Origin of the sequence: Nonomuraea sp. NPDC049486 (assembly GCF_040676925.1) — a bacterium.
Classification (GTDB): domain Bacteria; phylum Actinomycetota; class Actinomycetes; order Streptosporangiales; family Streptosporangiaceae; genus Nonomuraea; species Nonomuraea ferruginea.
The window spans coordinates 1-55184 of record NZ_JBFAPV010000025.1 but is presented as its reverse complement, the minus strand read 5'-3'; the positions used below and the strand labels follow the sequence as shown (position 1 = coordinate 55184).

The following is a 55184-nucleotide window of genomic DNA, read 5'->3' as shown; positions in this document are numbered from 1 at the left end:
GTACGGCCAGGGCGCCGGTTTGGATGTTCGGCGGGAAACCACGCATGATGCAGTCGTGCCGACTCTCAGCGACCTCGTCGTCCGCCACACCGCGCTCGACGGGGCGGACCTCGACTGGCTGCACTCGCTGGTCTCCGACTGGCAGCTGCTGGCGGACCTGTCGTTCGCCGACCTCATCCTGTGGGCGCCGCTGCTGGGGGAGGACGGCTGGATCGCGATCGCCCAGATGCGGCCCACCACCGGCCCCACCGTCTACCACGACGACGTCGTCGGCAGCGTCGTGGCCAGGGGCGAGCGCCCGCTGATCGACACCGCCTGGAGCGAGCGGCGCATCTGTCGCGAGGGCGACCCCGACTGGTCGACGGGCGTCCCGGTGCGGGAGGAGACCATCCCGGTGCGACGGGCCGTCCCCGGCGGCGACGCCCGGTTCCTGGCCGTCATCCAGCGCTCCACCAACCTGTCGTCCGCCCGCACCCCGTCGCGGCTGGAGCTGACCTACCTGCAGAGCGCCTCCGACCTGGCGCAGATGGTGGCGGAGGGCCGCTTCCCGTTCTCCGGCGAGGAGCCCATCCTGGTGCGCTCGCCGCGCGTCGGCGACGGCCTGCTGCGGCTCGACCGGGCCGGCCGGGTCACGTACGCGTCCCCGAACGCGCTGTCGGCCTACCGGCGGCTCGGCCTGCACGCCGACCTGGTGGGCGTCGAGCTGGGCCGGGTCACCGCCACCCTGTGCTACTCCGACGAGCCGATCAACGAAGACCTGATGATCGTGGCCAGCGGGCGGGCCGCCAAGGAGACCGAGGTCGAGTCCGGCGGCACGATCGTGCAACTGCGCGCGATCCCGCTGATCGTCGGCGGCGGCCGCATCGGCGCGCTGGTGCTCATCCGCGACGTGACCGAGCTGCGGCGGCGCGAGCGCGAGCTGATGACCAAGGACGCCACCATCCGCGAGATCCACCACCGGGTCAAGAACAACCTGCAGACCGTCGCCGCCCTGCTCAGGCTGCAGGCCAGGCGGCTGCAGGTGCCGGAGGGCCGGGAGGCGCTTGAGGAGGCGGTGCGGCGGGTCGGGTCGATCGCGATCGTGCACGAGACCCTCTCGCACGCGCCGGAGGAGTTCGTCGACTTCGACGAGATCGCCGACCGCGTGATCGCGATGGCGGGGGAGGTGTCGGCGCCGGAGGCCGGGGTCACGCCGCGCCGGCTGGGGGCGTTCGGCGTGCTGCCCTCGCTCATCGCCACCCCGCTGGCCATGGCCCTGACCGAGCTGATGCAGAACGCGCTCCAGCACGGCCGGCCCGAGCGGCTGCAGGTGGTGGTGGAGTCGGGCCCCGAGCGGCTGCGCGTCGTCGTCTGGGACGACGGCAGGGGCCTGCCCGAGGGGTTCGACCTCGACAGCTCGACCAGCCTCGGGCTGCAGATCGTCCGCACGCTCGTCGAGGGGGAGCTGTCGGGCAAGCTCTCGGTGAGACCGCGCGAAGGCGGCGGCACGGAAGCGACGCTCTCCATCCCGCTGCCCGCCGGAGACCGTCAGAAAGCCTGAACGCCGCGTCCCCTGGCTATCGGGGACGCGGCGCGGTCCTGGCGGACACGGTGTCGTGCCAGGCTGGTCGGCTCGTCGCGGTTTTCAGGCGGGTTCCTGCCTTCTGCGTCGATGTCGGTCAGGCGGTCGCGCGGGCGCGGGCCCGAGCGGTGCGTCGCTTGAGCGCGCGACGCTCGTCCTCACTGAGGCCGCCCCACACACCGGCGTCCTGACCGGACTCCAGCGCCCACTTGAGGCAGGCTTCCACGGCCGAACAGGAACGGCAGACCTCTTTGGCTTCCTCGATCTGCATGAGTGCCGGTCCGGTGTTCCCGATCGGGAAGAACAGCTCGGGGTCCACGTCACGGCAGGCGGCTCGGTGTCGCCAGTCCATGCGTCCACTCCTTAGTAGATGGAGCCTGCGGTCGGCTCCAGTGCGGCTACTACTTTGTGAAGAGTTTCACTAAGGCGTGCGAACAATTCCCCGGCACCTTGTGGTGGAGCCGGGGCTGCCCGCATACGGCGGAGGACCAGGGGTTTTGGCTAAAGGTCCTACGTTCCGACGTCACTATGAGCTTTTCAGCCACGGAGAGTGCACGCAAGAGGGCAACACCCAAGTTTTCCCCGTAATGGCTGTCGTATGCGTCACACCATGACCGAATGTAACCAGCTAGACCAGAACTTGTAACGCGTTCGGTGTAGCACGGAAGGTCACGGCCTCACGTTCCCCCAAATAGTCTCCGTCCAGTTGAAAGGCCACGGGACGGTCCGCGGTGAGCGTGAACTCGGCCTCGTCGTGCAGCTGCACGAGGTGTTTGCCCGACGGAAGGCTGTCACGTTGCGTGAGGATGTGGCGGATCACCGGCAGCAGGGCCATGACGCCCATCCGGCGCAGCCCGAGCAGGTCGAGCCCGGTCTCGAAGCCCGCCCAAGGGGTGGGCTGGACGGGCCTGCTGCCGAGGTACGTCCACGGCGAGGTGTTGGAGACGATCGCCATGAACACGCCCCTGGCCCTGGGGATGCCGGGGCCGGTCAGCGTCATCGCCGGACGCCGCTTGTCGGTGGCGAGGTAGTGGCGCAGCGCGGTGTTCACGTAGCGGGCGGGCGTGGCCTTGCGGCCGGTGCCGCGCAGGCCCTCCACGGCCCTGATGACCTCGGCGTCGTAGCCCAGGCCCGAGCAGAAGGTGAAATAGCGGCTCTCGCCCTCCCACAGCGCCTGCCCCAGCCCCACGGTGCGCCGGCGGCCCTCGCGCAGCGCCTCCAGCACCGCGCCGGTGGCCTCCACCGGGTTGTTGGGCAGCCCGAGGGCGCGGGCGAACACGTTGGCGCTGCCGCCGGGGATGACGGCGAGCGCGGGGCGGCTCATGCTCGGGTCGTCGCCGAGCGGCTCGGGGGCGCCGTTGACCGGGTTGAGCAGGCCGTTCACGGTCTCGTTGATGGTGCCGTCGCCGCCCAGCACGACCACCATGTCGTAGCCCTTGGCGCGGGCGGTGGCGGCCAGCGTGGCCGCGTGGCCGCGGTAGGCCGTCTCCTCGACGGCCAGCTCGACGGCCGCGCCGAGCGCGCGGAGCAGCACGTTGCGCGTGCGGGCGTTGGTGGTGGTGGCCTTGGGGTTGACCAGGAGCATCGCGCGCATGAGGCCAGGGTAGCCGCTGATGGATGTCCGGCTTGTCGTGAACATCCTTTTTTAAGGTGGTCGCGCAGGGAAAGTAAGGCGGCCGGGGCGGATAGGGTTCGGGTGTGGGGAAGCGTCCGTGGAGTTTGGTGATGGCAGCCGTGATCGTCGCCCTTGAGGGGCTGGTCGCGCTGGGCCTGGGAGTTTACGCCGCGGTCGGGACCGTGCTCGGCGGGGCGTCCGACCTGACGGCCGCGCTGGCCGAGGCCGCGTTCGGGGTGCTGATCGGCGCCGGGCTGCTCTGGGTGGCATGGGGCGGGCTGCTGGCCGGCCAGCGCTGGGGGAGGGCCCCCGGCGTGGTGGCCCAGATCTTCCTGTTGCCGGTCGCCGTGACGCTCATCCAGTCAGACCAGCCCGCGCTCGGGATCCCGCTGATCGCGGTCGCCCTCGCCGGGCTGGGCATGTTGCTGGCGCCTCCCACCACTCACGCGTTCTTCGGCGACGACGCCTAGTCGTCGGCCGTCAGGCCCTCGCGGAGCTGGGCGAGGGTGCGGGCGAGCAGCCGCGACACGTGCATCTGCGAGATGCCGAGCTCGGTGGCGATCTGCGACTGGGTCATGTTGCCGAAGAACCGCAGCAGCAGGATGCGCTTCTCGCGCGGCGGCAGCCGTTCGAGCAGCGGTTTGAGCGACTCACGGTATTCGACGCCTTCGAGCGACTCGTCCACGATGCCGAGCGAGTCGGACACCGCGGGGGCGTCGTCGTCGCCGGAGTCGGGCGCGTCGAGGGAGACCGTCGAGTAGGCGTTGGCCGACTCGAGGCCCTCCAGCACCTCCTCCTCGGTCATCTTCAGGAAGGCGGCCAGCTCCGCGACGGTGGGGGCGCGCCCCTCGCGCTGCGACAGCTCGCTGATGGCCTTCGTGAGCGAGAGCTTCAGCTCCTGCAGGCGGCGCGGCACCCGGACCGCCCAGCCCTTGTCGCGGAAGTGACGCTTGATCTCGCCGACGATGGTGGGCGTCGCGTACGTGGAGAACTCGACGCCGCGGTTGAGGTCGAAGCGGTCGATGGACTTGATCAGCCCGATGGTGGCGACCTGGGTGAGGTCGTCGAGCCACTCGCCTCGGTTGCGGAAGCGGCGGGCCAGGTATTCGACCAGGGGAAGGTGGAGCTCGACCAACTCGTCCCTGATGCGTTGCCGGCGCGGCTCGTCGGGGCCCAGCTCGGACAGCTCGGCGAACAGCATGCGAGCACGGACCCGGTCGGGCACGGCGTGGTCGCTGGCGGCCATGGCTCCAGTCCTTTCCGTCACGCCGGCCTCGCCGCGCCTCGGCGCTTACGCAGGATGATCGCCATGCGATCGGCCGCGTCGGTCACCGCGTCGACGTCGTCGGCGAGGGCCGTCAGCACCATCCAGGCGAAGTCATCGCGTTTCGGTGCGGAGCTCCCGACGGTCGCCACCTCGACGCGGACCTGCATCTCCTGCCCGGTGAGCTCGAACTCGGCGGTCAGGTCGGTGCCCGGCACCGCCTCGTTGAGCAGCATGGCGCACGCCTCGTCGACCGCGATCCGCAGATCCTCGATCTCGTCCAGCGTGAAATCCAGCCGGGCGGCCAGGCCGGCTGTGGCCGTACGCAACACAGACAGGTAGGCGCTGTCGGCGGGGAGCCTGATGCTCACCACGTCGCGGATGGCGGCCTCACCTGTCGCGCGCGTCTCGGTGTCCTCGGTCACGTTCCTCCTCGCGTATACGACGCTGACTGCAACTTACCGCCAGAAGGAGCTGCTTGGCGGATTCAGACTCGCCCTCAACGGAAAAGGCTCTGTGCGGCCTGAAGGCCGCACAGAGCCTTTAGGCCGGTTTAGGCGGCCTTGGTCTCCCAGAAGATCTTGGAGATCTCGTCGATCTTGCCGAGGAGCTCCTCGCCCTTGGCGACGTCGACGGTGCCCTTGGCCCCGGCGGCGCCGGCCAGCTTGGTGGCGTCCCAGAAGAGCTGGTGGAGCTGGGGGTACTGCTCCAGGTGCGGCGGCTTGAAGTAGTCGGTCCAGAGCACCCAGAGGTGGTGCTTGACCAGCTCCGCGCGCTCCTCCTTGATGGTGATGGCACGGGCGCGGAAGACCGGGTCCTCGTTCGCCGCGTACTTTTCCATGATCGCCTTCACCGACTCCGCCTCGATCCGGGCCTGTGCCGGGTCATAGACGCCGCAGGGCAGGTCGCAGTGCGCGGAAGCGACATGCTTGGGTCGTAGCAGTCGTGCGAGCATCAGAAAGTCCTTCCTAGATGCCGAATGAGCTTGGTCCTCGTACCGACCTTACTCGTCTCCGAACCCCCGGGGAGAAAGGGGTGGCGGCCCATGAGAGTGCGTGTCGAGGGCGACTCGATGCGGCCCGCGCTGCTGCCGGGAGACTGGCTGCTGGTGTGCCGCCGGGTGCCGCCCCGGCCGGGCGACATCGTGGTGGCCCGGCTGCCCGGCGAGCCGGAGCGGCTGATCGTCAAGCGGGCCGCCTGGCACGGCGCCGACGGCTGGTGGCTGGAGAGCGACAACCAGCGCGCGAGCGGCCGCCGCGACAGCTGGGACTTCGGCGCGGTCCCCGAGCTCGTGGGCCGCGTCGTGCTGCGCTACTGGCCGCCGCGGCGGCGCGCCCGGTAGGCCGCGACGTTGGCCCTGCTGGCGCAGCGGGGCGAGCAGTAGCGGCGCGACCGGTTGGACGAGGTGTCGAGGAAGGCGCGGTCGCAGCGCGTCTCCAGGCAGCGGCCGAGCCGGTCGGCGCCCAGCTCCGCCACCACCGAGGCGAGCCCCATCACGGCGGCGGCGCCGGTGTGGCCGGCCAGGTGCAGGTGCCAGCCCCGGCCGTCGTGGTCGGTGAGCTGAGGCCGTACGGGGTAGCGCACGAGCAGGTCGTTGAGCAGGGCCACCAGCCGCTCCTCGGCGCCCGCGGCGTCGAACACCGCGGCCAGCTCGGCCCGCAGCTCCCGCAGGCCGGGCGGCGGTTCCGGGTCGTTGACGAGACGGACCGCCCACTCGGCGTAAGAGGTCAAGTCCATGCGGGAGTATTACACGAAAAGTGCTGGACGCCCGGTCGCGCGGGCGTCCAGTGGTCACTCCTCGGGGTGCAGCACGCGTTCCAGGAAGGTGCGGGTCCGCTCGTGCTGCGGATCGCCGATCACCTGGGCGGGCGGGCCGTCCTCGACGATGACGCCGCCGTCCATGAACACCACCCGGTCGGCCACCTGGCGGGCGAACCCCATCTCATGGGTGACCACGAGCATGGTCATGCCCTCCTCGGCCAGCTTGCGCATGACCGCGAGCACGTCGCCGACCAGCTCGGGGTCGAGCGCGGAGGTGGGCTCGTCGAACAGCATGAGGCCGGGGTCCATGGCCAGCGCCCTGGCGATGGCCACCCGCTGCTGCTGTCCGCCGGAGAGCTGGATGGGGAAGGAGTCGCACTTCTCGCCGACGCCGACCTTCTCCAGGTTCTCCCTGGCGATCTTCTCGGCGTCCCGCTTGCCGCGCTTCAGCACCCGCTGCTGGGCGATCATCACGTTCTGCAGCGCCGTCATGTGCGGGAACAGGTTGAACTGCTGGAACACCATGCCGATGCGGCGTCGTACCGCGTCGATGTCGGCGTCGGGGTCGTTCACCTCGACGCCGTCGACGAAGACCTTGCCCCGGGTGGGCTCCTCCAGCAGGTTGACGCAGCGCAGCAGCGTCGACTTGCCGGAGCCCGACGGCCCGATGACGCAGACGACCTGGCCGGGCTCGACGGTCATGTCGATGCCGCGCAGCACCTGGTTCTGGCCGAAGTGCTTGTGCAGGTCCCTGATCTCGATCGCGTGCGTCATCGGCTCGTCCCCTTGCGCTTCTCCAGACGTCCCGCCAGGTAGCCCAGCGGCACCGTGACGATCAGGTACGTCAGACCGGCGACCAGGATGGGCGTGGCGTTGGCGTGGGTGGACGCCATGTCGTTGCCGAACTTGGTCAGATCGACGTACTGGCCCGAAACGCCCAGGAAGAGCACCAGCGAGGAGTCCTTGAGCAGGGCCACGAACTGGTTGGTGGTCGGCGGGATGACGATCCGGATGGCCTGCGGGACCACCACGGTGAACTGGGCCCTGGTCGCCGACATGCCCAGCGACCTGGCGGCCTCCGTCTGCCCCCGGGGCACCGCCTGCAGGCCCGCCCGGAAGATCTCCGCCTGGTAGGCGGTGCCGACCAGGCCGAGGCCGAGAATGGCCTGGCCGTAGGTGCCGAAGGGCACCGCGAAACCTGGCAGCGCCAGCGGCAGGAAGACGATCATCAGGAAGACCAGCAGGGCGGGCACGCCCCGGAAGATCTCGATGTAGAGCGTCGCCAGCCACCGGTACGGGCCCACCGTGGACAGCCGCATCAGCGCCACGATCAGGCCGAACACGAAGGAGAACAGAAACCCGCCGACCGCGTACACCATCGTGTTGAGCAGCGCGACCGTGAACAGGTCGGGCAGCATCAGCTCGGCGATGTCCAGCCGCGCGAAGTTCTGGGCCAGGCTGGCCCAGTCGGCGTAAAGGGCGAGGGCGACCAAGGCGGCGACCAGGATGGCGTACTGGACGCCGCGGAAGATGCGCTGCCTCTTGCGAGGGCTGAGCCGGCGCCGGGCCGGCTCAGCCGCCTTCGGCTGGTCCGCCATGGATCAGCCCAGCTCGCCGGGCTTCTTGTCGAACCACTTCACGAAGATCTCTTCGTACCTGCCGTCCGACTTCGCCGCCGCGAGCTCCTCGTTGACGGTCTTGACCAGCACCGGGTCGGCGTCCTTCTTCATGCCGAGCCCGTACTGCTCGCCGGTGTCGAGGCTGGCGATCAGCTCGAACTTCTCCGCGATCTCCGGCTTCTTCAGCCAGGTGAGCACCACGGGGAGGTCCTGGACGATCACGTCGGCCTGGCCGGCCTGCAGAGCGAGGAGCTCCTTGGGGGAGTCGGCGTACTCGGTCGGGTCGAACCCGTTCTTCTTGACGTAGTCGAGGCCGGTGGTGCTGGCCTGGGCGCCCAGCTTGAGACCCTTGGCCTTGACGTCCTCCAGGGACGTGGCGCCGGTGCCCTTCTTGGCCAGGAGGGCCTGGGTGGCGTCGAAGTACGGGTCGGAGAACGTGATGTTCGCCTTGCGCTCCTCGGTGATGGTCATGCCGGCGGCGGCCAGGTCGCACTTGTTGGTGGCCATGGCGGCGCCGCTCTTGATCACCGCGAAGTCGATGTCGACGATCTCCTGCTCGACGCCGAGCTTCTTGGCGACGAGGTCCACGATGTCGACGTCGAAGCCGACGATCTTGTCACCTTCCTTGAACTGGAACGGCTCGTAGGGGACGTTGGTGCAGACCGTCAGCTTGCCGGGCTGCACCAGCTTGGCGCCGCCCGCCGCGTCACCGGCGTCCGCGGAGGCGCTGGCGGAGGTCGTACCGGAACCTCCCGAGTCGCTGCCGCACGCGGACAGGGTCAGGGTGGCGGTCAACGCAAGGGCGCCGGCGGCCATGCCTCGGCGCTTCATGGACCAGAGGGCCACGGGGAGGCCTCCTCGAAGTGGTATGCGGAGAAAGGTTGAGCTTTGTGCAGTTTAGAGCGGGTTTAGCTGCAGTCAGTCATCGGGCTTTTAACGATGCGTCAACGAAGCGGCGTCAGGGGGGCTACCTGATCCCGTCTCAGCATGTGTCACTATGGAGCGACGGGTGACCCCCGTACCCCTCCGAGGCATCGACGAGGGGATCCTGGCGAACCGAGGCCAGGCATCTCCGCCCGTCTGCCCAAGGTCTCTTCCGTCACAACCACTACTGGGGTCGCTGTGTCCATCACATCCGCTCACGAATCCGATCCGGCCTTCGCCCTGCACCGCGGGGGGAAGCTTGAGGTCCGCTCGACCGTTCCGGTGCGCAACGCCGACGATCTGGCGCTCGCCTACACGCCCGGCGTCGCACGCGTCTGCAGCGCCATCGCCGAGACGCCCGCACTGGCCGACACCTATACCTGGATCTCCAACGTGGTCGCCGTCGTCAGCGACGGCACCGCCGTGCTCGGCCTGGGCGACATCGGACCCGTGGCCGCCATGCCGGTCATGGAGGGCAAGGCGCTGCTGTTCAAGGAGTTCGGCGGCGTCGACGCGGTGCCCATCTGCCTCGCCTGCACCGGCGTCGACGAGCTGGTGGAGACCGTGGTGCGGCTGGCGCCCTCGTTCGGGGGCATCAACCTCGAGGACATCAGCGCGCCGCGCTGCTTCGAGGTCGAGAGGCAGCTCCGCGAGCGGCTCGACATCCCCGTCTTCCACGACGACCAGCACGGCACGGCGATCGTGGTGCTGGCCGCGCTGCGCAACGCCGCCCGCCTGACCGGCCGCTCGCTGGGCGACCTGCGGGCCGTGGTGGCCGGGGCCGGGGCGTCCGGCGTCGCGGTCAGCCGCATCCTGCTGGAGGCCGGCATCGGCGACATCGCCGTCGCCGACTCCAAGGGCATGATCTACTCCGGCCGCGAAGGGCTCAACCCGGTCAAGGAGGCCCTGGCCCGCGACACCAACCGCGCCAAGCACACCGGATCCACCGAGGACGCGCTGGCAGGGGCGGACGTGTTCGTCGGCCTGTCCGGCTCGACCGTCGCCGAGCGGGCGGTCGCCGCCATGGCCGACGGCGCCATCGTGTTCGCGCTGTCCAACCCGACGCCCGAGGTCGAGCCCGCCGTCGCCGCCCGCCACGCGGCGGTCGTGGCCACCGGCCGCTCCGACTTCCCCAACCAGATCAACAACGTGCTGGCCTTCCCCGGCGTCTTCCGCGGCGCCCTCGACGTGCGGGCCACCACGATCACCGAGAACATGAAGGTGGCCGCCGCCGACGCGCTCGCGGGCGTGGTGGGCGACGACCTCAGCGCCGACTACGTCATCCCGAGCCCGTTCGACGAGCGGGTCGCCCCCGCGGTCACGGCCGCCGTCGCCGCGCAGGCCAGGGCCGACGGAGTCGCCCGCGCCTGATCGTCTTCTCTCCAGGCAGGAGCCCGCCGGGTCGGCAGCGAGTGAAGGATTCCTCAAACATCCTTTACCCAGCGTGCTATAACAAGAGCCCTCTGTAAGGATGCGGGCGCCGGCTCCTGCCTGGAGGAGAGCGATGAAACGCGAGCCCAATCGACTGCTGCGGCAGCTCATCGTGGAGGCGGGCTTTTCCCACAAGGGTCTGGCCAGGCGCCTCAACGATCTGGGAGCCACGCGTGGCACCCCCGGCCTGAAGTACGACCACAGCTCCGTCCTCCGATGGATCGGTGGCCAGCGGCCGCGGGACCCGGTGCCCGGGCTCCTGACCGAGATCTTCGCACAGCGGCTGGGCAGGCCCGTCACGGCTGATGACCTGGGCATGCCCGCCGCCGCTACGCCCCTCGATCTCGGGCAGGAGTTCACGCACACGTGGCAGGAGGGGGTCGCGACCGTGACGGCGCTGTGGCGGGCCGATGTGGAGAGACGGAGGTTCCTGCTCGATTCGACGTTCGCGATCGGGGCGGGCTCCGTAGGGGCGGTGCGGTGGCTCACCTCCCCGCCGGAAGGGCGGCCCAGCGCGGCGGGCGCCCGCAGGGTGGGCAGTGCGGACATCGCCGCCATCCACGAGGTCACCCGTTCGTTCGGGGAGCTCGACAACCGGTTCGGCAGCGGGCGCGTGCGCTCGTCTGTCGTGAGATATCTGGACACCGCCGTGACGCCGCTCCTCAAGGACGGCTCGTACGGCGACAAGACCGGCCGCGAGCTGGCCGCGGCCGCCGCCGAGCTCACCAGGCTGGCCGGCTGGATGGCCTACGACCTGGAGCAGCACGGCCTCGCCCAGCGCTACCTCATCCAGGCGCTGCGCCTGGCCAGGGGCTCCGACGACCACGCCCTGGGCGGCGAGATCCTGGCGGGCATGGCACACCAGGCGATCTACATGGGCCAGCACGCGCACGCGCTCGACCTGGCCCGGGCCGCGCAGCTCTCGGCCCGCCGCGCCGGGGTGGCCACCCTGCTGGCCTCCAGCCACGTGCTGGAGGCGCACGCGCACGCCGGGCTGGGCGACGCCCGCGCCTGCGGCGGGGCGCTGCACGAGGCCGAGCGCGCGTTCGACGTCCGCAAGCCGGCCGGCGAGCCGCCCTGGCTGGGCTACTTCGACGAGGCCTACCTGTCGGCCAAGATCGCTCACTGCTTCCGCGACCTGGGGGAGGGCGAGCGCACCGTACGACAGGCGCGGCGCTCGCTCGACATGGACGGCCGCTTCGTGCGCGGCCGCATGTTCAACCTGTCGCTGCTGGCCGCCGGGCTGCTGCAGTGCGGCGAACTGGAGGAAGCCTGCTCGGTGGCGCTCGGCGCCATGACGCTGGGGAACGAGCTGCAGTCGGCCCGCTCCCGCACGTACATGGCCGACCTGCGCAGGCGGCTGGAGCCGTACAAGAACGAGGCCCCGGTCAGGGCGCTGAGGGAGCGGACGCGGGAACTCGCGGGGGTCTGAAGACGAAAGAGCCCGCCGGACGCACCGGCGGGCTCTTCATGTTCTGACGACTACTGCAGGAGCTCGCCGTTCGGGCCGACGATCGACTTCGTCTGGGCGTAGTTCGCCTTGTTGTAGACGTCCGCCGTCTCGCCGTCGAAGTAGGCCGAGCTGATGTGGTCGACCCGGTCATTGCCGTCGTTGTCGTAGAACACGCTGGTCACGCCGTTGACGTAGCCGGTGCGCTTCGAGTTGTTCCACTTGATGAGCCACGGGCCGCCGTCGGCGCCCGGGGTCATCGAGCACTTGAGCACCTGGTGGGTCTCCACCTTGAACATGTTCGCCTGGATGGTCTTGGTGCCCGTCTTGCCGTAGCAGTACTTCGGCGTCACGCCGGTGAACGGCTTGTCGCCGTCGGGGTGCGGGGCGGCGGGGTAGCCGAAGACCATCGTCTGCTGGTTCATCGGCTGGTTCCAGGCGAAGCCCTGGCCGCCGACGACGTCACCGAGGCGGCCGGTGTCCTTGGCCACGCCGATGACGAACCGGCCCTCGAAGTACTTGCGGGACGTGCCGGGCTTCACCCAGCGCTGCACGTGGTAGCGCGTGATGGTGTAGTTGCCGACCTTGTCCTTGCCCTTGGTGCCGGGACCCTTGTAGGCCTTCCACTGGGCGTAGGTGACCGCCTCGGTCACCGGCTCGCCGTACTTGGCGCCCTGCGCGCGGCCGACCTTGGCCTTGTTGTACGTCTCCGGGCTGACCTCGACCTTCTCCAGGACAGCGTCCGGGTGGTCGGGACCGACCAGGTCGGGGTTCGTGTCCTTGCCCTCGGACCAGCACTCGCCGAGGTTGAGCTGGCACTTGCCGAACTCCTCGCGGGTGATCTCGCGCGGCTTGACCCACTTGTCGCCGGCCCAGGCCTTGTACTCCTTGGGCGTGACTTCCTTCTCGCCGGCCAGCGCGAAGCCGTTGTGGACGGCCACGAACGCGTAGTCGCCGTCGTAGTCGTCGTAGGTGTCGAGGTCGTAGGTCGTGAAGGCGTAGGCGCCCACGTAGACGCCGAACTTGGCGGTGCCCTGGTAGTAGCCGGGGACGAAGACCCACTTGGCGAAGACGTCCTCGCCGCTCTCGTACACGCAATGGCCGGCGGTGGCTACGAGGTTGCGGTGGCGCGACTGGATCGAGGTGGCCGAGCACCAGCGGTGCTTGCCGGCCTTGTCGACGAAGAAGACCTTGCCGATGGTCTTCGGCAGGTTGACGTTCTTGGTCTTGCCGCCCGAGCCGGTCGTCGCAGGAGCCGTGGCGCCCGGCTTGCCGTCGTCGGGAGTGGTTCCGCCCTTACGAACGATCTTGTCGACCTTCTTGGCGTCCCAGTGGTACTGGGTGGCCTTCTTGAGGGCCGCGCCGTTGGCGTCGAGCCAGAAGAAGGCGGCGCCGTAGGCGTCCTTCGCTTGGGGTGTCAGAGGGTCCTTGACCCAGTGGGGGGCGGCTTGGGCCGGTATGGCCAGAGCGGTGACGCTCAGGCTGGCGGCTGCGAGGGGGATGAGCAGGCGCTTCACGGGATGGCTCCACACGTATATCTACAAGGGGTGTAAAGACCCTATCGACACTCCTGTCCCTCTGGTCACAAACGAACAGGGATCTTGTCAGAAATGTCATCAGAAATGGCCGAAGGGCCTGGCGCGAGCCAGGCCCTTCGGGTGAAGCAGAAGGAACCGAGGTTTGGACCCCCGACTCCGGGAGATCAACCCGACTTACTTGGGCATCGGGGTGATCTGGCCCGACCAGACGTTCTTCGCGGCGTTGTAGACCGCAGCGGTCTCACCGTCGAAGTACGGGCTGGAGATGTGGTCCCAGCGGTCGTTGCCATCGGCGTCGTACAGCAGGCTGGTGACACCGTTGACGTAGCCGAGACGCTTGGCGTTGCTGTACTTGAAGAGCCACGGGCCACCGTCGTAGCCGCCGGTGACGGCGCACTTCAGCGACACGTGCTCCTCGACCTTGTACTTCGCGGCCTGAGTCGTCTTGGCACCGGTCTTGCCGTAGCACCACTTCGGCGTCTTGCCGGTGTAGGGCTTGCTGCCGTCGGGGTGCTTGCCGTACGGGTACCCGAAGGTACGGACGTACTTGCCGGTCGGCTGGTTCCACGCGAAGCCCTGGCCGCCGACAACGTCGCCGAGGCGACCAGCGTCCTTGACCTCGTGCACGATGATGTAGTAGTCAGTGCGGAGGAACTTGAACTCGGTGCCCGGCTTGTACCACTGCTGCACGTAGTACCGCGTGATGGTGTAGTTGCCAGCGCGGTCGACGTTCTTCTCGCCGGGGCCGCTGTAGGCGTAGTACTCCCGCTTGGTGACCGACACGGTCTCGGGCTCGCCGTACTTGGCGCCGTTGGCCTTGCCGACCGGAGCACGCCACCAGTCGCGCTTGCTGACTTCCTTCTTCTCGACAACCGCACCGGGGTAGTCGGGGCCGACCTTCTGGGCCCTGCTGCCCGGGTCCACCGAGTAGTACTCGGTGGTCTTCGGGTCGAGGCGACCCTTCTTGTACTCGTCGAAGGAGACCTGGGTCTGCTTGACGTCCTTGTCGCCCTTGTACGCCTCGAACTCGGCCTTGGTGACCTGCTTCGGCTTGTTCAGCGTGCCGCCGATGCCGTTGTAAACGGTGACGAACGCGTAGTCGCGGTCGAAGTCCTCGTAGACGTCGAAGTCGTAGTGGGTGAAGGCCTGCTTGCCCACGTAGACACCGTACGGCGTCTTGCCCTCGTAGTAACCGGGGACGAAGACCCAGCGCGACACAACCTCAGCGTTGCCGGACACGTCGTAGACGCAGTGACCGGCGGTGGCAACCAGGTTGCGGTAGTTGGACTGGATGGAGGTGCCGGAGCACCAGTACAGGTTGCCGTCGCGACCCTCGAAGAAGACCTTGCCGATGGTCTTCGGCAGGTTCACGTTCTGGGTCTTGACAGCGGACTTCTTCTCCTCGCCGATGGGGGCGGTGGAGCCAGGCTTGCCGTCAGGCGAATAACCGCCCTTGGACACGACCTTCGTGACGTCCTTGCTGTCCCAGTGGTAGGCCGAGGCCTGCTTCAGGGCGGCGTTGTTGGACTTGGTCCAGAAGTCGAGGATCTCGGCGGCCTTGGCCTGGCTGGCCAGAACCTCGTCGGTGATCTTCGCGTCGGCCTGAGCGGTACCGGCCAGGCCGGCAGCCAGGAGACCAGTGGCCAGAACGGCGCCACCGGCCGGAAGGAGGATGCGCTTCAAGGTAACTCCTTGCGCTGTCGTGGAACGCCTCTTGCGTCCCATGCGTCAGTAAAGGGATAGCCAGGAAGATACAGTGTCGATCTTGCTAACAGGAAGCCGCTTTGAATGAAAAAGAGGCGACATGTCGGGCGTGATCGATCTGTGATGTTTGAGAGGCTTCAGCACAGGAGCCGGGGGAAGGACACCGGCCGGGTGTTCCCGCAGATCAGCATAAGGATGTTGTTAGTGTGACTGGCGAGAGCGGTGCGGCCCTCTCGGGGCGCCTCTCTCGCTGATGTGACGCACATCACACTGGGTTCATGGCACCATCCGTGTCTCCCGTGCGTCCAAAGCGCCCGCACTTTCCGGGCCCGGAACGCCGAAGGGCCCGGCTGGTGTGCCGGGCCCTTCGGGTCTTACAGGTGACGATCTCCCGACGGGTGACCGTCAGTGGCGTCGCAACTTAGATGATCTTGCCGGACCACACGTTGGCGGCGGCCTTGTAGACCGTGTTGGTCTCGCCGTCGAAGTACGGCGACGAGATGTAGTCGACGCGCTTGTTGCCGTCCTGGTCGTTGAAGGTGCTGGTGACACCGTTCACGTAGCCGAGACGCTTGGCGTTGCTGTACTTGAAGAGCCACGGGCCACCGTCGGCGCCCTCGGTCATCGCGCACTTGAGCGCGACGTGCTCCTCGATCTTCTTGGCCGCGTCACCCACCAGCTTCTTCGTGGTCTTGCCGTAGCACCACTTCGGAGTAATGCCGGTGTAGTTCTTGTGGCCGTCGGGGTGAGGAGCCGCCGGGTAGCCGAACACGCGCACGTACTTGCCGGTCGGCTGGTTCCACGCGAAGCCCTGGCCGCCGACCACGTCACCGAGGCGGCCCGCGTCCGTAGCGGCGTTCTCGATGATGGTGAAGACGGTCTTGTAGAACTTCGTGTCGGAGCCCGGCTTGACCCACTGCTGGACGTAGTAGGTCGTGATGAGGTAGTTGCCGGCCCGGTCCTGCCACTTCTTGCCGAGGCCGTCGTACTTCTGCCAGTCCCGCTTGGTGACCATCTCGGTGATGGGCTCACCGAACTTCGCACCGTTCTTCTTGCCGACGGGAGCGGCCCTGTACGTGTCGGCGTTGACTTCCTTCTTCTCGACGACGGCGCCCGGGTAGTCGGGGCCGACCTTCTGAGAACGGGAGCCGCGCTTCACCCAGCAGGCCTCGGTGGAGGTGGGGTCGAGCCGGCACGCGCGGAACTCCTCGCGGGTGATCTCGACGTCCTTGGCCTCCTTGAGGCCCTCGTACTTGTCGAACTCGGCCTTGGAGACCTTCTTGGCGGTGCCCCCACCGAGCTTGACGCCGTTGTAGACGGTGACGAACGCGTAGTCGCGGTCGAAGTCCTCGTAGACGTCGAAGTCGTAGTGGGTGAACGCCTGCTTGCCGACGTAGATGCCGAAGGGGGACTTGCCCTGGTAGTAACCGGGGACGAAGATCCACTTGTCCATGACGTCCGAGTTGGCCTTGACGTCGTAGACACAGTGGCCGGCGGTGACGACGAGGTTACGGTACTTCGACTGGATCGAAGTAGCCGAGCACCACTTCTTCTCGCCCTTGCCGTTGACGAAGAACACCTTGCCGATGGTCTTCGGCATGTTGACGTTCTGCACCTTGGCGGACGTCTTCTTCTCTTGGCCGATCGGGGCGGTGGAGCCCGCCTTGGTGTCGGCGCTGTAGCCGCCCTTGCTCTGCAGCTTGGTGACGTCCGTCTTGTCCCAGACGTTGGACTCCTTGGCGGCCTTCAGAGCAGCGCCGTTGTTGTCCGCCCAGAACGAGGCGATGGCCTTGGCCGCGGCGGCGTTCTTCGCCATCGCGTCCGAGGCGACGTCGTTGTTGGCCTGAGCCGTACCGGCCAGACCGGCGGCCAGGAGACCGGTGGCCAGAACGGCACCACCGGCGGGGATGAGGATGCGCTTCAAGGGAACTGCTCCTTGGTCTGTCGTGGGCCGCAACTTGCGCCCCATGCGTCAGTAAAGGGATAGCAAGGAACATAGCGCGGTGATCTCCGCAGGTGGAAGCCGAATCGGAGGGTCCGGCATGGACCCGGATCGCCGTGACCATTCCGTGACCTGTCAGAGATGTTTGCCGTAAGTGATCAGGTCGGTACGTTTTCGCAGGGTATGTAGGGGGTATGAAGATTGGGACGAAAGTTCCGTTAGTATCGACTCACGGGCTGTAGTCGGGGGAATGTGACTCAGATCACAGGAACCGAATGGAACCCATCCTCCGTCTAAGTAGCCAGTCTTCTGCCAGGGAACGTTCAGGTTCCCGGAAATCCGTGACTGTCTGGGTGGTTTGTCCCGTCCGGGCCTTGCGCTGACCCCTCACCGATATCGCCACGTTTGGGTGCCTTCCGCGGGCACGAAAAAGGGCCCGGCGGGTGGCCGGGCCCTTCACGAAGCGGACTGGGTCAGCGGTAGAGCTCGCCGTTGGGGCCGACGATCTTGCCCGACCACACGTTCCTGGCCGCGTTGTACACCGCGGCCGTCTCGCCGTCGAAGTACGGCGACGTGATGTAGTCGATCCGGTCGTTCCCGTCCTGGTCGGCGAAGGTGCTGGTCACACCGTTGACGTAACCCACCCGCTTGGCGTTGCTGTACTGGGTGAGCCACGGCCCGCCGTCGTAACCGGGGGTCACGGCGCACTTGAGCCCGATGTGCTCATTGATCTTCAGCCAGGAGGCGCCGACGGCCTTGGCGGTGGTCCTGCCGTAGCAGTGCTTCGGGGTGACGCCGCTGTACGGCCTGCTGCCGTCCGGGTGCGGCGCGGCGGGGTAGCCGAAGGTGCGCACGGTGCGGTTGGCGGGCTGGTTCCACGCGAAGCCCTGGCCGCCCACGTTGTCGCCGAGCCGGCCGACGTCCCTGGACTTCAGGATGTAGCGCTGGCCACCCCAGGACCGCTTGGGGCCGCTGAAGCGCTCGTAGTCGCGCCGGTTGACGCGCTCGGCCCCGGTGAACTGGATGCCGTTGTAGACCGTGACGAACGCGAAGTCGCGGTCGTAGTCCTCGTAGACGTCGAAGTCGTAGTGGGTGAAGGCCTGCTTGCCGACGTAGATGCCCCAGGGGGTCTTGCCCTGGTAGTAACCGGGCACGAAGACCCAGTTGTTCAGAAGGGCCTTGTTGCTCTCGGTGTCGTACACGCAGTGGCCGGCGGTGGCGACCAGGTTGCGGTAGTTCGACTGGATCGACGTGGCCGAGCACCAGCGGAACTTGCCGGAGCCGTCGACGAAGAACACCTTGCCGACGGTCTTGGGCAGGTTGACGTTCTGCGAGCCGCCTGCGGCCTTGTTGCCGCTGGTGGGTGCGGCGGTGCCGGGCCTGCCGTCAGGGCTGTAGCCGCCCTTGGAGACGACCTTCCTGACGTCCTTGGAATCCCAGGTGTAGGCGGTGGCGCGGCGGAGGGCGGCGCCGTTCGAGGCGAACCAGAAGGACGCGACCGAGGCCGCCTGGCTGGTGTTCCTGGCCATGGGGTCGTTGGCGACGTCGCCGGCGGCCTGCGCGGTGCCGCTGAGGCCGGCGAGCAGCATGCCGGTCGCCACGGTGGCGCCGCCGACGGGGAGGAGGATTCGCTTCAAGGTAACTCCAGGCTTTGCCTTACGCTGGCGCGGCGCCTTGGTGCGCCCCGGATGCCAGCAAACGGACAGCCGGAACCGTACAGCGTCGATCCTGGTCACGCGGGTTCCCGCCGGGCGCGGCCGGCGCGTGGAACGCCGCCGTGACCGTACCGAGATCAATGTCTGGGCTGATCGCCCGGAGTGACCGAGCGGTAACTTGTTAACTAGATCACATTTGCCGGGGTCTTCTGCGCGGCGGCGTGCCGGTAGACGTCTCCGGCTGCGGCCGTGAGGTACGGCGAGGACACCGCGTCGAACTCGCCCTTCGCGTCCCGGTTCCAGGTCAGGCTGTTGACGCCGATGAGGTTGCCCAGGTTGTTGTGCAGGCCGGTGATCCACGGGCCGCCGCTGGCGCCCTTGCTGAAGTTGCAGGGGTGGAGCTGCACGCCGTGGTCGAGGTCGAGGCTGGGGGCGACGGCCTTGCGGGTGCCGCCCACGCAGCTCTTCAGCGTCTGGCCGTTGAAGGGCCTGCTGCCGTCGGGCTGCGGGCCGGCGGGGTAGCCGAAGGCGTGCACCTGGGCGAGCGGCGGCTTCTTGGCCAGCTCCAGGCCGAGCCCGCCGACGTTGTCCTGCAGCCGGCCGACGTCCTTGGCCACGTAGGTGTTGCCCTGCTTGACCCAGGTGAAGCCGCGGTGGACCGTGACGAACGCGTAGTCGAAGTCGTAGTCGTTCTTGCCGGCCCAGTCTTCGTGCATGCTGATCGACGAGCCTACGTAGATGCCGTGCGGCGTGGTGCCGTCGGCGCCCGGCTCCGGGACGAAGATCCAGGAATCGGCCTCTTTGCCCTGGCGTGCGTCGTAGGCGCAGTGTGCGGCGGTGGCGACCACGCTGTGGTTGCCGGCCGCCACGGCGGCGGCCGAGCACCAGTACTCCTTGGTGCCGAGCCGGAAGAAGACCTTGCCGGTCGTGCTGGCCCGGCCCGTCTTCGGCGCCACGGCGTTGACCGGGCCGGCCGCCTTGCGCAGGGCGGTGATCCGCTGGCTGGCCACCGTGCCGCCGCCCGCGGTGCCGGACTTCGGCGAGCCGTTCGAGGTGGGGGCGGCGGGGGTGTAGCTGTCGGCCTTCTTGAGCTTCTCGGGCTTCCAGTAGTCGGCGACCTTCTGCACGTCCGCCTTGGTCTTGGCGAGTGAGACGTGGAAGACGTGGCTCGCCGCGGCGGCGTTCGCGCTCCCGGTGAACGCAGGCAGCATCAGCAGCGCGCCGCTGACGGCGGCGGCTAGCAGGTGCCTGGCCCGGGAGATCATGAAAGTGCCTTTCTGAGGTTGTAACGGTGGATTTTTCCAGATCAACTGGGGCTATTGCAGCTCGGATGGAGATTCGTTATCTGAGCAAGCGTGACTTGCGTCGCATAAGAACCATGTCAAGCGTGCTGGAACGTGCCTATAAACGATCTTCATTGTATGACGTCATCCCAGCTAGACGCCGGATTTGCGAGGCCAATTCGCGATGGTCGACGGTCAAATGGTGGAAGGTCACGTTCGCGCGGAAGATGTTCTTCCCGGCGTGGCGGATTCGGTGATCACTCGGCCCGGCCTCCGGTGCTGGTCGAAACCGTTCCTTATCAACCGAATCTTGTTCTGGTTGGATGGGGGGCATGGATCCACGCACCCCCTGCCTCATCGGCGCGGCCCAGCGCACCGTCCGCGAGCAGCCCGGCCCTGAACCGCTCGACCTGTGGGAGGAGACGGCGCGGGCCGCCGCGGCCCAGGCGCGGCTCCCGGTGGAACGCCTCGAATCGATCCAGATCGTCCACACGGACTCCTGGCAGTACGACACGCCCACCGGACGGCTCGCCGAGCGGCTCGGCGCCACTCCGGGGCACACCGCGTACTCGAAGGTCAGCGGCACCGCTCCGCAGACGCTCATCGGCGAGGCGGCGGCCCGGATCGCGGCCGGCGAGCTCGACTCCGCGCTGATCACCGGAGCCGAGGCCCTGGCCACCCGCCGGGCGTACCGGCTGGCGGGCGAGCACGCGCCGTGGAGCCACGCCGCCGACCCGAGGCCGCCGTACGCCTGGGAACGGCCGCCGCACCCCAGCGAGCTGGCGCACGAGCTCTTCCTGCCCGTGCACACGTACCCGATCATGGAAACCGCCCGCCGCGCCGCCCTCGGTCACACGATCGAGCAGGAGATGCTCGACCGGGGCCGGATGATGGCGCCGATGACGCGGGTGGCCGCCGCCAACCCGCACGCCTGGCGGCGCACCCCGCGCACCCCCGAAGAGCTGATCGACGGCAACCGGTTCGTCGGCTGGCCGTACAACCGGAGCACCGTGGCCGTGATCGAGGTCGACCAGGCGGCGGCGGTCGTGCTGGCCAGCACCGCGCTCGCCGACCGCCTCGGGGTGCCCTCCGACCAGCGCGTCTACCTGCGCGGCTGGGCCTACGCCGAGGACACGTGGGAGGTGGCCGCCCGGCCCGCGCTCGGCGCCTCGCAGGCCGTCGGCAGGGCCGCCGAGTCCGCGTTCGCCAGGGCCGGGCTCACCCTGGACGACATGCGCGCGCTCGACGTCTACAGCTGCTTCGCCATCGCGCTCCGCCAGACGTGCGACGCGATCAAGCTCGACCCGATGGACCCGCGCGGCCTCACCGTCACCGGCGGCCTGCCGTACGCGGGCGGCCCGGCCAGCGACTACGTGCTGCACTCCACCGTCACCATGGCCGGCCTGCTGCGCGCCGGCGGCGGCCACGGGCTCGTCACCGGGGTCGGCATGCACCTGACCAAGCACACGTACGCGATCTGGTCCGCGGAGCCGGGCGGTGTCCTGGGCGGGCCGGAGCCGGTCTTCACCGCCGAGCCGGTGCCGATCGCGGACTCGTACGAGGGACCGGCGGTCGTGGCGGGATACACGGTCGCCTACGACAAGGACGGCGTGCCGTGGCGGGGCATCCTCGTCGCCGACCTTCCGTCGGGGGCGCGGGCGTACGCGCACGTGACCAGGGAAGAGCTGATGGCGGACGCCGTGTCGCGGGAGCTGGTGGGGCAGCGGGTCGAGCTGACGACGGACGGCAAGGTCAATGTGGCGAGTTGGTGAGGTGGCAAAGATGGTGCAAAGATTGTGACTGCTCGACTACGCTTCGCTATTGACATTTAAATGTCACTGGCGGACGCTGGAGTCATGCGGAGGACCACGGTGCGCATCGACGAGACACTCCTCAACGAGGCGAAGGCGTACGCGGCCAGAAACGGACGCAGTCTCAACTCAGTGATGGAGGACGCCTTGCGTCAACTTCTCAACCGTTCCACCGGCGTGGCCGATCGGCCGCGCGTGGAGCTGATCACTTCGGACGCGGAGCCCGGCTACCAGCCGTGGGTGCAGGTGCGGCTCGACGCCGGCGAGAAGCTGGAGCACATCGTCTTCGAGCCCGACGACGCGGAGATGCTGGAGGCGTTGCGCGATGCTGCTTCTTGACATCAACGTCCTCGTCAACGCCTTCCGCGCCGAAGCCGTGGAGCACAAGCGCTACACCGCCTTCCTCGACGATCTGATCAATGGTGACTCGAGCTATGCCGTGAGCGACTTCGTCGTCAACGGCTTCATCCGCATCGTGACCAACAGGAAGGTCTACCTCACCCCGGATCCGCTCGACCGCGCCCTGGCGTTCGCGCAGGCCTACCGCAACCAGCCCCAAGCGGTGCTGGTCGCCCCGGAGGCCCGGCACTGGGAGATCTTCACCCGCTTGTGCCGTCAGGCGGGTGTGGCCGGCAAGCTCGCGCCCGACGCGTATCTCGCCGCGCTCGCCATCGAGCACGGATGCGAATTCGTGACCTGTGACCGGGATTTCGCCAAGTTCGAGGGGTTGCGCTGGCGGTCGCCGCTCAACTGAACTGAAGGCAGTACAACTCGCTAGCGAGGTCCGTCGTGGCCGATCAGTTCGATGTCATCGAAGCGGGCGAGCGCGACCGCCGCCGTCCGATCGGGCTGCTGGTCGTGCTCGCGCTCCTGGGCGCGTCCGTCGCCGGCCTGATCCTCAGCCGCGGGCCCGAACCCGCGCCCGAGCGGGAACCGCCCCGCGAGGCCGCCGCCCCCATCCGGTCGCTCACCCGCGCCGACAGCCGCCCCAACCTGCTGCATCCGGAAGCGGACGAGAAGAAGGGCACGGCCCGGATCGAGGTGACGTTCCCCGACGGCGTCCGGGCCACCGTGCGCTACCCCGCCGAGCTCCGCCTCGACCGGCTCGGCCTGCGACCGTTCCAGGGCGTGTGGGTCGACGACGAGTTCCGCCAGCTCACCGCCCCCTACAACGGCGAGCTGGAGATCACCCGAGGGGGCGAGCCGATCAGGTCGTTCGGCGACAACGTGACGCTCTGGCCACGCCAGGCGGGCAGCGGCTCGTTCGGGCAGGTGCTGCTGTTCGCGTTCGGCCCGTGGCGGATGGCCATGTACGACCGCCCGCCCGGGCTGGGGTTCGACCAGCGGCTGGCGGTCGCGAGCGGGGTGCGCGGCCGGGTGACCGGTGACGGCCACCTGGTGCTGTCCGGCTCCGGGCGGGTGCGGCTGGCCGCGCCGGGCGACACCGAACGCGGCGAACCGGTGGGGCCGCAGCTCTGGTTCGGCGGCGGCGCGACCGACATGGTGGCGCTCATCCCCACCCCCGGCTGCGAGAAGGCGCGCGGCCTGCCCCGGGGCGTCCGGGGGCGCGGACACCCGGTCGCGGACGTGTGCCGCGACGGGATGCGCGTGGTCGCGATGGGCGACGACGCGTTCGTCGGCAAGGCGCTCGACGGCATCCGGATCAGCGTCAAGTAAGGTGCGGCCATGTTCGCCGTTACCGCCACACAGACCGATCCCGACAATCCTCTCGCCGGCCTGACCCTCGGTGAGCGCCCCGAGCCGAAGGTCCCCGACGGCTGGACGACCGTCTCGGTGCGGGCGGCCGCGCTCAACCACCACGACCTGTGGACGCTCAAGGGTGTCGGCATCAGGCAGGACCGGCTGCCGATCGTGCTCGGCTGCGACGCGGCCGGCGTCGACGAGGACGGCAACGAGGTCGTCGTGCACGCGGTGGTCGGCACCGGGGCCGACGAGACGCTCGACCCGAAGCGGTCGCTGCTGTCGGAGGTGTACGACGGCACGTTCGCCGAACGCGTGGCCGTGCCCCGCCGCAACCTCGTGCCCAAGCCGGCCGCGCTCTCCTTCGAGGAGGCCGCCTGCCTGCCGACCGCGTGGCTGACCGCGTACCGGATGCTGTTCGACAAGGCCGGGCTGGAGCCCGGCTCGACCGTGCTCGTGCAGGGGGCCGGCGGCGGCGTCGCCACCGCGCTCATCGCGCTCGGCCGGGCGGGCGGGTTCCGCGTGTGGGCGACCAGCCGCTCCGAGTCCAAGCGGGAACGGGCCCGCGAGCTCGGCGCCGACCAGGTCTTCGAGTCCGGCGCGCGGCTGCCCGAGCGGGTGGACGCCGTGATGGAGACGGTCGGCCAGGCCACCTGGGACCATTCGCTCAAGTCGCTCAGACCGGGCGGGCGGATCGTGGTCAGCGGCGCCACCAGCGGGGCGGTCCCGCCGGCCGACCTGAACCGGGTCTTCTTCCTGCAGCTCTCGGTGGTCGGCTCCACCATGGGGACCCGCGACCAGCTCCAGCGGCTGGGCGTCTTCCTGGAGCAGACCGGCGTCCGGCCGGTCGTCGACCGGACGATGCCGCTCGCCGAGGCCCGGGACGGGTTCGCGGCCATGCACGAGGGCGACGTCTTCGGCAAGATCGTCTTCACCGCCTGACCTCGGCGGGCGCCTGGTCCCGGGTGGCGGGGGACCAGGCGCCCTCCGGCGGATCACGACCGCAGCGTGTCACGCACCCGGGCGGATGTCTCGTCGAGCGTGCGCCGCAGGTCGTCGAGCTTCTCGCGGGTGATGCTGGACTCCGACGCCTCCTCGCGGACCTTCGCCACGAAGTCGGCGAGCGCCTCGCCCAGCTCGTCGTCCAGCTCCGCCCGGCTCTCCGGCGCGCCGCCGACCGTGCGCCACACCTCGGTCCAGATGCGCCGCCACTCGCCGGCCAGCCGCTCGCTCTCGCCCTGCCAATGCTGGGCGTGCTCGCTCCACTGGCGCTTCTGCTCCTCCTTGAGCCGGGTGAACTCCTGCTTCTGCCGCTCACGCGTACGGCGGACGTCGTCGCCGGTGCCGGTGCGCACGTCCCTGGCCATCCGCGTCAGCTCTTCGCGCAGCGACTTGACGGTGTCGCGGACGTCCTCCTTCACCTCGCGGGCGATGTCGCGTACCGAGGCCGAGATCTCCCGCTCCAGGTCGTCGAGCTCGTCGAGGCGGGCGTTCAGCTCCTCGCGGCCCTTGTCGGTGATGGAGAACACCTTCTTGCCGTCGGCCACCTCGTGCGTGACCAGGCCTTCGGCCTCCAGACGGGCCAGGCGCGGGTAGATGGTGCCGGGGGAGGGCGAGTAGACGCCGAGGAAACGGTCCTGCAGCAACCGGATGACCTCGTACCCGTGGCGGGGGCTCTCCTCCAGCAGCTTGAGCAGGTAAAGCCGGAGCCGGCCGTGGCCGAAGACGGGACTCATTGCTTCTCCCTCTTGAGCAGCGTGACTTCGCCGGAGACGGTCGTCGCGGAAAGGGAGGCCATGCCGCCGCCCAGCCGCCCCGACATCGACCGGGCGCCGGGGCCGCCGGTCTGCGACACCTCCTCGAAGGCGCTGACCAGGCGGCCGGACGTCGATCTGATCGTGACGTCCGTCGCCGCGTTCTCGGGCAGCCGGACCAGAATGGAGCCGGAGACCGTGTTCAGCGTGACGTAGCCGGTCGGCTTGAGCGCGAGGTCGGCGGTGATGCGGCCGGAGACGGTGTTGGCGCGCAGCCTGCGCGGCAGGCCGTCGGCGACGGTCAGGTCGCCGGAGACGCTCTTGAACGACAGATCGCCCTCCATCGCCCGGCTCTCCACCGCGCCCGAGGCGGTGGTGGCGCTCACCTCACCGCTCACGCCGTCGAGCACGATCTCGCCGGACACGCTCTTGACCTGCGTCGACGCCTCGAACCCGGCCACCACGGCGGACGCCGACACGACTCCGGCGTTGACCGCGCAGCGGCGCGGCACGGTGAGCGTCGCGACGGTCCTGCGCCGGTCGCGGCGCAGCCAGCCGAGCATCCCGTCCCAGGTCAGATCCTTGTACGTGACGCTCAGACGCCGGGCGTCCTCGTCGTAGGTGACCAGCAGCGGTGAGGCCGAGTCGAACTCGGTTACTTCGAGCGCCGGTGGACCGTCGCTGGCCAGCACGGCGAGCCTGCCCGCCACGATGCGCACGTCGAGGGCGTCAACGTGCCCGAACGTGAGCTGCTCTGGACTCTCGATGGTCCACTGCCGCATGATCCCGCCCTCTCTGGCGACGCATCTTGACAGTGAACACGATATGTCGCGTCCGCCGAAATCTCAAGATGTATCGCGTCTACGGGCGGGCGGGTGTCACTCGTCCTCGTCGTCGAGTCTGGCCAGCCAGGTGGCCAGACGCTCGACCGGTGTCTCGAACTCGGGGTTGAGATCGACGAACTCGCGCAGCCGCTCGCCGAGCCAGAGCAGGGTGACCTCCTCCTCGCCCCGGCGGGCGACCAGCTCCTCGATCCCCCGATCCGTGAAGTACATCGTGCTCCGTCTCCTCGACTCTCCAAGCGACCCGCACGTCCCGGCGGGGAGCGCGGCGAAAGCAGTCGGCCCCCGCCTGGGCGGGGGCCGACTCACGTGATCAGGTCAGCCGTAGACCTGGCGCAGGATCTCCTCCAGCTCCGCGTCGTGGGCGGCGTGCGAGCCGGCCGCGGGCGAGCTGTTGGCCGGACGGGAGACCCGCCGCAGGGGGCGGCCGCCCAGCAGTTGCGGGTCCTCGGCCAGCTTGAGTGACAGGTAGGGCCACGGGCCCATGTTGATCGGCTCGTCCTGCACCCAGAGCAGCTCGGCCTGCGGGCCGAACCGGGCCAGCTCGGCGTCGAGCTCCTCCTTCGGGTACGGGTAGAGCCGCTCCACGCGGACCAGCGCCACGTCGTCGCGGCCGTCGGCCTCCCGCTTGGCCAGCAGGTCGTAGTAGACCTTGCCGGAGCACAGGACCACCTTGGTGACCTTGCCCGGGTCGATCAGCGTCTCGCCGATGACCGGCTGGAAGGTGCCCGAGGTGAAGTCGGCGGCCTTCGAGGTGGCCCGCTTGTGGCGCAGCAGCCACTTCGGCGTGAAGATGACCAGCGGCTTGTGCCGGCCCGACTTCACCTGCCAGCGCAGCAGGTGGAAGTGGTTGGCCGGGGTGGTCGGCTGCGCGACCGTCATGTTGTCGAGCGCGCAGACCTGAAGGAACCGCTCGATGCGGGCCGAGGAGTGGTCGGGACCCTGACCCTCGTAGCCGTGCGGCAGCATGAGCACCACGCCCGAGCGCTGGCCCCACTTCTGCTCACCGGACGAGATGAACTCGTCGATGATCGTCTGGGCGCCGTTGACGAAGTCGCCGAACTGCGCCTCCCACAGCACCAGCGCGTCAGGGCGTACGACGCTGTAGCCGTACTCGAAGCCCAGCGCCGCGAACTCGCTCAGCAGCGAGTCGTAGACGTAGAACTTGGTCGTGCCCTGGTTGAACGCCTTGAGCGGGGTGTGCTCGGCGCCGGTCACGCGGTCGACCAGCACGGCGTGGCGCTGGGTGAACGTGCCGCGGCGGGAGTCCTGACCGACGAGGCGGACCGGGTGGCCGTCGATGAGCAGCGCGCCGAACGCCAGCGTCTCGCCCATGCTCCAGTCGATGGAGTCCTGCTCCACCATCTGGCCCCGGCGCTGGAGCACCGGCGCGAGGCGCGGGTGCACCGTGAAGCCCTCGGGCAGGCTGAGCTGGGTGTCGACGATGCGCTTGAGCGTCTCGTCGGTGATCGAGGTCGCCGTGTCGGCGTGGGACCACTTGACCACCTCGGTCGGCGGCACCCGCATCGCCCCCGCCTCCAGCGGCTTCTTCGCCGCCTCGCGGGTCTCGGTGAACGCCTGCTCCAGCTTGGCCTGGTAGTCGCGGAGAGCCGACTCGGCCTCCTCGACCGTGATGTCGCCCCGGCCGATCAGCGCCTCGGTGTAGAGCTTGCGGGTCGAGCGCTTGGCGTCGATGAGGTCGTACATCAGCGGCTGGGTGAAGGCCGGGTTGTCGCCCTCGTTGTGGCCGCGGCGGCGGTAGCAGATGAGGTCGATCACGACGTCCTTGCGGAACGCCCGGCGGTACTCGTAGGCCAGCTCGCCCACGCGGACCACGGCCTCGGGGTCGTCGCCGTTGACGTGGAAGATCGGCGCCTGGATCATCCGCGCCACGTCGGTCGCGTAGACCGAGGAGCGGGACGAGGCGGGCGAGGTGGTGAAGCCGACCTGGTTGTTGACCACGACGTGGACGGTGCCGCCGGTGCGGTAGCCGCGCAGCTGCGACAGGTTGAGCGTCTCGGCCACGACGCCCTGGCCGGCGAAGGCCGCGTCGCCGTGGACGAGCACCGGCAGGACCGTGAAGCCCTCCTCGCCGCGCTCCAGCAGGTCCTGCTTGGCGCGGACGACGCCCTCCAGGACCGGGTCGACCGCCTCCAGGTGGGACGGGTTGGCCACCACCGAGGTGGTGATGGTCTTGCCGCTCGGCGCGGTGAACTCGCCGGAGGCGCCCAGGTGGTACTTCACGTCACCGGAGCCGTGGGCGGTGCGGGGGTCGATGTTGCCCTCGAACTCGCCGAAGATCTGCCCGTAGGACTTGCCCACGATGTTGGCCAGCACGTTGAGCCGGCCCCGGTGGGCCATGCCGATGACGACCTCGTCGAGGCCCTCGTCGGCGGCGTCGCTGATCACCGAGTCGAGCAGCGGTATGAGGGACTCGCCGCCCTCCAGCGAGAAGCGCTTCTGGCCGACGTACTTGGTCTGCAGGAAGGTCTCGAACGCCTCGGCGGTGTTGAGCCGGCTCAGGATGTTGAGCTGCTCGTCACGGGCCGGGGAGGCGTGCGGCTTCTCCACCCGCGCCTGGATCCAGGCCCGCTCCTCGGGGTTCTGGATGTGCATGTACTCGATGCCGACGGTGCGGCAGTAGGAGTCGCGGAGCACGCCCAGGATCTCGCGGAGCCGCATCAGCGGGCGGCCGCCGAAACCGCCGGTGGCGAACTCGCGCTCCAGGTCCCACAGGGTGAGCCCGTGGGACTGGATGTCGAGGTCGGGGTGCTTGCGCTGCTTGTATTCCAGCGGGTCGGTCTCGGCCATGAGGTGACCGCGCACCCGGTAGGCGTGGATCAGCTCCAGCACCCGGGCGGACTTGGACACGTCGTCGTCGTGCGAGGCCGAGACGTCCTGGACCCAGCGGACCGGCTCGTACGGGATGCGCAGGGCTTCGAAGATCTCGTCGTAGAAGCCGTTCTCGCCGAGCAGCAGCTGGTGGATCGTGCGCAGGAAGTCGCCCGACTGGGCGCCCTGGATGATCCGGTGGTCGTAGGTGCTGGTCAGCGTGATGACCTTGGAGACGGCCAGGCGGGAGAGCGTCTCGGGGGAGGCGCCCTGGTATTCGGCGGGGTACTCCATCGCGCCCACGCCGATGATGGTGCCCTGGCCGGGCATCAGGCGGGGCACGGAGTGGACGGTGCCGATCGTGCCGGGGTTGGTCAGCGAGATCGAGGTGCCGGCGAAGTCGTCGACGCCGAGCTTGCCGGCGCGCGCCTTGCGGACGATCTCCTCGTAGGCCATCCAGAACTGCCGGAAGTCCATCTCCTCGGCCGCCTTGATCGACGGCACGAGCAGCTGGCGCTCGCCGTTGCTCTTCTGCACGTCGATGGCCAGGCCGAGGTTGACGTGCTCCGGCTTGACCAGCGTGGGCTTGCCGTCGACCTCGGTGTAGGAGTGGTTCATGTCCGGCATGGCCGCCAGCGCCCGGACCACGGCGAAGCCGATCAGGTGGGTGAAGGAGACCTTGCCGCCGCGACCCCGCTTGAGGTGATTGTTGATCACGATGCGGTTGTCGACCATCAGCTTGGCCGGGATGGCCCGGACGCTGGTGGCGGTCGGGATGGCCAGCGAGGCGTCCATGTTGACGGCCGTGCGCGCCGCGGCGCCGCGCAGCTTGACCTCCTCGGCGCCCTTGGGCACCGGGGCAGGCGGCTGCTTCGGCTTCACGGCGGCCGGTGCCGCCTTGGGTGGCGCCGCCTTGGGCGGCTCCTTCGCTGGTGCTGCGGGGGCAGGCGCGGGCGCGGTAGCCGTGCCGTTCGCCGCCTCCCTGGCCGGGGTGCGCCCCGGTCCGTAGTCAGGGTTGTAGTCAGCGAAGAAGTTCCACCAGGCCTTGTCTACAGACTCGGGGTCTTGGAGGTACTTCTGGTACAGCTCGTCGACAAGCCATTCATTCTGACCAAAGCTTGCCAGCGGGTTTGTCCGCGACGACTCAGACGACACGGCGGAAATCGCCCTCTTCCGCAGATCGGCGTTGATGATAGAGAACTTGTCCAAGGCTACTCGCCCGGACCGGCACAGCGCGCAGCCTAGGCCGTTGCGCCACGGCTGATCCTCTCAGGGGTGTCCAAAGAGGTCACGCCTCCCTCGTCAGTACAGGCGGTGCTGAAAATATTACCTTTTGGTATCAACATCACTGGATGGTGTTTACTTCCCGCTTGATACGAGCCTGGTGGTGATGCGGACCTCGGGAGTGAGCCGGGTCAGCAGGTCGGCGAGCTCCTCGCCGGCCTCCTTCAGCTCCTCCAGCGTCATCGGCTCCAGCCGCTCCAGCAGGAAGATCGCGTTGGTGGTCTCCTCGGTGAGCCGGGTGCGCACCACCTGGCGCCAGTTCCACCTGCGGCAGGTCACGCCCACGTCGTCGCGCCAGATCACCTCGCCGGGTTCAGGCTGCCCCAGCGCCTCCTCGGACGCCTCGTCGCCGGTCGCCCTGACCAGGCGGGCCGGGCCGGAGTAGCGGTCGAGGTCCTCGCCGCCGATGGGCAGCGCGTGTCTGACGCTGACGGAGTTGTAGGCGTCGACCACCAGGTTGATCTCCGGCAGCGGCAGCCTGCGGGTGAGCGCGTCGACCGACGGGCGGGTGCGCTGCGGCTTGGCGCCGAAGGCGCGGTAGGCGTCCTTCCAGGCGTCGATCTTGGCGTCCTGGACCGGCCGCGCCGCCTCGGCCGCCTCGGCGAGCCAGGCGCGGGACCGGTCGTCGGTGGGCCCGTTGCGCAGGCCGAGAGCCGTCATCGCGAGCACCGTGAAGTCGGGGCGGAGCGCGGCGACCGCGTCGTCCACCCAGATGTCGTCCAGCATCCACCCAGTCTATCGATCTCGGAAAACCGCAAAATTGCCTTTGCAAAAAACTCTTTGCGGTTTACGCTCGACCGTATGGAAGAGCAGTACACGATCAGTGACCCGCGGGTGCTCAAGGCGGTCGCCCACCCGCTGCGGGTGCGCCTGCTCGGCCTCTTGCGCGGCGACGGGCCGGCCACCGCGAGCGAGCTGGGCCGCAAGGTCGGCGAGAGCTCGGGCTCGACCAGCTACCACCTGCGCGAGCTGTTCAAGTACGGCTTCATCGAGGAGGACGCCGACCAGCGCGACGGCCGCGAGCGCCGCTGGCGGGCCCGCCACCGCTACACCTCGTGGGACGCCGTCGAGCTGTCCGCCAGCGCGGAGGGCCGCGAGGCGCTCAGGATCATCCACCTGCGGCAGGCCGAGATGGTCGGGCGAGTGATGGAGGAGTACGACCAGGCCGGCTGGTCCGAGGAGTGGGCGGACGTCTCCGGGATGAGCGACCACCTCCTCACGCTGCCGCCCGCCGCGCTCCGCGAGTTCAAGGACCGGGCCGAGGAGCTCCTGCGCGACCTCACCGCCCGCCACGCCGGCGACCCCGGCGCCAGGAAAGTGCACGTCTGGCTGGGCGCCGTCCCCCGCACGTCCCAGGAGGAGGAGTCATGACCGCCCGTTCCGCGTTACGCCGCTACACGCTCGTCTGCTTCCTGGCCTGGTTGCCGGTCGGGCTGCAGGTCCCCTCGATGGTGCTGCTGATGACCGAGAGAGGTCTCGGCCTGGCGCAGATCGGCCTGGTGGTCACGGTCTTCTCGACGGTCACCGTGGCGCTGGAACTGCCCACCGGCGGCCTGTCCGACGTCGTGGGGCGGCGCGTGATGCTGGCCGTCTCCGCCGTGTTCCTGACAGCGGCGCTCCTGCTGATGAGCGTGTCCACGGCGTTCTGGATGTTCCTGGTCAGCGGGGCGCTCAAGGGCGTCGCCAGGGCCCTGTCCAGCGGTCCCGCCACGTCCTGGTACGTCGACACGCTGCACCGCCTCGAAGGGCGCGACGCCGACCTCAAACCGGGGCTGTCCCGCGGCGCGGCCATGGAGTCCGTGGCGCTCTGCCTCGGCGTGCTGGCCGGCGGCGCCCTGCCGCTCGTGGTGCCGCCTGAGCTGGTGTTCCCGCTGGCCGCGCCGAGCCTGGTCGGCGCGGTGGCGGCGGCGGTCCTGCTGGCGGTCGTGCTCCTCGCGCTGCCCGAGCCGCCGCATGCCCGCAGGTCGCTCGGCGGCGTGCTGCGCGAGGTGCCCGCCACGGTCGTCTCCGGGGTGCGGCTGGCGGCCGGCGGGCGCGTGCTGCGCCGCCTGATGCTCGCGTCCGCGGCCTCGGGCGTGATGCTGATGTCGATCGAGCTGCTCACCCCGGGCCGTCTGGCCCAGCTGGCGGGCACGGCCGAGCAGGGCAGCACGGCGTACGCGGTCGTCGCCGCGCTGGGGTTCGCCGGCAGCGCCGCGGGCAGCGCGCTGGCGCCCCGGGCGGCCCGTCTGGCCGGTGGCTCGGCCAGGGGAGCGATCGCCGGTCTCGTGGCGACCGCGCTCTCCGTCGGCGCGCTGGCCGCGACGGCCGGGCTCGGCGGCGCGGCCGGGCTGCTGACCGCCGGCGCGGCCTACGTCGCGCTGTTCGTCGGCTCCTCGGTGACCGGGCTGCTGTGCCTGGAGATGACCCACAACGCCGTCACGGCCGCCGAACGCACCACCGTCACCTCCACGTCCTCGCTCTCCCTGCAGTCCGGCGGCATCCTGGCCAACCTGACGCTCGGCACGCTCGCCGTGCATGCCGGCGTGGCCGCCGCCTGGGGGGTGAGCGCGGCCGTGGTGCTGGCCTCGGCGCTGCTGTTCGTCCGGATGCCGGTCACAGGCTCCAGTCGAGCTCCGGTCCCAGCGGCACGAGCCGGTTCGGGTTGATGGTCGTCTGGGTCATGTAGTAGTGGCGCTTGATGTGGTCGAAGTCCGTGGTCTCGCGGAAGGCCGGGATCGCGTACAACCTCCTCGCGTACGCCCACACCGCCGGATAGTCCGTCAACCGGCGGACCGAGCACTTGAAGTGCGCGTAGTAGACCGTGTCGAACCTCGCCAGCGTCGTGTAGGCACGCACGTCGCTCTCGGTCAGCCGGTCGAACAGGAACTCCGACCCCGTCAGCCGCTCCTCCAGGAAGTCCAGCGTGGCGAACACCCGGCCCACCGCGTCCTCGTACGCCTCCTGGCTCCTGGCGAAGCCCGCCTCGTAGACCGCGTTGTTGAGGCCGTGGTAGAGGCGGTCGTTCACGGCGTCGATCCCGTCGCGCAGCTCCTTGGGGTACAGGTCGGGCGTGCCGCCCCAGCGGGTCTCCAGATCCAGGGTGATCTGCGGGAAGTCGTTGGTGACGATGCGCCGTTCCTTGACGTCCCACACGCACGGCACCGTGTGGCGGCCCTCGAAGCCCGGGTCGGTGGCGAGGTAGAGCTCCGACAGGAACCCGCCGCCCGGCACCCGCCAGCCCCGCTCGTCCCTGATCGGGTCCACGATCGCGACGTCGAGCAGGTCCTGGAGGCCGAGCAGCTCGCGGACGATCAGCACCCGCTGCGCCCACGGGCAGGCGTAGGAGGCGTAGAGCCGGTAGCGGCCCGGCTCGGGCGGCCCCAGCCGGTCGGTGAAGTGGTTGGCCTGCCTGACCCAGCGCCCGTCCCGTACCGCGTCCATGACCCCAGTAGAACATGGTTCGGGAAGTACGGGCAGAATCACGGGCATGGCGAAGTTCGTGGTGACTCCCTCCAGCGAGAAGCAGCGTGCGGCATGGACGGGCGGCGGCATCCCCGAGGTCGAGCGGGTCCGGCCCGGTCTCTGGTCGATCCCGGTGCCCATCCCGATCAACCCCCTGCGGTACGTGCTCGTCTACGCGCTGGAGCTGGCCGACGGCGTGGCGATCATCGATGCCGGGTGGGACACCGACGAGGCGTACGAGGCGCTGACGGCCGGGCTCGGCGTGGCCGGCTACACGATCGCGGACGTCAGGGCGGTGCTCGTCACCCACATCCACCCCGACCACTACGGGCTCGCCGGGCGGGTCCGCGAGGCGTCGGGCGCGTGGATCGGGTTGCACCCCGCCGACGCCGGGCTGCTGCGCGAGCGGTACGACGAGGAGTTCATCGACGCGCTCGTCGCCAAGGAGCGCGCGCAGCTCCTGCGGTGCGGCGTGCCCGCCTCGACCGTGGACGAGCTGGCGGGCGCGTCCATGATGATCCGCACCTTCGTCACGATGGCCGCGCCCGACCGGCTCATCGAGGACGGCGACCGGCTCGACCTGCCCGGCTGGGACCTGCGCGCGGTGTGGACCCCGGGGCACTCGCCCGGCCACCTGTGCTTCGCCGAGCCGTCCAGGAAGCTGCTGTTCACCGGCGACCACGTGCTGCCCAGGATCACCTCCGCCGTCGCCGTGCACCCGCAGTCGGCGCCGAACCCGCTGGCCGACTACCTGGACGCGCTGGCCGCCCTGCGCGCGTTCGACGTGGAGGAGGTGCTCCCCGCGCACGAGTACCGGTTCCTGGAGCTGGCCGGGCGGGTCGACTACGTGATGGAGCACCACCGCGAGCGGCTGGCCGAGATCGAGGAGGTCGTCTCCGGCACGGACGGCGTCACCTGCTGGGACGTGGCCACCAAGCTCACCTGGTCGCGGCCCTGGGAATCGATCCCGTCGTTCATGCGCCGCGCGGCCGGCAACGAGACGCTCGCCCACCTGGTGTGGCTGGAGTCGCGCGGCCAGGCCCGCCGCCTGCCGGGGGAGCCGGAGCTGTGGACCGGAGCTGTGGACCCGAGCTGAGGGCTGACCGCGGGGCGCTGGGTTATCGTGCAGGTAACAGAATGTTGTTCTCCTGTGCTGGAGGTTCGATGCTGCGGTTCGATGACAGGGTCGCGATCATCACGGGGGCCGGGCACGGCCTCGGCCGCTCACACGCACTGCTGCTGGCCGAGCGCGGCGCCAAGGTGGTCGTCAACGACCTCGGCGGCGCGCTCGACGGCACCGGCGCCTCGACGGGCCCCGCCGCCGAGGTGGCAGAGCTGATCACCAAGAACGGCGGGCAGGCGATAGCCAGCACCGACAACGTCGCCACCCCCGAGGGCGCGCGGGCGATCGTCAAGTCCGCTGTCGACGCCTTCGGCAAGGTCGACATCGTGATCAACAACGCCGGCATCCTGCGGGACAAGTCCCTGGGCAAGATGACGGTCGAGGACTTCGACAACGTGCTCGCCGTGCACGTGCGCGGGTCCTTCCTGGTCAGCCAGGCCGCCTATCCGCACATGAAGGAGGCCGGCTACGGCCGCGTCGTCAACACCTCCAGCCCGGCCGGCCTGTTCGGCAACTTCGGCCAGGCCAACTACTCCACGGCCAAGATGGGCCTGGTCGGGCTGACCAAGACCATCGGCATCGAGGGCGCGCGCAACGGCATCAAGGCCAACGCCATCGCCCCGATCGCGTGGACCCGGATGACCGAGGCGCTGCTGCCCGCGGAGTTCGAGGCCAAGTTCACCCCGGAGCGGATCAGCGCCCTGGTCGCCTACCTGGTGCACGAGTCGTGCGAGGTGAGCGGCGAGGTGTTCAGCGTGGGCGGGGGCCGGGTGGCCCGGGTGTTCGTCGCCGAGGGTCCGGGCTGGAAGACCGACGACCTCACGCCCGAGACGATCGCCGACCACTGGGACGAGGTCATGGCCGAGCAGCCGTACGTCCAGTCGGCCACGGAGTCCATGCAGCGCATGCTCTGATCGCGGCACGTCAAGGCCGGGCGGGGGGACCCCCGTCCGGCCTTCGTCATGTCCGGCCAATCAGACTTTGTTCGATGAACGGCGTAAGTATGGGGAGTTATGTCACCTCGCCCTCTTGAATTGCGCGTTGTGTGATCTTATTGTCGCGGCATGACCCCCGCCCCGGGCTCGCCCGGTGACGTCCTGACGCTCATCAGCGCAGGCTCTGCCACGACCCGTTCCGATCTCGCCCGGCTCACCGGCCTGGCCCGCTCCACGATCTCGCAACGGGTGGACGCGCTGATCGAACGCGGGCTGGTCGAGGAGACCGAGAGCGGCGAGTCCACCGGCGGACGGCCGCCGCGCCAGCTCCGCCTGCACGCCGAGGAGCACGCGTTCGCCGGCGTCGACCTGGGCGCCACCCACTGCCGGATCGCGCTCATGGACATGACCGGCGACCTGCTCGCCCAGTGCGAGGACTCACTGCTCATCGGCGAAGGCCCGGAGAAGGTCCTGGCCCACGTCGACGGGCGGATCGACCGGCTGCTCGCCGAGGCGGGCCGGCCCAGGGCGGCGCTGCGGGTGATCGGCATGGGCGTGCCGGGGCCGGTCGAGTTCGCCACCGGCCGGCCCAACAACCCGCCGATCATGCCCGGCTGGAACGACTACCCGATCCCCGACTACTTCCCCGGCGTCGACGTCCTGGTGGACAACGACGTGAACGTGATGGCGCTCGGCGAGCACCGCAACGCCTTCCCGGCGGCCCGCCACCTGCTGTTCGTCAAGGTCGGCACCGGCATCGGCTGCGGCATCGTGGCCGAGGGCACGCTCCACAGGGGCGCGCAGGGCTCGGCCGGCGACATCGGCCACATCCGCGTCAGCGGCCACGAGGAGTCCGGCTGCCGGTGCGGCAACAGCGCCTGCCTGGAGGCCGTGGCGGGCGGCGCGGCGGTGGCGCGCCGGCTCACCGAGCTCGGCGTCCCCGCCGAGACGGGCGCCGACGTCGTCGCCCTGGTCCAGGCCGGGAACACCCAGGCGTTGCGGCTGGTCCGCGAGGCCGGACGGCTCATCGGCGAGGTGCTCGCCAGCCTGGTCAACTTCTTCAACCCCGAGGCCATCGTCATCGGCGGCGCGCTCTCCCGCGTCCACGAGCACCTGCTCGCGGGCATCAGGGAGACGATCTACCGCCGCTCGCTGCCGCTGGCCACCCACCATCTGTCGATCGTGCCGAGTCGCATGGGAGTCGACGCCGCGGTCATGGGCGCCGGAATCCTGGCGATCGAGCACTACCTGTCCCCGGACAACATCAACAAGATCGTCAACGCCTGAAAGGGAGCCCCATGCTCGTCATGAGGGGCATCGTCAAGCAGTTCCCCGGCGTGCGCGCGCTCGACGGCGTGGACCTCGACGTGCGGGCGGGAGAAGTGCACTGCCTGCTGGGCCAGAACGGCGCCGGCAAGTCCACGCTCATCAAGGTCATGGCGGGCGTGCACCAGCCGGACGAGGGCACGGTCGAGTTCAACGGTCAGCGGGTCCGCCCGTCCGGTCCCAACGACGCGATCAAGCTCGGCTTCGCCACCATCTACCAGGAGCTCGACCTGGTCGACGGGCTCAGCGTGACCGACAACATCTTCCTCGGCCACGAGCACGCCAGGCTCGGCTTCGTCAACCGGGCCGCGGGCAACCGGGCCGCCCGCCAGGTGCTCGAACGCCTCGGCCACCCCGAGATCCGCCCCACCACCGAGGTGGGCCGGCTGTCCCCGGCCGCCAAGCAGGTCGTGTCGATGGCCAGGGCGCTGTCCCACGACGCCCGGCTGATCATCATGGACGAGCCGTCGGCCGCGCTCGCCCACGACGAGGTGGCCAACCTCTTCCGCATCATCCGCGAGCTCACCAGCCAGGGCGTGGCCGTGGTCTACATCTCCCACCGGCTGGAGGAGATCCGCGAGATCGGCGACCGCGTCACCGTGCTGAAGGACGGCCGCACCGTCGCGGTCGGGCTGCCCGCCCGCGACACCCCCACCTCCCAGATCGTCTCGCTGATGACCGGCAGGAACGTCGAGTACGTGTTCCCGCCGCGGCCGGAGGCGCCCGCCGACGGGCCGCCCGGCGAGGAGGTGCTGCGGGTCGAGGGGCTCACCTCCCCGGGCGCGTTCCGCGACGTGTCCTTCTCGGTGCGCGCCGGCGAGATCGTCGGGCTGGCCGGCCTGGTCGGCTCCGGACGCTCGGAGATCCTCGAAGCCGTGTACGGGGCGCGCCCGTCCTCCGGCCGGGTGGTGCTCTCCGGCAAGCAGGTACGGAAGAGCGTCGTCGGCAACGTGCGCCGGGGCATGGGCCTGGCCCCCGAGGAACGCAAGGCCCAGGCGCTGCTGCTGGACCAGAGCGTCACGGCCAACATCACCCTGGGCAGCCTGCCCGGGTTCGCGAAGTTCGGCTGGCTGGACCGTACCCGGGAGAGGGCGGAGGCCGAGCGGCTGGCCAAGGCGCTCGACATCCGCCCGCCCGACCCGGAGCGGCCCGTCAAGACGCTGTCGGGCGGCAACCAGCAGAAGGCGGTGCTCGCCCGCTGGCTGCTCGGCAGCCGCAAGCTGCTCCTGCTCGACGAGCCGACCCGGGGCGTCGACGTGGGCGCCAGGGCGGAGTTGTACGCGGTCATCCGCGACCTGGCCGACCGCGGCATCGGCGTGCTGCTGGTCTCCAGTGAGGTGCCTGAGGTGCTCGGCCTCGCCGACCGCGTGCTGGTGCTGCGCGAAGGGTCGGTCATCCACGAGGGCGACGCCCGCGAGCTCGACGAGCACCTCGTACTCGACATGATCATGAACGGGAGGGCGGCCTGATGAGCGACCCCACGAAACCACGGTCGGACACCGGGCCGCCAGGCATCGCGCTGCCGGGGCGGGCGGGCGGCAACCCGCTCGGCAGGCTGACCGAGGCCGGCCACATGGGCCTGCTGGTGGCGATCGCGCTGCTCGTCGTCGTCGGCCTGGTGACCAAGCCGGCCGCGTTCGCCACCACCTCGAACCTGGTCAGCATCCTGTCGCTGGCCGCCACCATCGGCGTCATCACCGTCGGGGCCACGTTCGTCATCATCGGCGGCGGCATCGACCTGTCGGTCGGCGCGATCATGGCGCTGGCCTCGGTGTGGGCGACGACGGTGGCCACCCAGGAGTTCGGCCCGGTCGTCATGGCGATCTGCGCCATCCTGGTCGGCACCGGGACCGGGCTGGTCAACGGGGTGCTCATCGCCTACGGGCGGCTGGTGCCGTTCATCGCCACCCTGGCCATGCTGGTCGCCGCCCGCGGGCTCGCCCAGCGCATGTCCGACCGCAAGACGCAGCTCATCCAGCCGGAGAACTCCGCCATCGTCGAGCTGTCGACCACGCGGGTGCTCGGCGTCCCGCTGCTGGTCTACATCTTCGCGCTGGTCGTGGCGCTCGGCTGGGTGCTGCTCAACCGCACCACGTTCGGCCGCCGCACCTACGCCGTCGGCGGCAACCCCGAGGCGGCCCGGCTCGCCGGCATCGACGTGCGCCGGCACACCATGCTGCTCTACGCGCTGTCGGGGCTGTGCTGCGGCATCGCCGCGGTCCTCATCATGGCCCGCACCACCACGGGCTCGTCCACCCACGGCGACCTGTACGAGCTGGACGCGATCGCCGCCGTCATCATCGGCGGCACCCTGCTCACCGGCGGCCGGGGCACGATCATCGGATCGATCCTCGGCCTGCTCATCTTCACGCTCATCACGAACCTGTTCATCCTCAACGGGCTCAACACCAGTGACCAACTGATCGCCAAGGGCCTGATCATCGTCGTCGCCGTCCTCCTCCAGCGGCGGAACTTGAAGGAGAGAGCACCATGAGTGAAAACGTCGCGCGCCGGGGTTTCCTGATCGGCGGGCTCGGCGGAGCCGCGCTGCTGGCGGCCGGCTGCACCAGCAACGAGCCGTCCGCCGCGCCGACCTCGGCCGCCCCCGCGCCCACCCAGGCGGCCGGCGGCAACGACGAGCCCGGCACCAAGGTGACCATCGGCTTCTCCGCCCCCGCCGCCGACCACGGCTGGATCGCGGCCATCGCCAAGAACGCCGAGGCCACCGCCAAGCAGTTCTCGGACGTCGAGTTCCAGCCCGTCGAGCCCACCAACGACATCAACCAGCAGATCTCCGCGGTCGAGTCGCTCATCGCCGCGAAGGTGAACGCGCTGGTCATCCTGCCCAACGACGGCCAGCAGCTGAACCAGATCGCGCTGCGGGCCACCGAGGCCGGCATCCCCGTGGTCAACCTGGACCGGATCTTCCCCGACAAGCTCGCCTACCGCACCTGGATCGGCGGAGACAACTACGGCATGGGCGTGGCCGCCGGCCACTACATCGGCACCGCGCTCAAGGAGAAGAACGTCTCGAACCCGGTCATCGTCGAGATCCAGGGCATCGCCACCCTCCCGCTGACCCAGGACCGCAGCAAGGGCTTCGCCGACGCGCTCAAGACGTACGGGTTCGAGGTCACCGCCCAGCAGGACGCGCAGTTCACCGTCGAGACCGGCAACGAGGTCGCCACCTCGCTGCTGCAGGCCCACAGCAAGATCGACGCGCTCTGGAACCACGACGACGACCAGGGCGTCGGCGTGCTCGCCGCCATCAGCGAGGCCGGCCGGGACGAGTTCATCATGGTCGGCGGGGCCGGCTCGGCCAACGCCATGCGGGCGATCAAGGAGGACAACACGGTCCTGAAGGCCACCGTCACCTACAGCCCGACCATGGCCTCCTCCGCGATCAAGCTCGCCCGCCTGATCGCCCAAGGGAAGGGCATGAGTGATCTCGTGGAGAACCAGGTTCCCCAGTCGATCACGCTGGCATCCGAGACCATTACCAAGGAGAACGTCGAGCAGTATCTGCCACTCGGCTTCGAATCCTGATCGGGGGTTGCATGTCAGACAGAACCGTCGGCGTCGGCATGATCGGCTATGCCTTCATGGGCCGCGTCCATTCCCAGGCCTGGCGCAACGTCGCCGCCTTCTTCGACCTGCCCGTCACGCCCCGCATGCGGGTCATCGCGGGCCGGTCGAAGGACGCCACAGAGGCGGCGGCCGAGCGGCTGGGCTGGGACGAGGCTGTGACCGACTGGCGGGAGGTGGTCGGGCGGGCGGACGTCGACGTGGTCGACATCTGCACGCCCGGCGACACGCACGCCGAGATCGCCATCGCCGCACTCCGCGCCGGCAAGCACGTCATCTGTGAGAAGCCGCTGGCCAACACCGTGCCCGAGGCCGAGGCCATGGCGGCGGCCGCCGCCTCGGCCACCGGCAAGAGCATGGTGGCGTTCAACTACCGGCGGGTGCCCGCCATCGCGCTGGCCCGCCGCCTGGTGGAGGAGGGCCGGCTCGGCGAGATCCGCCACGTGCGGGCCCAGTACCTCCAGGACTGGATCGTCGACCCGGACTTCCCGCTGGTGTGGCGGCTGCGGAAGGACAAGGCCGGCTCGGGCGCGCTCGGCGACATCGGCGCGCACATCATCGACGCCGCCCAGTTCATCGCCGGCCAGCACCTCGTCGGGGTGTCCGCGCTGACCGAGACGTTCATCAAGGAGCGGCCGCTGGCCGAAGGCTCGGCGGGCCTGGCCGCCAGCGGCGGCTCCGGCAGGGGGGCCGTCACGGTCGACGACGCCGCCCTGTTCGTCGGACGGCTGTCCGGCGGGGCGCTCGGCTCGTTCGAGGCCACCCGGTTCGCCACCGGCCGCAAGAACGCGCTGCGGATCGAGCTCAACGGCTCACTCGGCAGCCTCGCCTTCGACTTCGAGGCGATGAACGAGCTGTGGGTCAGCGACGGCGGGCGCGGCTTCGAGCGCATCCTCGTCACCGAACCCGACCATCCGTACGTGGGCGCGTGGTGGCCGCCCGGCCACGGCCTCGGCTACGAGCACACGTTCACCCACGAGATCAAGGACTTCCTGGAGGCCATCGGCCAGGGCGCCGATCCCACGCCGTCGTTCGCCGACGGGCTGCGCGTCCAGCGCGTGCTCGCCGCCGTCGAGCGCAGCGCGGCCGACGGCAGCCGCTACACCACCGTGGAGGACTGATGAGACCCGTCACGCTGTTCACCGGCCAGTGGGCCGACCTGCCGTTCGAGGAGGTGTGCCGGCTCGCCGCCGAATGGGGCTACGACGGTCTGGAGATCGCCTGCTCGGGCGACCACTTCGACGTCGCCCAGGCCGTCTCCGACCCGTCGTACGTCGAGCAGAAGCGCGCCCAGCTCGACAAGCACGGCCTGAAGGTGTGGACCATCTCCCACCACCTCGTGGGCCAGGCCGTCTGCGACCACCCGATCGACGCGCGGCACAAGGCGATCCTGCCCGCCCGCATCTGGGGGAACGGCGACCCCGAGTCGGTGCGCCAGGCCGCCGCCGAGGAGATGAAGAACACCGCCAGGGCCGCCGCCCTGCTCGGCGTCGACACCGTCGTCGGCTTCACCGGCTCGTCCATCTGGCACACCGTCGCGATGTTCCCGCCCGTGCCCGCCTCCATGGTGGACGCCGGCTACCAGGACTTCGCCGACCGGTGGAACCCGATCATGGACGTGTTCGACGAGGTCGGCGTGCGGTTCGCGCTGGAGGTGCACCCGAGCGAGATCGCCTACGACTACCACACCACCGTGCGCACCCTGGAGGCCATCGGCCACCGGCCCGCGTTCGGGCTCAACTGGGACCCGTCCCACATGGTGTGGCAGGACCTCGACCCGGTGGCGTTCATCCTCGACTTCGCCGACCGCATCTACCACGTCGACTGCAAGGACACCCGCGTCCGCGTCGGCGACGGCCGCCGCGGCCGCCTGTCGTCGCACCTGCCGTGGGCGGACATGCGGCGCGGCTGGGACTTCGTCTCCACCGGCCGCGGCGACGTGCCGTGGGAAGACTGCTTCCGCGCGCTGAACTCCATCGGGTACGAGGGACCGATCTCGATCGAGTGGGAGGACGCCGGGATGGACCGGCTCGACGGGGCCAGGGAGGCGCTGTCGTACATCCGCACCATGAACTCGATCACCCCGCCGACGGCTGCCTTCGACGCGGCCTTCAGCAGCGGCTGACCATCGGGCGAGGGCCTCGGACCCGAGGCCCTCGCCCGCCGCTGACCGTCAGTGAAGAATTGGAAACCCTCAGTGTTTGACACGAGGGGCGTTAGCGGACAAACAAGGGCATGAGAAGAATCGCATCCATGCTCCTGGCGGCCGCATGCGCGACGTCCGTCGTCGTCCTGCCCGCCGCGGCGGCGGCCCAGGCGGAGGGCGTCGACGTGGACCGGAGTGACACCCCTCCGGCGGACTGGCTCGACCAGCTGCGCCAGGCGACGGCGAAGTACAAGGACCCGAAGGTCGCCGAGCAGGACGGGTACGAAAGGGCCGACGATTGCTGGGAGTTCCCGTACACGCTGCCCGGCGGTGAGCGGCTCGGCGGCATGGGCTACCACTACGCCAACACGCGGCTCATCGAGGACCCGAAAATCGAGCTGATGCGTCCGGAGATCCTCGTGTACGTGCCCGACGGCCACGGCGGGCGGGAGCTGGGGGCTGTCGAATACTTCCAGCGCGACAGGGACCAGCGCATCGCGACCGTCGACGACCGGCCCACGCTGCTCGGGCACGAGTTCCAGGGGCCGATGGGGCCGCACGTGGACGGCATGCCCATCCACTACGACCTGCACCTCTGGATCTTCAAGGAGAATCCGAAGGGCATGTTCGAGCAGTGGAACCCGAGCGTGAAGTGCCCGGCCGGCGCGACCCACGGCCATGGCTGAGACCTCCTGCGGCCGCCGGTGCCCGGGACGATCCACCCGGGCGCCGGCGACCGAAACCGCGATCAGTCCATGATGACGATCTGGCGCAGCACCTCGCCGCTCTTCAGCGCGGCCACCGCGTCGTTGAGGTCGGCGAGCTTGATGCGGGAGCTGATCAGCGACTCCAGGTCGAGCTGCCCGGCCTTGTAGAGCTTGGCGAAGTACGGGAAGTCATGGCGGACGTCCGCTTCCCCGTACAGGCTCGACAGCAGGTTCTTGCCCTCGAACAGCAGGCTGAAGGCGGAGATCGAGACCATGTCGTCGGCCGCGCCCGCGCCGACCACGATCACGTCGCCGCCCGCGCGGGTGATCTGCCAGGCCGACTGGATGGTGGCCGACTTGCCGACGACCTCGAAGCCGTAGTCGAAGCCGGCGCCGCCGGTGAGCTCGGCCAGCGCGCCCGGCACGCCCTCGGGGGTGACCGCGTGGGTGGCGCCGACCTTCTTGGCCAGCTCGTGCTTGGACTCCAGCGGGTCGATCGCGAGGATCGTGCGGGCGCCGGAGATGCGCGCGCCCTGGATCACCGACAGGCCGACGCCGCCGCAGCCGATCACCGCGACCGTCGAGCCGGGGCGCACCCTGGCGGTGTTGATCGCGGCGCCCACGCCGGTGGTGATGCCGCAGCCGATCAGCGCCGCCGCCTCCCACGACACCTCGGGGTCGATCTTCACGACGCCCACCGACGGGACCACGATCTCCTCGGCCCAGGTGCCGCAGCCGGCCATGCCGAAGGCGGTGGTGCCGCCGCCGAAGCGGAAGTTGCCCTTGGTGAACGACTCGATGATGTACTTCATGCACAGGAAGGGCTGGCCGCCCAGGCACAGGTCGCACTCCTGGCAGGCCGGCCGCCAGCTGATCACCACGTGGTCGCCCGGCTGGACCGAGCCGACGTGCTCGCCGACCTCCACCACCTCGCCCGCGCCCTCATGGCCGGGGATCAGCGGCACGGGTTGCGGCAGCACGCCGGTCATGGCCGACAGGTCGGAATGGCAGACGCCCGTCGCCTTGATCCGTACGCGGACGTCACCCGGCCCGACGGGGGCCAGCGTGATGTCGTCGCGGATGTCCAGCTTGTCGTCGCCTACGGCGTGCAGGAGAGCTGCGCGCATGGTTTCCTCCTCCGGCTAATCCTCAAGGGAGAGGGCGGCTTTGGGGCAGGACCGCACCGCGTGGCGGACGCGGTCGAGCATCTCGGGGGGTGGTTCGGGGAGCAGGATGTGGAGCTGGTCGTCGTCATCCAGCTCGAAGACCTCGGGCGCGAGGCCCATGCAGACGGCGTTGGCCTCGCAGACCAGCTCGTCGACACTGACTTTCACGTGATTCTCCGGTGATCCCATGAGACCACTTTGACAGGCTCGACCACGTAGGCGAGCCGCTTGCGCCCGGTGTGCTCCACGTAGGGACGCAGCTGCTCGTCGGCCACGCCGGGAGTCATCCGGCGGGCCACCCGCATGCCGACGTCGAGCACGTCCTCAGGGCTGTCCTGCGGCGTGACCCGCCCGTACACCAGCACCCCGCGCAGCTCGCTGTAGTCGTCGCCCAGCTCGACCAGGCAGCTCACCCGCGGATCGCGGGCCAGGTTGAGCGCCTTCTGCGACTTGGCGTACGTCCAGAACGTGATCCTGCCCTTGTCGTCCAGGCCGTAGAACATGGTCACGAGGTGGGGCGTGCCGTCGGCGTTGATGGTGGCCAGCTGGAGCTTACGTCCCGCTTCCAGGAACGCGGCGACCTCTTCCTCGGACATGGAGATGCGAGCGCGCTGATTCACGCTGCCAAGTAGAACAGGTTGCATAATGGCGGGCAAGGGGTCGCCCGAATAAGATTCGGTGCCGTTAGGGTGCTGGGCATGACGATGCCGCCCGCGCTGCTCTACGCAGCTGAGCACGCCAAGGGGTTCATGCCCGCGCAGGAGGGCCTGGCCCTGTACGAGGTGGCTCGGACGTACGGGACCCGCGGGCCGATCTGCGAGATCGGCACCTACTGCGGCAAGTCGGCGATCTATCTCGGCGCCGCCGCCCGCGAGGCCGGCTCCGTGGTCGTCACCGTCGACCACCACCGCGGCTCCGAGGAGATCCAGCCCGGCTGGGCGCACCACGACCCGACGCTGGTCGACCTGCGCTTCGGCAAGATGGACTCCCTGCCGACGTTCCGCGCCACGATCGCGGCCGCCGGGCTGGAGGACGAGGTGATCGCGATCGTCGGGCACTCGGACCGGGTGGCGAAGCTGTGGACGACGCCGCTCGGCATGCTGTTCATCGACGGCGGCCACTCCGAGGAGCCGGTGACCCGCGACTACGAGGGCTGGGCGCCGCACGTCATGCCCGGCGGGGCGCTCGTCTTCCACGACATCTACCCCGACCCCGCCGACGGCGGCCAGGCGCCCTACCGCGTCTACCTGCGGGCGCTGGAGTCCGGGGCGTTCGCCGAGGTCGGCGTGACGGGCTCGCTGCGCGTCCTGGAACGCGTCGCCGACGGCATCTAGCGCGCCGGGTCAGGCCGGCTGGTGGCGGCGCAGCCAGAGGCGGCGGGTGTGCGCCTGCCAGGCGAGGAACTCCTCGTGGCCGCACGGGTCGTCCGGGAGGGTCAGCAGCGCCCGGTCGGCCCAGGCGACGGCCTCCTCGGCCGTGCCGCCCGCCAGGATCGGCGCCGCCTGCGCCACGTGGTCCGGCAGGTGCCCCGCCTGTGCCCTTGCCGTCGCGGCGAACGCGCAGCCCTGCGCCAGGTGGGAGCGGAAGCCGTCGGCGCCCGCGTGCTCGGTCAGCCACCACAGCTCGTCGGCCTCCGCGCCGCCGGTGTAGGCGGCGGCGAAGCCCACGCCGCTCCACAGCGCCGCCCGCCGCGCCACCGGATAGGCGGCGATCCTGGCCGCCACGTCGTCGGGCGAGGCGCAGTCGTGATACCAGAGCAGCCGCCCCAGCCCCTGGTCGAACAGCGCGCAGTGGGCCCGCGACAGCAGGTCGGGCATGGCCCGCTCGCCCACCATCCGGTCGGCCCGCGCCATGCTCCACTGGAACCCGAACCCGTCGAGCGCCAGCCAGCGCAGCAGCGGGTGGGCCCGCCGGGCGGCGCGCACCGGCCGCATCCGCAGCATGGCGTAGCCGCGGCCGGCGCCCAGATGGGCGGCGAACGCGTGGTGCGCGGCGGGGCCGGCCAGTAGCTCGCGAAGGCGCCGGCCCCGGGTCAGGGTGACCAGATCGAGCACCGCGCACGCGGCCCCCGCCCCTTCGTAGGCGAAGGCCAGCTGATCACGGGAGATGTCCTCGATCCGTTCGACATTCCGTGAGACGACCGCGTTGAAGCCGGTGAGGTAGGACTTCTCCGCGCCTTCGATGACGGCCCTGGAGGCCGGCCGGGTGAGCCGGAACCTCCGCCTGCTCAGGTCCGATTCGCTCGGATCCCTCGACAGCAGCCGCCGCCATCCTCGGGCCGGGCTCGCCACCGGCTCGGTTCCGGCGTGCTCCAAGAACGATGTCGTGCCCGTGTCGCCCACGCTTCCCCCGAAGACGCCTCGTACGGTCGCTCCCGAAGCTAGTAACCGCATTGGGCGCTTTCACGGAGCCGCACGGGCCTCGCGCGCAAAGACGCGGCAAAACCGCTTGCGCGTCACGCCCGCGCGGGCGTACAGCCGCACAGCTCCGGGCGGCCGGTGAGGCCGGACGGCGCGGCGGTGTCGCGGAAGATCCCGCCCCCGCCGGTGAGCCCCTGCAGGGCGTCCGCGGCCAGGATCACGGCCGCGGACGTGTAGCCGGAACGCTCGTACGGGAAGTGCTTGCGGTTGGCGAACTGCCAGCCCGTCCAGTACGAGCCGTCCTCGTGCCGCAGGTGCTGCATGTCGGCGAAGAGCGCGACCGCGCGGTCACGGTCGCCCAGCGCGTCCAGGGCCAGCGCCAGCTCGCACGTCTCCGCGCCGGTCACCCACGGCTGGTCCGACACGCAGCGGATGCCGAGCCCGGGGACCACGAACGTGCCCCACTCCCGCTCCAGCAGCTCGAAGGCGGCCTGGCCGCGCACCGCGCCGCCGAGCACGGGGTAGTACCAGTCCATCGAGTAGCGGCTCTTGTCGGCGAACGCCTCCGGGTGCGCGGCGAGCACGTGCGCCAGCCGGTCGGCGGCCAGCTCCCAGTGCGGCTGCGGGTCGCCCAGGCGGTCGGCCAGCAGCACCCCGCAGCGCAGCCCCTGGTGGATGGAGGCGCAGCCGGTCAGCAGCGCGTAGGTGGCCGACCGGCCGTGCGCGTCGCGCTCCCAGACGATCTCGCCGCGCTCGGTCTGCAGCCCCGCCACGTAGTCGAGCGCCGCCTTGGCCATCGGCCAGCGCTCCTCGGCGAAGGCCCGCTCGCCGGTCACCAGCCAGTGGTGCCAGAGCCCGACCGCGATGTAGGCGGCGTGGTTGGACTCGCCGCCGCGCTCCACCGCGGCGTCGCCGACCACCTTCATCGGCCAGGAGCCGTCCTCGCGCTGGTGCGCCGCCAGCCAGGCGTAGCCCCGCTCGACCGGCTCGCGCAGCCCGGCGACGGCCATGGCCATCAGGCACTCGATGTGGTTCCACGCGTCGACGTGTCCTTCGGGCCAGGGCACGCCCCCGTCGTCCTGCTGGATGGCCGCGATGCTCTCGGCCGTCTGTACGACCTGCTCGCGCGAGATCACGCCTCGGGCTTCCGCACGTAGAGCACGACGCTCTTGCCGATGATCGGGTTCAGCAGAGCCTCGGCGATCCTGGTGGCGGGAGGGCGCTTCATGATGTCCCACACGAGCAGCTCGTGGTACGCCTTCGCCAGCGGGTTGTCGTCGTTGTTGACGCCGACGGCGCACTTGATCCACCAGTAGGGGGCGTGCAGGCCGTGGGCGTGGTGGTGCGGGCCGATGACGAACCCGGTGGACTTCAGCTTGGCCGACAGCTCGGCCAGCGTGTAGATGCGCACGTGCCCGCCGGGGGCCGTGTGGTAGTCCTCGTCCAGCGCCCAGCAGATGCGCTCGGGCAGGAAGCTCGGCACCGTGATCGCGGCCGTGCCGCCGGGCCTCAGCACCCGGAAGATCTCCCGCATCGCCGTCATGTCGTCCGGGATGTGCTCCAGCACCTCGGCGGCGATCACGCGGTCGAAGCTCGCGTCCTCGAACGGCATGTCGAGCGCGGTGCCCTGGACGGTCTCGCCGGTGCCCCCGCCGGGCACCTCGCCCGCCTTGTCCATCGCCGCGAACATCGCCGCCACGCTGTCCAGCTCGGTCTGGTCCATGTCGAAGGCGACCACGTTCGCGCCGCGGCGCAGCACCTCGAAGGCGTGCCGGCCACCGCCGCACCCCAGGTCGAGCACGCGCACCCCAGGGCCCACGGGCAGCCGGTCGAAGTCGACGGTCAGCACGAGAAACGTTCTCCTGTCTTCGGACGGGCGATCAGCGGGACCGGCGGGCGGCGATGGCCTCCCGGTAGGCCTCGACGGTCTTCTTGGCGACCACGTGCCAGGTGTAGCGCTCCATGACCCGGTCGTAGCCGGCCCGGCCCACCCGCTCGCGCTCCTCCGGCGAGTCGTGCAGCCGGCGCAGCACCGCGGCCAGTTCCTCGGCGTCGCCCGGCGACACCTGGACCGCGGCGTCGCCCACGACCTCGGGCAGCGCCCCCGTACGGCTGGCCACCAGCGGCGTGCCGCAGGCCATGTGCTCGACGGCGGGCAGCGAGAACCCTTCGTACAGCGAGGGGACGACGGAGATCTCCGAGGTGGCGATCAGCTCGCCCAGCTCGTCGTCGGAGATCCCGTGGACGAACCGGACCCGGTCCTGCAGCGACAGCTCCTGCACGAGTTGCTCGGTGGGCCCGCCGGGGGTCGGCCGGCTCACCACGGTCAGGTTGACGTCGCGCTCGGTGGCCAGCTTGGCGACGGCCCGCAGCAGCGTGGCGACCCCTTTCATCGGGGAGTCGGCGCTGGCCACGGCCACGATCGAGCCTTTGCGGCGGGGCTTGTCCGGGCGCGGGTGGAAGTAGCGGGTGTCGACGCCGAGCGGGATCAGGCGCATGTTGGCCTGCGGCACGTTGAAGTCGCGGTGGATGTCGGCCAGCGACGACTCGCTGACTGTCAGGATCGGGTTCAGCCGGGGGGCCACCTTGGCCTGCATCTTCACGAACCCGTACCAGCGGCGCATGGTCAGCTTCTTGACGCCCTGGGCGGCCTCCAGCTCGATGCGCCGGTCCACGCTGATCGGGTGGTGGATGGTGCCGACCACCGGGAACAGCTTCTGGATGCCGAGCAGGCCGTAGCCGAGGGTCTGGTTGTCCTGCACCACGTCGAAGTCGCCGACGCGCTTCTTCAGCTCGCGGTGGGCGCGCAGGGTGAAGGTGAGCGGCTCGGGGAAGCCCGCGGTCCACATGGTGCCGACCTCCAGGAGGTCGATCCAGTCGCGGTACTCGCCGAGTCTGGGGGTGCGGAACGGGTCCTCGTCGCGGTAGAGGTCGAGGCTGGGCACCTTCCGCAGGATGACGCCCTCGTCGAGCTCGGGGTACGGCTGGCCGGAGAACACCTCGACGTGGTGGCCGAGCGCGACCAGCTCGCGGCTCAGGTGGCGGAGGTAGACGCCCTGGCCGCCGCAGGTGGGCTTGCTGCGGTAGGACAGCAGCGCGATCCGCAGCGAGTCCGTGCTCACGGACACCCCTTTCTCCGCCGGTAGGCCCGGAACGCGGGCGTGTACCGTGAAAGATGACCTTAGTCCGAGAAGGCTACCATTCGGTAGGTCATCTGGAATGGTTCACAGTCACACGGACAAGCCGTGCGAACTGCGGCATTAGCCTGACCGAGCGTTGTTCGGTGGAACGTGTTCTAGATAGTATTCCCCGGGTAGGCGAGAGTTGGAGGACCCTTGGCCAGGCGCGCTCTGATCACCGGCATCACCGGCCAGGACGGTTCCTATCTGGCGGAGCACCTGCTCGATCAGGGCTACGAGGTATGGGGGCTGGCCCGCGGCCAGGCCAACCCGCGCGTGTCGCGCATCCGCAAGCTTCTGGCCGACGTCCACCTCGTTAGGGGCGACCTGCTCGACCAGGGCTCGCTGATCTCCGCGGTGGAACGCGTTCAGCCGGACGAGGTCTACAACCTCGGCGCGATCTCGTTCGTGCCGATGTCGTGGGAGCAGGCCGAGCTGACGGCCGAGGTCACCGGGATGGGCGTGCTGCGCGTCCTGGAGGCCATCCGGGTGTGCTCCGGCGTCTCACGCGGCGGGCGCCCGTCGGGCGGGCAGATCCGCTTCTACCAGGCCTCCTCCTCGGAGATGTTCGGCCAGGTCGGCGAGACCCCGCAGAACGAGAGCACCGGTTTCCACCCGCGCTCGCCGTACGGGGTCGCCAAGACGTACGGGCACTTCCTCACGCAGAACTACCGCGAGTCGTACGGGATGTTCGCGGTCTCCGGCATCCTGTTCAACCACGAGTCGCCCCGGCGCGGGGCCGAGTTCGTCACCCGCAAAGTCTCGCTCGGGGTGGCCCGCATCAAGCTCGGCCTGGCCGGTGAGCTGCGGCTGGGCAACCTGGAGGCGCGGCGCGACTGGGGGTTCGCCGGCGACTACGTGCGCGCCATGCACCTCATGCTCCAGGCTGACAAGCCCGAGGACTACGTGATAGGCACCGGGCGGATGAAGTCCGTCAGGGAGCTGGCCGAGGCCGCGTTCGCGGCGGCGGGGCTCGACTGGGAGCGGTACGTGGTCACCGACCAGGCGCTGCACCGGCCCGCCGAGGTCGACCTGCTGTGCGCGGACCCGAAGAAGGCCAGGGTGCAGCTCGGCTGGGAGCCGACGGTGTCGTTCGACGAGCTGGTGGCGATGATGGTCGAGTCGGACCTGCGGCTGCTGACCGACGGCGGCGACCCCGACCAGGAGTCCTCCTGGCCGTGACGGGTCACAGGGCGGCGGCGCGGTAGGCGGCGGGGGTGAGCCCGAAGCAGCGGCCGAACCAGCGCGTCAGATGGCTCTGGTCGGCGAACCCGGTGAGCGCCGCCACCTCGCCGATCGGGGTCCCGCCCGCGATCAGCCGTCGCGCCTCCCGCAGCCTGAGCAGGCGCTGGTAGTCGCTGGGCGCCATCCCGTAGGCGGCGCGGAACGCCCGGTAGACGGCGAACCTGCTGGTGCCCGCCTCCCTGGCCAGGTCGTCGGCCGTCACGTCGTCGAGCGGGCGGTCACGCAGCACCGCCCTGACCCTGGCCGCCACCCCGCCGGAGCCGCCCGCCACGGTGACCGCCCCGGTGGCCGCGCGCCGTACCAGCGCCCTGACCGTGTCGGCGAGCAGCTCGTCGCGGCGCAGCGCGGGCGCGCCGCCGAGCAGGGCCGCGTGCAGCGCGCGCAGGGCGGCGGCGAGCGCCGGGTCGTGCACCACCGGCTCCGCGAACAGCGGCAGGCCCGTGCGGCGGCCCGCCAGGTCGTCGAGCACCTCCGACATCAGGCCGGGGCCGAGATGGACGATGCGGTAGGTGAAGCCGAGGGCGTCGGTGGGCCGGCCGTCGTGCGGGTCGTCGGGGTTGAAGGCCATGACCATGCCCGGGGTGCTCGTGTGCGCCGACCCCCGGCAGGTGAACGACTGCGCGCCGTCCTCGGTCATGCCGAACGAGTAGGTCTCGTGGCTGTGCCGGTGGTAGACGTGGCGCGCGAAGTGGGCGTGCATGGCCTCGATCGGCCGGTCGGGAGACCTCCAGTAGCGGGACCATTCACGTGCCACGCCTCCGATTCTATTGACAAACACTGTTTTTACGTAAAGGATGATTTTTGCGATGAGAGAAGTCCTGTATCTGGAAGAGATCGAGCAGGCCGAGGCGCTGCTCAAGCCGCAGCGCGTCGAGGTGCTGCGGCAGCTCGCCGAGCCGCGCACCTGCAGCGAGGTCGCGGCCCGGCTCGGTCAGACCCCGCAGCGGGTCTACTACCACGTCAAACGGCTGGTGGACGCGGGGCTGGTCGACCAGGTGGCCGAGCGCAAGGTGCGCGGCATCAGCGAGGGCATCTACCAGGCCGGCGCCCGCTCCTACTGGCTGTCGCCGCGCCTCGTGGGCCGCATCGGGCTGACCAGGGCACGCGACGAGCTCAGCCTCGGCTACCTGCTCGACCTCATGGAGGAGGTCCAGGCCGACATCGCCGCGCTCGACAGGACCGCGCCGGAGCTGCCGTCCATCGGCCTGTCCGGCGAGATCCACGTACGGCCGGAGCAGCGGCAGGAGTTCCTCGACGACCTGCAGACCGTGATGCGGGACCTGTTCACGCGCTATGGGGGAGCCGAAGGCGACGCCTTCAAGCTCGCCCTCGCCTGTTACCCCAAGGGAGAGAGCCCATGATCATTCGTGCCCGTGTGCAGGCCCCGGTCAAGGAGGTCCGGCACGCCCTCACCGACCCCGCCGCGCTGCGCGTCTGGCTCGCCGAGCACGCCGAGGTGGAGCTGCCCGACCGCTACGCCTTCTGGGGCCGCCACACCCCCGAGGGCGACGCGCCGCACCAGCGGCTGCTGCACGCCGACGACCGTACGGTCCGGTTCGCCTGGACGCTGGACGGCGTCGAGACGACCACCGAGCTCCGGCTGGAGGAGGAGGGGCCCGAGACCACGATCGTCACGGTCGAGCAGAGCCACTTCAGCATGGAGGAGGCGCTGGCGGAGAGCTCGATCAGGGGAGTGCTGCAGACGTACTGGTGCCTGGCGCTGACCAACCTGGCCGAGCACTTCGAGGGCCGCGAGCTCACCCCGAAGATCGACTTCACCGCCACCGGCGACCTGCACGCCTCGGTCCTGGTCGACGCGGCCCCGGAGCGGGTGTTCCACTCGCTGATCGACTCCGAGTCGGCCACCCGCTGGTTCGGCTACCCGATCGAGATCGAGCCGCACGTCGGCGGGCGGTTCGCGATGGGCGGGATCGAGAACAACCCCCACCCGGCCAAGATCCTGGAGCTGGAGACCGACCGCAAGGTCAGCGTCGACTGGGGCGCCACCGGCGTCGGCACCTGGGAGCTGGAGGGCACCGGCGGCAAGACCCGGCTCACCATGATCCAGAGCGGCTTCGACCGCCCGCCCTTCGCCGCCTGGGGAGGCAACCTCGCCGGGCTGGCCGAGCTGCGCCGCTACCACGAGGTGCCCGGCTGGCAGCCGGTGCTGGCCGGATAGCCGCACCAGCGTTCAAGACCCCGAGGGGGCGGTGACGGCAGCCTGGACGCCATGCGTTTCGACACGAAGATCGGCATCGTGGTCCGCGACGACCTGGCCACCTGGCAGAAACTGAACGTCACCGCCTTCCTCGCGAGCGCCGTGGCCGGCGGCGCGCCGGAGACGATCGGGGAGTCGTACGAGGACGGGTCGGGCAACGCGTACCTGCCGATGTTCCGCCAGCCGGTGCTCGTCTACACGGCCGGCTCGCTCGCCTCGGTCCGTGAGAAGGCCGTGGCGCGGGGGTTGCGGGTGGCGGTCTACATCGAGGAGATGTTCAAGACGGGCCACGACGACGCCAACCGGGCCGCCGTGCGCGCGGTGGCGGCGCCGGACCTGCAGCTCGTCGGCCTGGCGGTGTACGGCCCCAAGAACGCCGTGGACAAAACCCTCAAGGGCCTCCACCTGCACCCGTGACGTCCTGTGGACGGCCGTCGCCCATCCACAGAACCCCGCTCACCTCCCGCTTTGCGCGGGCTACCGGTGCACCCTGAACCCATGACCGCCTCCACATCGTCTGAACCCGCGGACCGTACTCACGGTGAGTCTGACGATGCTTCCCGGAGGCCACGGGAGCCGCAGCCCCGTTTCGGCCCGGCGGTTCAGCCGGTGCCGCAGAAGGAGCGCAAGCGGGCAGGGGAGCGCGAACGGGTCCTCCTGCTGGTCCAGGCCCGGCGGGTCACGCGGGCGATTCCCGAGGCCGTGGTGTGCCGGGCGAGCGCGGCACGCGTCTGGGGCGTGGAGACGTCGCACCCCCTCGGCACGCTGCAACCCCTGGAGCTGATCACCCCGGAAGGGCTGGACGCCCCCGGCTGCGTCACCTATCCGGCGGCCCTGCTCGCCGGCGACGTCACCCACCATGCCGGCATCCGCGTCACCACCCCCGCCAGGACCGCCTTCGACTGCGCCCACTGGCTGCCCAGGGCCGAGGCGGTGGTGGTGCTTGACCAGTTCCTGCGCCGGGGCGTCGACCTCGGCCCGCTGTGGCACCGCACCCTTTCCGGCCGCGCCCGGGACGTGCTCACCCTCGCCGACCGGCGGGCCGCGTCCCCGAGGGAGAGCCTGCTGAGGATGATGCTCGCCGACTGCGGGCTGCCCAGACCCGCTCCGCAGCTCCGCGTCACTCTCTCCGGAGGCCGCCACGCCTGCCTGGACCTCGGGTGGGAGGCCTACAAGGTGGCGGTCGAGTACGACGGCCGCGAGCATCACACCACCCCCGCCGACCGCCGCCATGACGAGTCGCGCCGGGAGGAGCTGCGCGGCCTCGGCTGGCGGATCGTCGTCGCGGGCCCCGACGTCATCCCCGGCCGGGCCGCCGACCTCCTGGAGGCCGTGGCCAACGCCCTGATCGAGCGCGGGTGGCAGCCGGGCCCCGAGGGCATGGTGCGGATCCTCGCCCGCATCCGCGCCACCCGCCGCCCCCGCACCTCCCGCCGCGGCAGGTCGTACGGGTAGAACCCCCTTTACGTGGCGCGTTCGGGGTCATCCACGGAGAACGGTGACCTGGCGGCCGGACGGGGTGGTCGCCTCCTCGAAGGCGCCTCTCTGGTTCCATGGCGCGGCCTCGGGGCGCCGGTCGAAGATCACCAGGACGCCGGTGGTGAGGCTGAGCCGGTCCAGGTAGCCGTCGAGCTGGGCCAGCCCTTCGGTCAGCGGGTCGTCCTTGCCTGCTCGCCAGACCTTCAGCTCCATCGCTTCGCGCTGCACCAGGCGTTCGCCGTCCGGGCCGGTGTAGGGCCAGCGGACGAGCACGTCCAGGCGTTTGGTGCCGGCGGCGTA

Annotated in this window: 56 protein-coding genes; 27 read left to right on the top strand and 29 right to left on the bottom strand. The window is 69.9% G+C overall.

Annotated elements, in window-relative coordinates; all coding sequences use genetic code 11:
* Window positions 1-55 precede the first annotated feature (55 nt).
* Window positions 56-1540 carry a PAS domain-containing sensor histidine kinase gene (locus AB0K05_RS41755; RefSeq protein WP_148029343.1) on the top strand — a complete coding sequence of 495 codons (1485 nt, stop codon included), beginning with the start codon at window positions 56-58 and terminating at the stop codon, window positions 1538-1540.
* A 118-nt stretch (window positions 1541-1658) separates the two neighbouring features.
* On the opposite strand, the gene AB0K05_RS41750 is transcribed toward AB0K05_RS41755, so the two are convergent.
* The gene (locus AB0K05_RS41750; RefSeq protein ID WP_148029344.1) at window positions 1659-1913 is read right to left on the bottom strand and encodes a WhiB family transcriptional regulator; all 255 of its coding nucleotides are present in this window, start codon (window positions 1911-1913) and stop codon (window positions 1659-1661) included.
* Between the two features lie 276 nt (window positions 1914-2189).
* Window positions 2190-3155, bottom strand: coding sequence for a diacylglycerol kinase family protein (locus AB0K05_RS41745; RefSeq protein ID WP_148029345.1), 966 nt, complete (start codon window positions 3153-3155; stop codon window positions 2190-2192).
* Between the two features lie 131 nt (window positions 3156-3286).
* Between AB0K05_RS41745 and AB0K05_RS41740 the strand changes: the two genes are divergently transcribed.
* On the top strand, window positions 3287-3646 hold the full coding sequence (locus AB0K05_RS41740; protein ID WP_246640839.1) for a hypothetical protein: 360 nt from the start codon (window positions 3287-3289) through the stop codon (window positions 3644-3646).
* Here AB0K05_RS41740 and AB0K05_RS41735 read toward each other — a convergent pair.
* The 3 genes from AB0K05_RS41735 to sodN all read right to left on the bottom strand — a co-directional run bounded on the left by AB0K05_RS41735 (window position 3643) and on the right by sodN (window position 5395).
* Complete coding sequence (locus tag AB0K05_RS41735) at window positions 3643-4422, bottom strand: RNA polymerase sigma factor SigF (protein ID WP_187280956.1); 780 nt, start codon at window positions 4420-4422, stop codon at window positions 3643-3645. The genes AB0K05_RS41740 and AB0K05_RS41735 overlap by 4 nt on opposite strands.
* Window positions 4423-4439: 17 nt before the next feature.
* Entirely contained in the window at window positions 4440-4865 is a 426-nt protein-coding gene (locus AB0K05_RS41730) for an anti-sigma factor (protein ID WP_148029347.1), read from the bottom strand.
* Window positions 4866-4993: 128 nt separating this feature from the next.
* Entirely contained in the window at window positions 4994-5395 is a 402-nt protein-coding gene (gene sodN, locus AB0K05_RS41725) for a superoxide dismutase, Ni (RefSeq protein ID WP_148029348.1), read from the bottom strand.
* 90 nt (window positions 5396-5485) lie between these two features.
* Between sodN and AB0K05_RS41720 the strand changes: the two genes are divergently transcribed.
* Complete coding sequence (locus AB0K05_RS41720) at window positions 5486-5782, top strand: S24 family peptidase (protein ID WP_148029349.1); 297 nt, start codon at window positions 5486-5488, stop codon at window positions 5780-5782.
* On the opposite strand, the gene AB0K05_RS41715 is transcribed toward AB0K05_RS41720, so the two are convergent.
* From AB0K05_RS41715 to AB0K05_RS41700, 4 genes are read right to left on the bottom strand one after another with little or no spacing between them, the layout of a single operon-like run.
* On the bottom strand, window positions 5752-6177 hold the full coding sequence (locus AB0K05_RS41715) for a CGNR zinc finger domain-containing protein (RefSeq protein ID WP_148029350.1): 426 nt from the start codon (window positions 6175-6177) through the stop codon (window positions 5752-5754). The genes AB0K05_RS41720 and AB0K05_RS41715 overlap by 31 nt on opposite strands.
* A 54-nt stretch (window positions 6178-6231) precedes the next feature.
* Window positions 6232-6975 (bottom strand): amino acid ABC transporter ATP-binding protein, encoded by a 744-nt coding sequence (locus AB0K05_RS41710; RefSeq protein ID WP_271276584.1) that lies wholly within the window; start codon window positions 6973-6975, stop codon window positions 6232-6234.
* On the bottom strand, window positions 6972-7799 hold the full coding sequence (locus AB0K05_RS41705; RefSeq protein ID WP_148029352.1) for an amino acid ABC transporter permease: 828 nt from the start codon (window positions 7797-7799) through the stop codon (window positions 6972-6974). Before AB0K05_RS41705 ends, AB0K05_RS41710 begins: the two co-directional genes overlap by 4 nt.
* Before the next feature lie 3 nt (window positions 7800-7802).
* Window positions 7803-8651, bottom strand: coding sequence for an ABC transporter substrate-binding protein (locus AB0K05_RS41700; RefSeq protein WP_148029353.1), 849 nt, complete (start codon window positions 8649-8651; stop codon window positions 7803-7805).
* A 291-nt stretch (window positions 8652-8942) separates the two neighbouring features.
* Here AB0K05_RS41700 and AB0K05_RS41695 point away from each other — a divergent pair, with 291 nt between their 5' ends.
* The gene (locus tag AB0K05_RS41695; RefSeq protein WP_271276585.1) at window positions 8943-10115 is read left to right on the top strand and encodes an NADP-dependent malic enzyme; all 1173 of its coding nucleotides are present in this window, start codon (window positions 8943-8945) and stop codon (window positions 10113-10115) included.
* A gap of 133 nt (window positions 10116-10248) precedes the next feature.
* Window positions 10249-11607 (top strand): hypothetical protein, encoded by a 1359-nt coding sequence (locus AB0K05_RS41690; RefSeq protein WP_364237012.1) that lies wholly within the window; start codon window positions 10249-10251, stop codon window positions 11605-11607.
* Window positions 11608-11657: 50 nt separating this feature from the next.
* Here AB0K05_RS41690 and AB0K05_RS41685 read toward each other — a convergent pair whose 3' ends face one another.
* The 5 genes from AB0K05_RS41685 to AB0K05_RS41665 all read right to left on the bottom strand — a co-directional run bounded on the left by AB0K05_RS41685 (window position 11658) and on the right by AB0K05_RS41665 (window position 19729).
* On the bottom strand, window positions 11658-13142 hold the full coding sequence (locus AB0K05_RS41685) for a hypothetical protein (protein ID WP_364237010.1): 1485 nt from the start codon (window positions 13140-13142) through the stop codon (window positions 11658-11660).
* A gap of 195 nt (window positions 13143-13337) precedes the next feature.
* On the bottom strand, window positions 13338-14846 hold the full coding sequence (locus AB0K05_RS41680) for a hypothetical protein (RefSeq protein ID WP_364237007.1): 1509 nt from the start codon (window positions 14844-14846) through the stop codon (window positions 13338-13340).
* Between the two features lie 442 nt (window positions 14847-15288).
* Entirely contained in the window at window positions 15289-16791 is a 1503-nt protein-coding gene (locus AB0K05_RS41675; protein WP_364237004.1) for a hypothetical protein, read from the bottom strand.
* Window positions 16792-17282: 491 nt separating this feature from the next.
* Window positions 17283-18446 carry a hypothetical protein gene (locus tag AB0K05_RS41670; RefSeq protein WP_364237002.1) on the bottom strand — a complete coding sequence of 388 codons (1164 nt, stop codon included), beginning with the start codon at window positions 18444-18446 and terminating at the stop codon, window positions 17283-17285.
* A 203-nt stretch (window positions 18447-18649) separates the two neighbouring features.
* Window positions 18650-19729, bottom strand: coding sequence for a trypsin-like serine protease (locus AB0K05_RS41665; RefSeq protein WP_364236999.1), 1080 nt, complete (start codon window positions 19727-19729; stop codon window positions 18650-18652).
* Between the two features lie 350 nt (window positions 19730-20079).
* On the opposite strand from AB0K05_RS41665, the gene AB0K05_RS41660 reads away from it, so the two are divergent.
* The 5 genes from AB0K05_RS41660 to AB0K05_RS41640 all read left to right on the top strand — a co-directional run bounded on the left by AB0K05_RS41660 (window position 20080) and on the right by AB0K05_RS41640 (window position 24201).
* Complete coding sequence (locus tag AB0K05_RS41660; protein WP_271276592.1) at window positions 20080-21519, top strand: acetyl-CoA synthetase; 1440 nt, start codon at window positions 20080-20082, stop codon at window positions 21517-21519.
* Window positions 21520-21618: 99 nt separating this feature from the next.
* Window positions 21619-21897: a hypothetical protein gene (locus AB0K05_RS41655; protein WP_364236996.1), complete on the top strand. Its 279-nt coding sequence runs from the start codon at window positions 21619-21621 to the stop codon at window positions 21895-21897.
* On the top strand, window positions 21884-22312 hold the full coding sequence (locus AB0K05_RS41650) for a type II toxin-antitoxin system VapC family toxin (RefSeq protein WP_364236994.1): 429 nt from the start codon (window positions 21884-21886) through the stop codon (window positions 22310-22312). Before AB0K05_RS41655 ends, AB0K05_RS41650 begins: the two co-directional genes overlap by 14 nt.
* A 35-nt stretch (window positions 22313-22347) precedes the next feature.
* The gene (locus tag AB0K05_RS41645; RefSeq protein WP_364236991.1) at window positions 22348-23235 is read left to right on the top strand and encodes a hypothetical protein; all 888 of its coding nucleotides are present in this window, start codon (window positions 22348-22350) and stop codon (window positions 23233-23235) included.
* Window positions 23236-23244: 9 nt separating this feature from the next.
* Window positions 23245-24201 (top strand): zinc-binding dehydrogenase, encoded by a 957-nt coding sequence (locus AB0K05_RS41640; protein ID WP_148029365.1) that lies wholly within the window; start codon window positions 23245-23247, stop codon window positions 24199-24201.
* Between the two features lie 53 nt (window positions 24202-24254).
* Here AB0K05_RS41640 and AB0K05_RS41635 read toward each other — a convergent pair whose 3' ends face one another.
* The 5 genes from AB0K05_RS41635 to AB0K05_RS41615 form a co-directional block, all read right to left on the bottom strand.
* Complete coding sequence (locus AB0K05_RS41635; protein ID WP_148029366.1) at window positions 24255-24995, bottom strand: PadR family transcriptional regulator; 741 nt, start codon at window positions 24993-24995, stop codon at window positions 24255-24257.
* Window positions 24992-25795 (bottom strand): DUF4097 family beta strand repeat-containing protein, encoded by an 804-nt coding sequence (locus AB0K05_RS41630; RefSeq protein ID WP_148029367.1) that lies wholly within the window; start codon window positions 25793-25795, stop codon window positions 24992-24994. Before AB0K05_RS41630 ends, AB0K05_RS41635 begins: the two co-directional genes overlap by 4 nt.
* Before the next feature lie 96 nt (window positions 25796-25891).
* On the bottom strand, window positions 25892-26068 hold the full coding sequence (locus AB0K05_RS41625) for a DUF6104 family protein (protein ID WP_187280957.1): 177 nt from the start codon (window positions 26066-26068) through the stop codon (window positions 25892-25894).
* A gap of 105 nt (window positions 26069-26173) precedes the next feature.
* Window positions 26174-29842: a multifunctional oxoglutarate decarboxylase/oxoglutarate dehydrogenase thiamine pyrophosphate-binding subunit/dihydrolipoyllysine-residue succinyltransferase subunit gene (locus AB0K05_RS41620; protein ID WP_271276595.1), complete on the bottom strand. Its 3669-nt coding sequence runs from the start codon at window positions 29840-29842 to the stop codon at window positions 26174-26176.
* A 204-nt stretch (window positions 29843-30046) separates the two neighbouring features.
* On the bottom strand, window positions 30047-30697 hold the full coding sequence (locus tag AB0K05_RS41615) for a phenylalanine--tRNA ligase beta subunit-related protein (protein WP_219548919.1): 651 nt from the start codon (window positions 30695-30697) through the stop codon (window positions 30047-30049).
* A 75-nt stretch (window positions 30698-30772) separates the two neighbouring features.
* Between AB0K05_RS41615 and AB0K05_RS41610 the strand changes: the two genes are divergently transcribed.
* Both AB0K05_RS41610 and AB0K05_RS41605 read left to right on the top strand, forming a co-directional pair.
* Entirely contained in the window at window positions 30773-31342 is a 570-nt protein-coding gene (locus AB0K05_RS41610; protein WP_364236985.1) for a helix-turn-helix domain-containing protein, read from the top strand.
* Window positions 31339-32619 (top strand): MFS transporter, encoded by a 1281-nt coding sequence (locus tag AB0K05_RS41605; RefSeq protein WP_271276598.1) that lies wholly within the window; start codon window positions 31339-31341, stop codon window positions 32617-32619. Before AB0K05_RS41610 ends, AB0K05_RS41605 begins: the two co-directional genes overlap by 4 nt.
* Here AB0K05_RS41605 and AB0K05_RS41600 read toward each other — a convergent pair.
* The gene (locus AB0K05_RS41600; protein WP_271276599.1) at window positions 32567-33394 is read right to left on the bottom strand and encodes a glutathione S-transferase C-terminal domain-containing protein; all 828 of its coding nucleotides are present in this window, start codon (window positions 33392-33394) and stop codon (window positions 32567-32569) included. The two genes, AB0K05_RS41605 and AB0K05_RS41600, sit on opposite strands and share 53 nt — an antisense overlap.
* A gap of 46 nt (window positions 33395-33440) precedes the next feature.
* On the opposite strand from AB0K05_RS41600, the gene AB0K05_RS41595 reads away from it, so the two are divergent.
* The 9 genes from AB0K05_RS41595 to AB0K05_RS41555 all read left to right on the top strand — a co-directional run bounded on the left by AB0K05_RS41595 (window position 33441) and on the right by AB0K05_RS41555 (window position 43216).
* Window positions 33441-34511 (top strand): MBL fold metallo-hydrolase, encoded by a 1071-nt coding sequence (locus AB0K05_RS41595; protein WP_364236983.1) that lies wholly within the window; start codon window positions 33441-33443, stop codon window positions 34509-34511.
* 68 nt (window positions 34512-34579) lie between these two features.
* Window positions 34580-35452: an SDR family oxidoreductase gene (locus tag AB0K05_RS41590; RefSeq protein ID WP_271276601.1), complete on the top strand. Its 873-nt coding sequence runs from the start codon at window positions 34580-34582 to the stop codon at window positions 35450-35452.
* 150 nt (window positions 35453-35602) lie between these two features.
* Entirely contained in the window at window positions 35603-36760 is a 1158-nt protein-coding gene (locus AB0K05_RS41585; protein ID WP_148029375.1) for an ROK family transcriptional regulator, read from the top strand.
* 11 nt (window positions 36761-36771) lie between these two features.
* Window positions 36772-38268 carry a sugar ABC transporter ATP-binding protein gene (locus tag AB0K05_RS41580; RefSeq protein WP_364236979.1) on the top strand — a complete coding sequence of 499 codons (1497 nt, stop codon included), beginning with the start codon at window positions 36772-36774 and terminating at the stop codon, window positions 38266-38268.
* Entirely contained in the window at window positions 38268-39293 is a 1026-nt protein-coding gene (locus AB0K05_RS41575) for an ABC transporter permease (protein ID WP_148029377.1), read from the top strand. The genes AB0K05_RS41580 and AB0K05_RS41575 overlap by 1 nt, the downstream gene beginning before the upstream one ends.
* A complete protein-coding gene (locus AB0K05_RS41570; protein WP_271276603.1) occupies window positions 39290-40345 on the top strand; it encodes an ABC transporter substrate-binding protein in 1056 nt (351 codons plus the stop codon). Before AB0K05_RS41575 ends, AB0K05_RS41570 begins: the two co-directional genes overlap by 4 nt.
* A gap of 11 nt (window positions 40346-40356) precedes the next feature.
* Window positions 40357-41505 carry a Gfo/Idh/MocA family oxidoreductase gene (locus AB0K05_RS41565; RefSeq protein ID WP_187280958.1) on the top strand — a complete coding sequence of 383 codons (1149 nt, stop codon included), beginning with the start codon at window positions 40357-40359 and terminating at the stop codon, window positions 41503-41505.
* A complete protein-coding gene (locus AB0K05_RS41560; RefSeq protein WP_148034296.1) occupies window positions 41502-42509 on the top strand; it encodes a sugar phosphate isomerase/epimerase family protein in 1008 nt (335 codons plus the stop codon). Before AB0K05_RS41565 ends, AB0K05_RS41560 begins: the two co-directional genes overlap by 4 nt.
* Window positions 42510-42619: 110 nt before the next feature.
* A complete protein-coding gene (locus AB0K05_RS41555) occupies window positions 42620-43216 on the top strand; it encodes a hypothetical protein (RefSeq protein ID WP_364236974.1) in 597 nt (198 codons plus the stop codon).
* A 62-nt stretch (window positions 43217-43278) separates the two neighbouring features.
* On the opposite strand, the gene AB0K05_RS41550 is transcribed toward AB0K05_RS41555, so the two are convergent.
* Genes AB0K05_RS41550 through AB0K05_RS41540 form a run of 3 tightly spaced genes read right to left on the bottom strand, consistent with a single transcriptional unit; the run spans window position 43279 to window position 45023 of the window.
* Window positions 43279-44364 carry a Zn-dependent alcohol dehydrogenase gene (locus AB0K05_RS41550; RefSeq protein WP_148029380.1) on the bottom strand — a complete coding sequence of 362 codons (1086 nt, stop codon included), beginning with the start codon at window positions 44362-44364 and terminating at the stop codon, window positions 43279-43281.
* A 15-nt stretch (window positions 44365-44379) separates the two neighbouring features.
* Window positions 44380-44571 carry a ferredoxin gene (locus AB0K05_RS41545; protein ID WP_148029381.1) on the bottom strand — a complete coding sequence of 64 codons (192 nt, stop codon included), beginning with the start codon at window positions 44569-44571 and terminating at the stop codon, window positions 44380-44382.
* Complete coding sequence (locus AB0K05_RS41540) at window positions 44568-45023, bottom strand: pyridoxamine 5'-phosphate oxidase family protein (protein ID WP_148029382.1); 456 nt, start codon at window positions 45021-45023, stop codon at window positions 44568-44570. The genes AB0K05_RS41545 and AB0K05_RS41540 overlap by 4 nt, the downstream gene beginning before the upstream one ends.
* 78 nt (window positions 45024-45101) lie before the next feature.
* Here AB0K05_RS41540 and AB0K05_RS41535 point away from each other — a divergent pair, with 78 nt between their 5' ends.
* Window positions 45102-45737 carry a class I SAM-dependent methyltransferase gene (locus AB0K05_RS41535; protein ID WP_187280959.1) on the top strand — a complete coding sequence of 212 codons (636 nt, stop codon included), beginning with the start codon at window positions 45102-45104 and terminating at the stop codon, window positions 45735-45737.
* A 9-nt stretch (window positions 45738-45746) separates the two neighbouring features.
* Here the strand turns inward: AB0K05_RS41535 and AB0K05_RS41530 are convergent, their stop codons facing one another.
* The 4 genes from AB0K05_RS41530 to AB0K05_RS41515 form a co-directional block, all read right to left on the bottom strand.
* Window positions 45747-46718 (bottom strand): DUF1702 family protein, encoded by a 972-nt coding sequence (locus AB0K05_RS41530; RefSeq protein ID WP_187280960.1) that lies wholly within the window; start codon window positions 46716-46718, stop codon window positions 45747-45749.
* A gap of 140 nt (window positions 46719-46858) precedes the next feature.
* A complete protein-coding gene (locus tag AB0K05_RS41525; protein WP_148029384.1) occupies window positions 46859-47899 on the bottom strand; it encodes a prenyltransferase in 1041 nt (346 codons plus the stop codon).
* Complete coding sequence (locus AB0K05_RS41520; protein ID WP_148029385.1) at window positions 47896-48612, bottom strand: class I SAM-dependent methyltransferase; 717 nt, start codon at window positions 48610-48612, stop codon at window positions 47896-47898. The genes AB0K05_RS41525 and AB0K05_RS41520 overlap by 4 nt, the downstream gene beginning before the upstream one ends.
* A gap of 31 nt (window positions 48613-48643) precedes the next feature.
* The gene (locus AB0K05_RS41515) at window positions 48644-49891 is read right to left on the bottom strand and encodes a glycosyltransferase family 4 protein (RefSeq protein WP_148029386.1); all 1248 of its coding nucleotides are present in this window, start codon (window positions 49889-49891) and stop codon (window positions 48644-48646) included.
* 207 nt (window positions 49892-50098) lie between these two features.
* On the opposite strand from AB0K05_RS41515, the gene AB0K05_RS41510 reads away from it, so the two are divergent.
* The gene (locus AB0K05_RS41510; protein ID WP_148029387.1) at window positions 50099-51124 is read left to right on the top strand and encodes a GDP-mannose 4,6-dehydratase; all 1026 of its coding nucleotides are present in this window, start codon (window positions 50099-50101) and stop codon (window positions 51122-51124) included.
* Between the two features lie 4 nt (window positions 51125-51128).
* Here AB0K05_RS41510 and AB0K05_RS41505 read toward each other — a convergent pair whose 3' ends face one another.
* Complete coding sequence (locus AB0K05_RS41505; RefSeq protein WP_364236967.1) at window positions 51129-51941, bottom strand: AraC family transcriptional regulator; 813 nt, start codon at window positions 51939-51941, stop codon at window positions 51129-51131.
* 52 nt (window positions 51942-51993) lie between these two features.
* Between AB0K05_RS41505 and AB0K05_RS41500 the strand changes: the two genes are divergently transcribed.
* From AB0K05_RS41500 to AB0K05_RS41485, 4 genes are all read left to right on the top strand, one after another.
* The gene (locus AB0K05_RS41500; protein WP_148029388.1) at window positions 51994-52548 is read left to right on the top strand and encodes a helix-turn-helix domain-containing protein; all 555 of its coding nucleotides are present in this window, start codon (window positions 51994-51996) and stop codon (window positions 52546-52548) included.
* Window positions 52545-53366, top strand: a complete 822-nt coding sequence (locus AB0K05_RS41495) for an SRPBCC family protein (protein WP_364236965.1) — start codon at window positions 52545-52547, stop codon at window positions 53364-53366. The genes AB0K05_RS41500 and AB0K05_RS41495 overlap by 4 nt, the downstream gene beginning before the upstream one ends.
* A 51-nt stretch (window positions 53367-53417) precedes the next feature.
* On the top strand, window positions 53418-53822 hold the full coding sequence (locus tag AB0K05_RS41490; RefSeq protein ID WP_364236963.1) for a DUF2000 family protein: 405 nt from the start codon (window positions 53418-53420) through the stop codon (window positions 53820-53822).
* A 192-nt stretch (window positions 53823-54014) separates the two neighbouring features.
* Window positions 54015-54860 carry a hypothetical protein gene (locus AB0K05_RS41485; RefSeq protein ID WP_364236960.1) on the top strand — a complete coding sequence of 282 codons (846 nt, stop codon included), beginning with the start codon at window positions 54015-54017 and terminating at the stop codon, window positions 54858-54860.
* 27 nt (window positions 54861-54887) lie between these two features.
* Here AB0K05_RS41485 and AB0K05_RS41480 read toward each other — a convergent pair.
* Window positions 54888-55184: hypothetical protein (locus tag AB0K05_RS41480; protein WP_364236957.1), on the bottom strand; the 297-nt coding region annotated here is incomplete at its 5' end.

What these genes read in the sequence shown, in the direction of transcription:
- AB0K05_RS41610 (WP_364236985.1), top strand. Translation starts at nt 30,773, where the DNA reads ATGGAAGAGCAGTACACGATCAGTGACCCGCGGGTGCTCAAGGCGGTC.
- AB0K05_RS41490 (WP_364236963.1), top strand. Translation starts at nt 53,418, where the DNA reads ATGCGTTTCGACACGAAGATCGGCATCGTGGTCCGCGACGACCTGGCC.
- AB0K05_RS41615 (WP_219548919.1), bottom strand. Translation starts at nt 30,697, where the DNA reads ATGCTGGACGACATCTGGGTGGACGACGCGGTCGCCGCGCTCCGCCCC.
- AB0K05_RS41585 (WP_148029375.1), top strand. Translation starts at nt 35,603, where the DNA reads ATGACCCCCGCCCCGGGCTCGCCCGGTGACGTCCTGACGCTCATCAGC.
- AB0K05_RS41745 (WP_148029345.1), bottom strand. Translation starts at nt 3,155, where the DNA reads ATGCGCGCGATGCTCCTGGTCAACCCCAAGGCCACCACCACCAACGCC.
- AB0K05_RS41750 (WP_148029344.1), bottom strand. Translation starts at nt 1,913, where the DNA reads ATGGACTGGCGACACCGAGCCGCCTGCCGTGACGTGGACCCCGAGCTG.
- AB0K05_RS41715 (WP_148029350.1), bottom strand. Translation starts at nt 6,177, where the DNA reads ATGGACTTGACCTCTTACGCCGAGTGGGCGGTCCGTCTCGTCAACGAC.
- AB0K05_RS41705 (WP_148029352.1), bottom strand. Translation starts at nt 7,799, where the DNA reads ATGGCGGACCAGCCGAAGGCGGCTGAGCCGGCCCGGCGCCGGCTCAGC.
- AB0K05_RS41570 (WP_271276603.1), top strand. Translation starts at nt 39,290, where the DNA reads ATGAGTGAAAACGTCGCGCGCCGGGGTTTCCTGATCGGCGGGCTCGGC.
- AB0K05_RS41605 (WP_271276598.1), top strand. Translation starts at nt 31,339, where the DNA reads ATGACCGCCCGTTCCGCGTTACGCCGCTACACGCTCGTCTGCTTCCTG.
- AB0K05_RS41640 (WP_148029365.1), top strand. Translation starts at nt 23,245, where the DNA reads ATGTTCGCCGTTACCGCCACACAGACCGATCCCGACAATCCTCTCGCC.
- AB0K05_RS41550 (WP_148029380.1), bottom strand. Translation starts at nt 44,364, where the DNA reads ATGCGCGCAGCTCTCCTGCACGCCGTAGGCGACGACAAGCTGGACATC.
- AB0K05_RS41690 (WP_364237012.1), top strand. Translation starts at nt 10,249, where the DNA reads ATGAAACGCGAGCCCAATCGACTGCTGCGGCAGCTCATCGTGGAGGCG.
- AB0K05_RS41735 (WP_187280956.1), bottom strand. Translation starts at nt 4,422, where the DNA reads ATGGCCGCCAGCGACCACGCCGTGCCCGACCGGGTCCGTGCTCGCATG.
- AB0K05_RS41700 (WP_148029353.1), bottom strand. Translation starts at nt 8,651, where the DNA reads ATGAAGCGCCGAGGCATGGCCGCCGGCGCCCTTGCGTTGACCGCCACC.
- AB0K05_RS41625 (WP_187280957.1), bottom strand. Translation starts at nt 26,068, where the DNA reads ATGTACTTCACGGATCGGGGGATCGAGGAGCTGGTCGCCCGCCGGGGC.
- AB0K05_RS41580 (WP_364236979.1), top strand. Translation starts at nt 36,772, where the DNA reads ATGCTCGTCATGAGGGGCATCGTCAAGCAGTTCCCCGGCGTGCGCGCG.
- AB0K05_RS41635 (WP_148029366.1), bottom strand. Translation starts at nt 24,995, where the DNA reads ATGAGTCCCGTCTTCGGCCACGGCCGGCTCCGGCTTTACCTGCTCAAG.
- AB0K05_RS41720 (WP_148029349.1), top strand. Translation starts at nt 5,486, where the DNA reads ATGAGAGTGCGTGTCGAGGGCGACTCGATGCGGCCCGCGCTGCTGCCG.
- AB0K05_RS41535 (WP_187280959.1), top strand. Translation starts at nt 45,102, where the DNA reads ATGACGATGCCGCCCGCGCTGCTCTACGCAGCTGAGCACGCCAAGGGG.
- AB0K05_RS41565 (WP_187280958.1), top strand. Translation starts at nt 40,357, where the DNA reads ATGTCAGACAGAACCGTCGGCGTCGGCATGATCGGCTATGCCTTCATG.
- AB0K05_RS41630 (WP_148029367.1), bottom strand. Translation starts at nt 25,795, where the DNA reads ATGCGGCAGTGGACCATCGAGAGTCCAGAGCAGCTCACGTTCGGGCAC.
- AB0K05_RS41740 (WP_246640839.1), top strand. Translation starts at nt 3,287, where the DNA reads ATGGCAGCCGTGATCGTCGCCCTTGAGGGGCTGGTCGCGCTGGGCCTG.
- AB0K05_RS41600 (WP_271276599.1), bottom strand. Translation starts at nt 33,394, where the DNA reads ATGGACGCGGTACGGGACGGGCGCTGGGTCAGGCAGGCCAACCACTTC.
- AB0K05_RS41650 (WP_364236994.1), top strand. Translation starts at nt 21,884, where the DNA reads ATGCTGCTTCTTGACATCAACGTCCTCGTCAACGCCTTCCGCGCCGAA.
- sodN (WP_148029348.1), bottom strand. Translation starts at nt 5,395, where the DNA reads ATGCTCGCACGACTGCTACGACCCAAGCATGTCGCTTCCGCGCACTGC.
- AB0K05_RS41555 (WP_364236974.1), top strand. Translation starts at nt 42,620, where the DNA reads ATGAGAAGAATCGCATCCATGCTCCTGGCGGCCGCATGCGCGACGTCC.
- AB0K05_RS41660 (WP_271276592.1), top strand. Translation starts at nt 20,080, where the DNA reads ATGGATCCACGCACCCCCTGCCTCATCGGCGCGGCCCAGCGCACCGTC.
- AB0K05_RS41590 (WP_271276601.1), top strand. Translation starts at nt 34,580, where the DNA reads ATGCTGCGGTTCGATGACAGGGTCGCGATCATCACGGGGGCCGGGCAC.
- AB0K05_RS41495 (WP_364236965.1), top strand. Translation starts at nt 52,545, where the DNA reads ATGATCATTCGTGCCCGTGTGCAGGCCCCGGTCAAGGAGGTCCGGCAC.
- AB0K05_RS41710 (WP_271276584.1), bottom strand. Translation starts at nt 6,975, where the DNA reads ATGACGCACGCGATCGAGATCAGGGACCTGCACAAGCACTTCGGCCAG.
- AB0K05_RS41665 (WP_364236999.1), bottom strand. Translation starts at nt 19,729, where the DNA reads ATGATCTCCCGGGCCAGGCACCTGCTAGCCGCCGCCGTCAGCGGCGCG.
- AB0K05_RS41575 (WP_148029377.1), top strand. Translation starts at nt 38,268, where the DNA reads ATGAGCGACCCCACGAAACCACGGTCGGACACCGGGCCGCCAGGCATC.
- AB0K05_RS41500 (WP_148029388.1), top strand. Translation starts at nt 51,994, where the DNA reads ATGAGAGAAGTCCTGTATCTGGAAGAGATCGAGCAGGCCGAGGCGCTG.
- AB0K05_RS41595 (WP_364236983.1), top strand. Translation starts at nt 33,441, where the DNA reads ATGGCGAAGTTCGTGGTGACTCCCTCCAGCGAGAAGCAGCGTGCGGCA.